Genomic DNA, 57,671 nt, shown 5'->3' with positions numbered 1-57,671 from the left:
GAGAATAATTTTTATGATGTGATCATCGTAGGTGGCGGCATCACCGGCGTAAGCACCGCCCTGCAACTGCAGGAAGCGGGGAAACGCTGCCTGCTGCTGGAAGCCAATCACCTCGGCTTTGGTACAACCGGCGGCACCACGGCCCACATCAACACCCTGCTGGATACGCCGTACACTATTATCGAAAAGAACTTCGGCCACAACAACATGATGCGGGTGGCGCAAGCCGTAAAAGACGGGCTGCTGCACATCAAACGCAACATAGATCATTATGCTGTTGATTGTGGCTTTTCGGAGGCAGCTGCGTATTTATTTGCACAAGATGAGGATCAGGACAAGAAATTGCAGCAAATAGCCGCTGCTACGGCTGATGCAGGCGTACATGTGTACAGGGCGGAGAAGATACCGGTGCCGGTTCCGTTCACCAGCGCCATTCGCGCGGAAGGGCAGGCAAAATTTCACCCGCTGGAATATGTATTTGCCCTGGCCAGGGCCTTTGAGCATATTGGCGGTACCATTATACAACGGTGCAGGGTAACAGGTGTAGAAAATAACGACCGGGTGGAAGTGGAAACCAGTGGTGGCCATTTTATGGCAAAAGACCTGGTGTATGCCACGCATATTCCGCCCGGCGTTAACCTCCTGCATCTCCGCTGCATCCCTTACCGCAGCTATGCAATGGCCGTGTTGCTGGAAAATGACGGGTACCCTTCAGACCTTGCGTACGATATGGCGGACCCCTATAATTATTACCGCACCCAGGAAGTAGACGGCCAGCCCTATTTTATTGCCGGCGGCAAAGACCACAAAACCGGCGAGTCAGCCAATACGGAAGCCTGTTTTGCGCAGCTGGAGAGCCACCTGCGGCAATACTTTCCCGTTCGGGAAGTGGCATACAAATGGTCTTCCCAGTATTTTGAACCGGCAGACGGGCTGCCTTATATCGGTCATCTGCCCGGGCAACCGGAACATATCTATGTAGCCTGCGGTTATGGCGGTAACGGTATGATATACAGCAGCGTGGCAGCCACGCTTATTACCAAACAAATACTGGAAGAGGCCAGTTCTTACGCCGCGCTCTTCGATCCCAACCGCATTAAGCCGGTAGCGGGCTTTAAGAATTTTATCACCCACAATGCGGATGTAGTACGGCAGTTTGCCGGTAAGCTGCTCTCCGGCCCAAAGCTGGAACAGCTGGCAGACCTGGCGCCGGATGAGGGGCGGCTTGTTGCGTACGAAGGCAAAAAACTGGCGGTATATAAAGATGAGGCCGGGCAGCTGCACGCCGTAAGCCCCCATTGTACGCACCTGCAGTGCGATGTAAAATGGAACAGCGCAGAGCAGTCATGGGATTGCCCCTGCCACGGCAGCCGCTTTGACGCGGACGGATACGTGCTCACCGGGCCGGCAGACCGGGACCTCGAAAGAGTGGGCCTGGGCGTGATGACGGCAAAGTCATTGCAGCACTAAAGCGGCAGTTGGTTTATCCTGTTTTTAGCAAAAAAGAAAACGATGGGGTGAAAGTAGTGCTCAAGTAGTGGCATCAGTAAGCCACACTGTCTAAAAAGATACGTATGCAGGGTACATCAAAGGAAGGAAGATAAAACCAGTCTTTTCTTACAAGCCGGTTGCTGACTTTCTCGAACAAGCTGAACCCGTACGTACGGGCGCCGTGCCGGTGGGTGGCTATTTTACGTAATTGCCGGAAGATAGATTCGCCCTGCTGGACGGTGTCATAGTCGATGTAACACATCGGGCCATCTGGAGTGTTGAAAATGAGCCTCGATTCCATAATGTCAGGTTTTTCATTAAAAATCCGGAAGGAGAAGAAAGGTAGCACATTTGCAGCACTCCGCCCAAACATTAACAATTGTGCCTAGAACGCTTGCAGGTCTTTCAACTGCTGTTTTTCCGGGATGCCGATAATAAAAGTAGTGCCCCGGTCTACTTCACTGGTGGCGCTGATGGAGCCGTTGTGATGTTCCATGATCTTTTTGCAGATGGAAAGACCTATGCCCGTGCCTTCTATTTCCTGGTAGCTATGCAACCGTTTGAACACGGCAAAAATATCTTCCAGGTAACGGTTGTCTATACCAATGCCATTATCTGTTACAAAGATCTGGTACGTGGCAATGCCCGCGTCTTCCAGCGCCTGCCGGCGGGCATAGATATGCACCACCGGCGGCTCCTGCTTTTTCCGGAATTTGATGGCATTGCTTAACAGGTTATTGAATACCTGCCGCATCATGGTGGGTATTACGGGTATGCAGGGCAGCGGGTCTACCTGTATGCTGGCCTGGGTTTGCTGTATGTTGATTTCCAGCTCGGACACCGCTTCTTTCACGATCTCGTTCAGGTCTGCTTCCACAAAATCCCAGCCCTGCGCGGAATGGCGGGAGAAGCGCAGCAGGTCGTCTACCAGTTGCTGCATACGGTGGGCCGCCTCGGCTATTTTGGCGGTGTATTTTTCGAGGTCTGCGTTGTTGTCTGTTTTTGACCGGATCATGTCTGTGAACACCCTTATTTTCCGGAGCGGTTCCTGCAGGTCATGAGAGGCTACATATGCAAAGCGGTCCAGCTCTTCGTTCACTTTTTTAAGGTGGGTATTGCTGCGGTGAAGCTGGCGGTTCAGTTCCCTGATCTTCAGGGCAGACGCCTCTTTTTCCGCTATTTCCCGCTGCAGTTGCGCGTTCGCTTCCAGCAGGCTTTTCTCCTGTTCCTGCAGGGAATGGGTTTTCCTGTACAGCTCCACGAAGAGGCCAACCTTGATGCGCAGCAGCTGGGGGTTAACAGGCTTGTGAATAAAATCTACCGCGCCCACATGGTAACCTTTGTAAACGGCTTCTTCTTCATGCGTGTGGGCGGTAATGAAAATGATGGGAATGTTTTTCAGCTTCTCCCGCTGGTATATAAAGGAGGCCGTTTCAAAGCCGTTCATGTCCGGCATCTGTACGTCCATCAGTATCAGGGAAAAATCTGTTTCCTGCAAAAGCACTTTCAGGGCGGCACGCCCCGAATTGGCCTGTACAATCATATACTGCTCTTTCTCCAGGATAGTTTCAATGGAAAGAAGATTGTCTTGCCGGTCATCTACGACCAATATTTTCACAGGGTGTTTATTCACAGCGTTGCATTTATTATCTGTATAGCCAGACGCGCATCAACGATAACAACTGGTCTATTTTCAGAGGTTTTGTAATATAGTCTGAAGCGCCGGCCTCCAGGCATTTTTCCCTGTCTCCCTTCATGGCCTTGGCTGTTACCGCAATTATCGGCAAGGCATTGTTCTTATGCTCCCGCCGTATTTTCTGCATGGTCTCGTAGCCATCCATTTCAGGCATCATAATGTCCATGAGCACAATATCTACGTGATTGGTGTCTTCCAGTATGTGCATGGCCTCTTTGCCGCTTTCCGCTGTAATGGTATTGATATGGAACCTTTCGAAAGCGGTGGTGAGAGCAAACAGGTTACGCACGTCATCGTCTACCACCAATACGGTTTTATGGCTCAGGATATCTTTTTTGGAGCGCAGGTCTTCTATCAGCTTTCTTTTCTCCTCGGGCAGGGCATAGTGGTTGATATGCAGTTGCATCACGGTCTCTTCCAGCAGCAGGTCAAGGGAATTAACGTCTTTCAGCAATATTTTATTGGCATATTTTTTCAGTTTGGCTTTTTCCGTTTTGCTGAAATCTTTGGCGGAATAAACGATCAGCGGGGTAGATGGCTGGCGGTGGGCGGACTGTATGCCGGCCAGGAGGTCTGACCCTTCCATGTCTGGCAGCATGTAGTCTGCAATAATGCAATCATAAACGGTGTTTTCCAGCTGTTCCAGCGCCAGTTGCCCGTTCTGGGCAAAATCCAGCACTATCAGGCCATTGCTGTCCAGCAGGCGGGCTATCCGGGATGCGTCTGGCTGGTTGTCTTCCACCAGCAGCACCCGCTTCTGTTTTTGCCCGGCCTGTTGCACAATGGTCTGGAACAGCACGGTGAGGGCTTCGGCTTTCAGCGGTTTCAGGCTGAAGCTGCGGGCGCCCCGCTGTATGGCCAGCAACCTGTTCTCTTCGCCAGATATGAGGTGAATGGGAATGTGGCGCAGGTTCACGTCGTTCTTGAAAAGGTCCAGTATCCGCCAGCCGCTGGCATCGGGCAGTTTTACGTCTAGCGTAACGGCTATGGGGTTGTATTTGTTGGTGAGGTTGAACACTTCTCCGAAACTGATGGCCACCACTACCTTCAGGCCCAGTTCATGCGCCTTGTCCTGCATAATGCGGGCAAAACGCACATCGTCTTCAATGATCAATACCACCTGGTCTGTTTCATTGATGATGTTGCGGTCATCGCCTATGTCATTGATGATCTCGTTGAGATTGTCCAGGTCTTTTGTTTCCGGGGCTTTGGCAGGCTCAAAAGCATGCGGCAGGGCGCGGGGTTTTTCAGGTTGCGTTACATCCGGGCTGAACTGCAGCGGCAGGTACAAGGTGAAAATACTGCCAAGGCCGGCTTCGCTTTCCAGCTCTATGGAGCCGCCCAGGAGATCTGCCAGGCCGCGGCTGATGGAGAGGCCCAGCCCGGTGCCGCCGTATTTGCGGCTGGTAGAGCCTTCTGCCTGCTGGAACGCTTCAAAGATAATGTTCTGTTTGTCTTTCGAGATACCGATGCCGGTATCCCGTATCTCGAAGGCCACCACCTGGTCTGCGAGGTCAAGGTTGGCGTTTTGTGTTTTCCATTGATGGTCTGCCAGGTATACCCGCATCCTCACTTCGCCTTTTTCCGTGAACTTGAAGGCGTTGCTCAGCAGGTTTTTCAGGATCTGGTGGAGGCGCTGTACGTCTGTTTCCAGCGTTTGCGGCAGCTTTTCGTCTATTTCCACGCTGAAGCGGAGGTTCTTGCTTTCGGAAATATGTTTGAAGGTGGTTTCCACAAAGGAGGTCACTTCCTGCAGATGTACCTTGATGAAATCTGTTGAGATGTAGCCGGACTCTATCTTCGAAAGGTCCAGTATGTCATTGATCAGCTGAATGAGGTCATCTCCGCAGCTGTGAATGGTTTTGGCGTACCGCACCTGTTTTTCGTTGAGGTTGCCGTAATGGTTCTCATACAGCTGTTGCGCCAGTATCAGCAGGGAGTTGAGCGGCGTGCGCAACTCATGAGACATGTTGGCCAGAAATTCCGATTTGTATTTGGACGTAAGCTGCAGCTGTTCCGCTTTTTCTTCCAGTGACCGGCGGGCCTCCTCCACTTCGCGGTTCTTTTCTTCTACTTCGTTTTTCTGTTTTACGAGCAAATGGGCTTTGTCCTGCAGCTCTTCGTTGGCCTTGCGCAGCTCGTCTGCCAGGGACTGGGACTGGGCCAGCAGGTCTTCTGTTCTGGTGTTGGCCTCAATGGTGTTGAGCACAATGCCGATGCTTTCCGTAAGCTGGCTGAGAAAGTCGAGGTGCGTTTGGCTGAAGGTATCAAAAGCGGCCAGTTCTATCACGGCCTTTATTTCCGTTTCAAACAGCACGGGCAGCACAATAAGGTTGAGCGGCGGGGCGGCGCCCAGGCCGGAAGATATGCTGATATAGTCTCGCGGCACGTTGGTAAGCAGAATACGCTCTTTATCTACTGCGCACTGGCCTACCAGGCCCTGACCCAGCGCAAACTCCCGGGCAATGTGAGACTCTTCGCCGTAGGCGTAGGAAGCCAGCAGTTTCAGCTTGGGGTTGGTGGCATCTTCGTTCTGCTTCAGCACGTAAAACATGCCTTTTTGCGCATTTACCACGCGGGCCAGCTCCGAGAGAATGCGGTTGGTCACCGTATGCAGGTCTTTCTGGCCCTGCAGCATCTGGGTAAAGGTGGCCAGGTTAGACTTGAGCCAGTCCTGCTCCTGGTTGCGCAGCGTGGTCTGTTTCAGGTTGGTGATCATCTGGTTGATGGTGTCTTTCAACTGCTCCACCTCACCTTTTGCCTCCACGCGTATCATTTGCGTCAGGTCCCCTTTTGTAACGGCGGAAGCCACTGCGGAAATAGCGCGCACTTGGGTAGTGAGGTTTTCTGCCAGCTGGTTCACGTTTTCCGTCAGGTTTTTCCAGATGCCGGAGGCGCCCGGTACGCTAGACTGGCCGCCCAGCCTGCCTTCTACGCCTACTTCCCTGGCTACGGTAGTTACCTGGTCCGCAAACACGGCCAGGGTGTCTATCATTTCGTTGATGGTCTCAGTGAGCTGGGCTACCTCCCCGCGAGACACCACGGAGAGTTTCTGTTTCAGGTTGCCGGTGGCTACGGCGGTTACCACCTTGGCAATGCCGCGCACCTGGTTGGTGAGGTTGGAGGCCATCATGTTCACGGAGTCTGTCAGGTCTTTCCAGGTGCCGCCTACGCCAGGCACTTCCGCCTGGCCGCCCAGCTTTCCCTCTGTGCCCACTTCGCGGGCCACGCGGGTCACTTCGAACGCAAAGGAGTTGAGCTGGTCTACCATGGTATTGATGGTATTCTTCAGGTCCAGTATTTCGCCCTTTACATCTATGGTCACTTTTTTGGAAAGGTCTCCGGAGGCCACGGCTTTGGTTACTTCCGCAATGTTGCGCACCTGTGCGGTAAGGTTGCCGGTCATGTTATTCACGGAGTCTGTCAGGTCTTTCCAGGTACCGGCCACGCCGGGTACAAAGGCCTGCCCGCCCAGTTTGCCGTCTGTACCCACCTCGCGGGCCACACGTGTTACCTCGGAGGCAAACGCGCGGAGCTGGTCTACCATGGTATTGAGGGTTTCCTTGAGCTGGAGAATTTCCCCCCGCACGTCTACCGTAATTTTCCGGCTCATATCACCGTTGGCCACGGCAATGGCCACATCCGCAATGTTGCGCACCTGCGCGGTGAGGTTGCCGGCCATCTGGTTCACGGAATCTGTCAGGTCTTTCCAGGTGCCGCCTACGCCGGGTACGTTAGCCTGCCCGCCCAGCTTGCCATCTGTGCCTACTTCGCGGGCCACGCGGGTCACTTCGGAGGCAAAGGAGCGGAGTTGCTCCACCATGGTGTTGATGGTATTTTTCAGCTCCGCTATTTCGCCTTTCACGTCTACTTCAATTTTGCGGGACAGGTCTCCGTTGGCCACGGCGGTAGTTACCTCCGCAATATTGCGCACCTGCGAGGTGAGGTTGGAGGCCATGATGTTCACGGAGTCTGTAAGATCTTTCCAGAGACCTTCCACGCCTGGTACGCGGGCCTGCCCGCCCAGCTTTCCTTCCGAGCCTACTTCCAGCGCCACACGGGTTACTTCGGAGCCGAAGGCGTTGAGCTGGTCTACCATGGTGTTGATGGTATTCTTCAATTCGGCAATTTCGCCGGCCACGTCTACGGTGATCTTTTTGGAGAGGTCACCGTTGGCCACGGCGGTGGTCACTTCCGCAATGTTGCGCACCTGGCCGGTGAGGTTGGAAGCCATCTGGTTCACGGATTCCGTGAGGTCTTTCCAGGTGCCGCCCACGCCCTGCACCTTGGCCTGTCCGCCCAGCTTTCCTTCCGTACCTACTTCCAGCGCCACGCGGGTTACTTCGGAAGCGAAGGAGTTGAGCTGGTCTACCATGGTGTTGATGGTTTTCTTCAGCTCTGCGATTTCGCCGGCCACATCTACGGTAATTTTTTTGGAGAGGTCTCCCTTGGCCACGGCGGTAGTTACCTCCGCAATGTTACGCACCTGGTTGGTGAGGTTGGAAGCCATCTGGTTCACGGATTCAGTGAGGTCTTTCCAGGTACCGTCCACGCCCTGCACCTTGGCCTGTCCGCCCAGCTTTCCTTCCGTACCTACTTCCAGCGCCACGCGGGTCACTTCGGAGGCAAAGGAGTTGAGCTGGTCTACCATGGTGTTGATAGTGTCTTTCAGCTCCAGTATTTCGCCTTTCACATCTACCGTGATCTTTTTGGAGAGGTCCCCTTTAGCTACCGCCGTTGTTACATCTGCAATGTTGCGTACCTGTGCGGTGAGGTTGCCGGCCATCTGGTTCACAGATTCCGTGAGGTCTTTCCACACGCCGCCTACGCCTTTTACGGTAGCCTGTCCGCCCAGCTTGCCTTCCGAGCCTACTTCGCGGGCCACGCGGGTTACTTCGGCGGAGAAGGAGTTAAGCTGGTCCACCATGGTATTGATGGTATTTTTCAGCTCCTGTATTTCGCCCTTTACATCTACGGTAATTTTCCGGGAAAGGTCGCCGCGGGCCACTGCGGTAGTTACTTCAGCAATATTGCGCACCTGGCCGGTAAGGTTGGAGGCCATCTGGTTCACAGAGTCTGTCAGGTCTTTCCAGGTGCCGGCCACGCCCATTACTTCCGCCTGTCCGCCCAGCTTGCCATCTGTACCTACTTCGCGGGCTACGCGGGTTACTTCAGAAGAGAAAGAGTTGAGCTGGTCTACCATGGTATTGATGGTATCTTTCAGCTCCAGTATTTCGCCCTTCACGTCTACCGTGATCTTTTTGGAGAGGTCTCCTTTGGCCACAGCCGTTGTTACTTCCGCAATGTTGCGCACCTGGGCGGTAAGGTTGCCGGCCATGAGGTTTACGGAGTCTGTGAGGTCTTTCCATACCCCGGCAACGTCTTTCACGGTGGCTTGCCCGCCCAGCTTCCCTTCAGAGCCTACTTCGCGGGCCACGCGGGTTACCTCCATGGAGAAGGAATTGAGCTGCTTTACCATGCCGTTCACTTCCGTGGCAATGCGGGCAAATTCTCCCTGTAGTTCGTGGCCTTCCAGTTGTAGCGGCATTTCAGTAGAGAGGTTGCCCTTGGCCACAGAGCTGATCACGTGGGCAATTTCCCGGGTAGGGTGTACCAGATCAGAAATAAGGGTATTGATGGAGCCTACGGCCGTGTTCCAGGAGCCGCGGGCGGTACGCGGCAGCGCCACACGGTGGTTCAGTTTGCCCTGGCGGCCAATGGTGTTGCGGGCAATGGCCAACTCTTCCACCAGCGTTTCGTTCAGTGAAATAATATCGTTCAGCGTATCGCAGATCTTGCCTGCCAGGCCGGTTTTATCTACCGGCATACGTACGGCAAAGTTCCCGCTCTTCACTTCAGTTATAATTTTCAGTAACTGGCGAACGTCCAGCTCCTCCTGCCCGTTTGTAGAAGAGTGAGGATTTTTTTCTACACTTCGGGCGGTGGCAAGGGTAGATTCCACGGTTTTTTTCCGGGTATTCATATTGACGGATTTCAGTACAGGTGACGCATTAACAAGAAACTATATGCATATTCTTGGTTACACTGATATCAAAACCGGATACTGATTTTGTATCGCTTGTCATATTAACCTGGATCATATGCAATTTTTAGGCCATGGCTCTAAAATGATATTGCCGGCTTCGGCTATCCGGTAAACTGGGAAAACCCGGCAACAGGGCTACGGCGAGGCATATGTTAACTTTCATTGGGGAACCCATGCTCCAGCACATTGTTAAAGGCAGCCAGCAGGTAGTCCGTGTAGTATTTCTGCACATTAATAGCCGGCGCTTCATTGGCTTCCAGTTTCCCTTCCAGCAATATTTCTTCGCGGAAAGCAATGGCATAGCAGGCAAACAGCTGCTGCCCGCTTTCGGGAACGGGCGTGGCGTAGCCGGTGATGGCAATGCCCCAGTCGCTGCGGAAGAGATGCGTTACCGCCCGCGCCATTTCCGCGGCCACCGGGGTATCCACGCAGTTGCACTGCTCCGCATGAACAGGCTCTACGCCCAGGTGCTTATATTTCTGGCCAAGGTTGTAAGCGGTGATGCCGCCCTGGAAAAAGCGGATCGCTTCATCAGCACTAGCCAGCGCCAGTTGCAGGAAACCCGCGGTAACACTTTCCGCAACGGCTATTGTCTGGTTTTTCCGGATCAGTTGTTCCTTGATATGGCTGAGCAATGTTTCGTCAAACATGTGATATAAAAAATAAAATTTGTGCCAGAAAGCATTGGCATTATTTTTTTGCGAAGGTGGGTATGCCTTCTTCTGTAGTACAAAGCATGCGGTACAACCCGGATACCCATACGCTGCGAATCAGGTATGTATCCGGCATTGTGTACGAGTATAAAAACGTGCCGGAGGAGGTATTTGCGGCCATGAAAGCGGCCGGGTCAAAAGGCCGTTTCCTGAATCAGCATATTAAAGGGCATTATGATTTTGTGAAAGTTCCCACAGCACATCCGTAAACCAGCGCTTGTTGTCAAAGAAATGTTGCACCGGCCTGAAGCCAGCCGCGGCAGCCAGTTGCCGCGTTTCATCCACACTGTATTTCTGGGATATTTCCATGAATATGGGCTCATCTTTCCTGAACCGGATGACGTGCTCTCCCAGCAGCACCTCCTGCGCTGTATTGCTGACAAGGTAGCTTTTGCAGGCCCCCGTCAGCGGGTCGTAGGTGGGGAAGTGATGGAACTGGTTGATGTCGAAATCCGCGCCCAGCTCCCGGTTGATGCGGGTAAGCAGGTTGAGGTTAAAATCCCGGGTAACGCCCTGACCGTCGTTATACGCATCCAGTATCATCTGCGGTTGTTTGCGAAGGTCGAAACCGATGAGCAGGAGGTCTCCGGGATTCATCTGTTCCCGGAGGCGGCGGCAGAACTTCACGGCTTCTTCCGGCGTAAAATTACCAATGCTGGCGCCCATGAACATCACTACCTTGCGCCGTGGGGAGAAGTAGGCTGTTGTTTTAAGCATGTCTATATATTCGCCGCAGAGGCCTTGTACCTGCAGGCCCTGCAACCGCGCCGGCAACGCATGCTGCAGCTGGGTGATGATGTTCTCCGAAATGTCAATGGGGAAATACGCTTGCTCCGGGTGGCGGCGGTGCAGCTCTTTCAGCAGGTAGAAAGATTTGGAGGCATCTCCCGGGCCCAGCTCTACCAGGTTGAACGGCGTGGCGCCCAACGCGTCAGCTATGGCCACAGCCTGGGCAGAGAGTATCTCCAGCTCACAGCGGGTAAGGTAATACTCAGGCGTATGCATGATCTGCTGGAACAGGGCATCGCCCGCGGCGTCATAAAAGTATTTGGATTGCAGGTATTTGGGTGTGCCCGTCAATCCCTTCACTACATCTTCATAAAAATGTTGCGTGGCTGTTTGCTGTAATGCTGTGGCTGTTTTCATCATTGCTCCGTTTTGTTTTATGTTTATACCGCAAGCCTTATACCTGTTAACTGCCAGCGAAGGTGAGGGTGAAAAAAATTCCGGTATGTAGGGCGGCTGTGGCCCGGTGAAGTGAATGCGGAGGCGCCCCGCAGCACCTTTTGGTTCACCATGAACTTGCCATTGTATTCGCCCACGGCCCCGGCTACGCGTTGAAAGCCGGGGTAGGGCAGGTAGGCGCTTTCCGTCCATTCCCAGCGGCGGCCCCATTGCAGTTGCGGTGCGGCCGCTTCCCATTCAAATTCCGTAGGCAGCCGGCTTCCTTTCCAGGCGGCGTAAGCTGCTGCTTCGTAAAAACTGATATGTGTTACCGGTTCCTGCAACGCCAGTGGCTGCAAGCCCTGCAAGGTGTAGGTATACCAGCTGCCTTCAATGTGGTACCAGTACAGCGGTGCTGCAATGGCATTGTTCTTTACCCAGTCCCAGCCTTCGGCGTACCAGTGCTCAAATTGCCGGTAACCGCCCTGTTGCACAAAGGCGAGGTATTCTTCATTGCTGACCAGCGATGCGGCGATCTTAAAAGGCTGCAGGTATACCTGGTGGCGGCCCAGCTCATTGTCATAACAAAAGCCATTGCCTGCATAACCTATTTCGCATAGGCCTCCTTCCACGTTGATCCACCCGGGGCGCCCGGCCGGCTCTCTGGCGGGCAGTGCCGTATCATACGCCGGGAAGAGCGGGTTGTGGCCCAGGATGTACTTGATGTCCGTCCATAGCAGCTCCTGGTGCTGCTCTTCGTGGTTGCAGCCCAATACCACCAATGTGCGCACCGCTTCGCTCAGCGGGGCGGCCAGCAATTGCTCCATGGCCTGGTCTACGTGTGCCCGGTACCGGTAGACATCGTTTACCGTAGGGCGGCTGAGGTTGCCGCGTTGTGTGCGTATCACCCTTGCCCCCAGGCTTTCGTAGTAACTGTTGAATACATAGTTGAAATTGCTGTCAAACTCCGTATAGCCGGTGAGGTGAGGTTTCAGTATGAGGGTCTCAAAAAACCAGGTGGTATGGCCCAGGTGCCATTTGGGCGGACTTACGTCCCCAACCGGCTGTACTACGTAGTCTTCCGTGTGCAATGGGCTGCAAATGCGTTCTGTCAGTTTCCTTACGTTCCTGTATTGTTCGGTCAGGCTCATGGTGTGGTGATTTTTGCCAGGTCAGAAATAGTATGCACATGCAGTTCATCCGCTTTTTTACGCTGCATCATCAGCGCGTAGGCATTATTGAAACCGATGGGCCGCAGCCACCGGAGGTTATATTGCTGCATAAATTGTGCCTGTACGTATTGGTATACGCTGTCTTTATGCTGCACAAGACGGGTAATGGCGTCCGCAGGCGGCTGCAGCAGCACCAGCAGGCCGGTGCCGGTGTATTCCGGGTAAAAATCTATCTGGTTATTGGTCAGTGCGTCAAAACATATCTTGGTACCGCCCAGCCCTGTTTTTGAAGAAACGGCCAGGTCTGTATGGCCTTCTATAAGCATCCGGTACATTTCTACCAGAATGTATTGCTCGGTAAAGATCTTGGAGCCTATGCGCACCACGCCTTTATTGCCACGGCGCGGCGGCCGGTAAAGACCTTGTTGCCGGAGGAAGTTTCTGGCCACGTTTTCAGGGCTTTTTTTGAGGAAATCCGCCTGGTAGTTCAGCAGCGTCATTACGGAATCGGAAATGCGGCCTGCCAGCAGGTTGAGCGTGCTTTCCAGCCCGGGGTATTGTTCCAGTATGCCGCTGCGTATGAGCGGGGCGGCGTAGTAGGGCGGGAAAATGGTTTTGTCATCTTCCAGCGTTACCAGGTCAAATGCCTTGATGCGCCCATCTGTACTATAGCCGCTGATCACGTCTAGCTTGCTCTCATGCATGGCCTGGTACATGACCGCATCGTTGATCACTACGTTGCGCATGTTGAGTCCATATACTTTTTTGAGGCCCAGGTAGCCGTCCATCCGCCCCATGAACTCGGGCGTAAAGCCCGCCAGCAGCTTGCCGGCAGAGGAAGTGGCGAGCAGCATGGCCAGGAAAAGCACGGCAATGCCGGCCACTGCGGCCAGCCCCAGGCGCCATTTTAGTCTCTTTTGCAGCCTGCCCAGCAAAAAATCGAACAGGAGCGCCAGCAAGGCGGCGGGAATGGCGCCGGCCAGTATCATATGGGTATTGTTAAGGGCAATGCCGCCGAAAATAAATTCTCCCAGCCCACCCGCCGCAATGTATGCCGCCAGCGTAGCCACGCCCACGTTGATGACCGTGGCCGTTCTGATGCCGGCAATCAGCACGGGCATGGACAGCGGCAGCTCTACCCTGAACAGCACCTGGTTACCGGTCATGCCCATGCCGCGCGCCGCCTCTTTCACGGTAGGGTCTACGCCGTTGATACCGGTATAGGTGTTGCGCACAATAGGCAGCAGGGCATAGAGGAAAAGGGCTACAATGGCCGGTTGGGGGCCAATGCCCAGCAGTGGTATCATAAAACCCAGCAGGGCAATGCTGGGAATGGTTTGCATTACGCCGGCAAAGCCCAGCACAACGCCGGCCAGGCGCGGCCTGCGGGCAATGAGAATGCCCAGCGGCACGCCAAGCGCTATGGCAATGGCCACGGATATCAGTGTGAGGTTGATATGCGTGAGCGTTTGCTGCGCCAGTTTGCCGGATTGCGATTGCAGAAATTCAAAAAATTCGTTCATGGTTGCGGGCCTGCCAGGCAGGGATTGAAAAAGTGTTCATCATAAATCGGTTCATAATTTCAGGAATGCGCGCACAAATTCATTGGCCGGCCGTTGCTGCAGTTCTTCCGGTGTTCCCATCTGAACAATGCGCCCTTTGTCCATCAGGCACACCCGCGTGGCCAGGGCAAATGCTTCCTGCACATCGTGGGTAACCATGATGATGGTCTTTTTCCTGAATTCTTCCAGCTCGCTGAACTCCTGGCGTATCCTGTTGCGGGTAATAGGGTCAAGGGCGCCGAAGGGCTCGTCCATCAGCAGCACCGGCGGGTCTGCCGCCAGCGCCCGGGCCAGGCCTACTCGTTGCTGCTGCCCGCCGCTCAGCTGGTGCGGGTACATGTGCGCATGCTCCTGCCAGGTGAGGCCCAATTTCTGCATGAGGGCGGCGGCGCGGGCCCGTACATCTTCCTTTTTCCAGTGTTGCAGGCGCGGTACCACCGCTATGTTTTCCGCCACGGTGTAGTGGGGGAACAGGCCGGTATGCTGCAGTACATAACCCATGCCGCGCCGCAGCCGGGCAGGCGGTATGGTAGCCGTGTCTGTACCGTTGAGCAATACGGTGCCCTCGTCCGGATCCAGCAGGCGGTTGATCATTTTCAGCGTGGTGGTTTTGCCGCAGCCGCTGGTACCCAGCAGAATGAGGTTTTCGCCTTCCGCTACTGTAAAAGATATTTGTTGTACGGCGTGTACATTGCCGAATGTTTTACCAAGGTTGCGTACTTCAATCATCGTCCAGTGTCATAAATAAATTATTCAGCGATTCTGAAAATAACGGGTGCGCAAATATGGCGTTGCGCAGTTGTTTGTAGCCGATATTCCCCATCATGGCCATTTGCAGCACGGTCATGATTTCCCCGCCACTGACGGAGAGTACGGCTGCACCCAATACCTGGCCGTTTTGGGCGTCTACTACGGCTTTGATGAGGCCGCGGGTTTCGCCCGTTTCTATAGCGCGGGCTACTTTAGACAGTGGCAGCCTGGCAATTTTTATGGCCAGGCCCTTTTCACGTGCTTCCTGTTCTGTAATGCCAATACGGCCCAGCTCGGGGTCTGTGAACATACAATAGGGCACGGGCCTGTCTTTAATGGAAATATTTTTTTTGTTCAGGATGTTTTCTGCTACTACAATATAGTCATTATAGGAGATATGCGTGAACGCCGGTCCCTTTTTAACATCGCCCAGCGCATAGATGCCGGGCACGCTGGTCTCAAGGTATTCGTTCACCGGTATAAACCCCTGTTCATCCGGCGTGATGCCGGTTTTTTCCAGCTGTAGCGCTTCGGTGGCGGGCGCCCTGCCGGTGGCTATCAGCCAGTGGGAGGCTTCCAGCCGTTGGCCGTTCTGCAGGGTGAGCCGTACGTGGCCGTTGCCTGCTGCGGCTGCCCGTTCCACGCTGGCATGGGTGATGATCCGGATGCCGTCTTCTTCCAGCACCTGGTGAACGGCGGCGGCCACGTCTTCGTCTTCCCGGCCAAGAATGCGGCTCCCGCGCTCTATGATGGTAACCTGGCTGCCGAAGCGGCGGTACATCTGTCCCAGCTCCATGGCAATGTAGCCGCTGCCGAGCACCACAAGGTGCTCCGGTACTTTCTGCAGGTCCAGCATACCGGCGGAGGTGCAATAAGGCACTTCATGAATACCCGGAATGGGCGGAATAACCGGCCTGGCGCCGGTGTTGATGAAAATATGTTCCGCGGTATACCGGCCGTTGACGGTTTTGGTACCGGTAAAAACGCCCTGCTCCCGTACTACTTCCAGGTTGGCCGTTTTCTCAAGGCTTTTTTCAAGGCTGCCGCGAAAGGAGGCTACGATCTCATTTTTTCGTTTAACCACGGCGGTCAGGTCAATGGCCCCGGTCTCTACAGGTATGCCGAACCGGGATGCCCTGGAGGCTATGTATTGCATGCGGGCAGCGGCAATCATGGTTTTGGTGGGCGTGCAGCCGGTGTTGATGCAGGTGCCGCCGATGTGTGTTGCTTCCAGCAGCAGCGTGTGACGGCCGGCGGCGGCCAGTTTTTTGGCCAGCGGGTTGGCGGCCTGGCCGGAACCGATAATGATGGTGTCATATTGTTTCATGGGCGGCAGGTTTATAAAGTTTTCATCAGCGCAGTCTGTTGCCATGTTTTATTCATGAAAACAGATGCTTAATTTTAGACATGCAAAAGTTCTGTTACGTTGCCATGATTTTGCTGGCATGCGCCTGCATGCCAGCAAAAAAGACCACCAAAATCGCCTCGCATCCTAAAGCTACCGCAGAGTTCAGGGCGGCATGGGTGGCCACGGTGGCCAACATCAACTGGCCTTCCAGGCCGGGCCTCACCACTGCGCAGCAGCAGGAAGAGGCTATCAGGCTGCTGAACTTCCTGGCTGACCACAATTTCAATGCCGTTATTTTCCAGGTGCGGCCGCAGGCGGATGCACTGTACCAGAGCAGCCTTGAACCCTGGTCTTATTACCTCACCGGCCGTCAGGGACAGGCGCCGGCGCCTTTTTATGACCCGCTGGCCTTCTGGGTGGAAGAGGCGCACAAGCGAGGGCTTGAATTGCACGTTTGGCTCAACCCTTACCGCGCGCATCACGTGGCGGGCGGAGAAGTAACAGACAGCTCTGTAGTGAAAAAAATGCCCTCACTTGTAGTGCATCTCAAAGAAGGGTACTGGTGGTTTGACCCGGCCAAAAAAGGCACACAAGACCATGCGGCCGCGGTGGTGCATGACATTGTAAGCCGGTACGATATAGACGGCGTACACTTTGATGATTATTTCTATCCTTATCCCTCCTACAATGGCGGGGAAGACTTCCCTGACAAAGACAGCTGGGCCGCCTATCAGCAATCCGGCGGCAAACTTTCCCGGGCAGACTGGCGCCGCCATGCCGTCAATATTTTTATTAAAAGACTGTATAAAGAGATCAAGGCTACCAAAAAACATGTGAAGTTCGGCCTGAGCCCCTTCGGCGTATGGCGCCCCGGTTACCCATCCTCCACCGTAGGCGGGTTTGACCAGTATGCAGATCTGTATGCGGACGCGCGCCTCTGGTTAAACAAAGGCTGGATAGATTATTTCTCTCCGCAGCTCTACTGGCCTATTAACCGCATTCCGGTGAGCTTTCCGGTTTTGCTGGGCTGGTGGCAGCGGGAGAATACGCAGCAGCGGCATCTCTGGCCTGGCATCAGTGTGGGGCGCGATACAGGCCGCCTGAGCCAGCAGGAGACCATGAGCCAGATCATGATCACGCGGGGTATAATGCCTGATGACATGGGCGTGATCCACTGGCATGTTTCTTCCGTGGCCAATAATCCGAACATGGCGCAGGCCTTGCTGAACGGGCCTTACCAGCAAGGAGCACTGGTGCCGCCCAGCCCATGGCTGAACAATACATTGCCCGCGGCGCCCGCTGTAAGTATGGAGGAGCAGGCAGACTCCGTTCGCATCAGTTGGGAGCATCCGGACGCTGAACCTGTGTTCAGGTGGGTGGTGTATTATAAATATGGCTCCCGGTGGGCCTACACTATTTATCCAAAAGATACCCGCGCTATTGCGATACCTGCAAAGTCAGGGCCGTACAAGCTGGCTGCCGCGGCGGTTACGGCCGTAGGCCGCACCGGTAACGAAAGCCCTTTTGCGGCAAAGCTTCTGGAAGTGGCTATTGTGCCACGTTCAGGCTGGAACGCCAACACACCCGGGCCATACCGCTCACAGCAACCGGTGAGGATCACCATTCACCACGAAGGCACCCGGTTTGACAGCACGCAAGATGCGCCGAAACATATCAGGAACGTGCAGGTTTGGGGCATGGGCAAAGACAGGAACTGGGCAGACATTCCCTATCACTTCCTGATTGCGCCTGACGGTACCATCTACGAAGGCCGCAACGTATTCACCGCCGGCGAAACCGCTACTGAATATGATCCCCAGGGCCACCTGCTCATTACCTGCATGGGCAATTTTGAAGAGCAGGCCGTAGACCCGCGGCAGCTGGATGCGCTGGTACGGCTCACGGCATATGCCTGCCGCAAGTATAATATACCTTACAGCACCATTGCTTCTCACAAAGACCATTCAACGCAAACCGTTTGCCCCGGGAAGAATCTATACCAGTACATCCGGAGCGGGTATATTACAGAACAGGTGAAGAGTTTGGTGGAATAGTTCGGCCCCGGTTTCGCTTTATCCACTTCCATCCTTCCATCCATACCACGGAAAGTATACCGGCGCCAATGGCCAGCATCAACGGGCGGAACATAGGTGGGTGGAATTTGAAGAACGCTGCAAACGGCGGAACGTACACGATGGCCACTGTCAGCAATACAGACAGCAGCAACACAAACCGCAGCAGGCGGTTGTTGTAGCGCACGGTGTACAGCATGGAGTAATAGAAAGAGCGGTTTACCAGGGTTAGTATTACATTGGCGCTCATGAGCGTGATGAAAACCAAGGTACGGGTAAGATCTTCCGGGTAACCATTGTACACGGCGTACTGGTAAATACCAAGAGTGCCCAGCGTGATCATCAGCCCCTGCAGTATGCTGGTATTAAGCTCCCGCCAGTTGAGGAATGTGAGGGTGGCGGGCCGTGGCGGCTGCAGCATGGTATTTTTCTCTATCGGCTCATTTTCATATACAATAGAACAGGTAGGGCCCATGATCAGCTCCAGGAAGATGACATGCACGGGCGTAAAAATATTCGGGTATACCCAGCCCAGCAACAGGGGCAGGGTAACGGTGAGAATAATGGGGATGTGAATGGAGAGGATGTACTGGATGGCCTTTTTGAGATTGCTGTATATTTTACGGCCCATGGCTACGGCGTCTACCATTTTGGAAAGGTCATCGTCTGTCAGCACCAGAGACGCTGCTCTTTTAGCTATTTCCGTTCCCTTGTGGCCCATAGCAATGCCGATGTGCGCTGCTTTCAGCGCAGGCCCGTCGTTCACCCCGTCTCCCGTCATGGCCACTATCTGCCGGTCTGCTTTCAGGGCGTTGATGATGCGGAGCTTGGCGGTAGGGAACATGCGGGTGAAAATATTGACTTCCTTGACAGCACTGCCCAGCGCCGCCTCTTTCATGCCGGCAATCTCATCTCCCGTAAGGGCCTGGCTGCCGCCTTTGAAACCGGCCTGCTGTGCAATAGATACCGTGGTGGGCGTATTGTCTCCCGTAATGATCTTGACCGCTATGCCGGCTTTGTAAAAACTGTTGAATACCTCATGAATGTTGTGTTTGGGAGGATCGTAGAATGCCACGAGGCCTGTAAATGAAAAAGGCAGTGCCTGTTGCTCCGCCGGGTAGGCCGTGCCTTCAAGCGTGCTGCGTGCCACGCCCAGCACGCGGTATCCTTTGCCCGCCAGGGCGTTTACCTGTGCTCGTACAGCCGCTGCTTCCTGCTCCGGCAAATGGCAGCAGGCCAATATGGCCTCGGGAGCGCCTTTGGCGGCAATGATGCGCTGTCCGGCCGCGTTGGCAAATACATGCGTCATCATGGGCGGTTTGCCGCCAAGCGGGTATTCATGCACCATATGGAAAGCAGGCCGCTCATCTGCCGGCGCTGTAGCCGTGTAAGCCGCATGCAGCGCAATTTCCATAGGGTCGAAAGGTTGTGTTTCACTGGCCCACATGGCTGTGGAAAGCACTGATTGTGCCGCAGCGGGGCCCCAATTGCCGTCATTGTACACCTGCCCGCTGCCATGTGCGTACAGCGCCGCCAGTTCCATCCGGTTCTCGGTAATGGTGCCCGTTTTATCTGTACAGATCACGCTGGCGCTGCCCAGCGTTTCTACTGTTTGCGTCTGTTTTACGATGATGCCCATTTGCATCAGCCGCCAGGCGCCCAGCGCCATGAAGGTGGTGAAGGCTACGGGTATTTCTTCCGGAAGAATGGACATAGCCAGGGTGAGGCCTTTCAGCAGGCTCTCCAGCACATTGCCGGAATGATAAAAATTGATGCCCCATACCAGCAGGAACACACCCGCTCCTACAATGGCCATTTTGGTGACAAAGCTGCTGATCTGCTTTTGCAGGGGAGATTTTTCCACCCTGATCTCTTCCAGGGAGCGGCCTATCTTGCCCAGCTCCGTTTGGCTGCCCACGGCCGTTACCTCGCACCAGGCCATGCCGCTGATCACGGCGGTGCCCTGGAAGAGCAGGTCCCCTTCGCTTTTTCTCACGGCAAATGCTTCGCCGGTAAGAATGGATTCGTTGACAGACAGATCGTTGGCCCGCAGTACGCGCCCGTCTGCCGGTACCTGTCCTCCTTCTTCCACTATCATTACATCTCCTTTTACAATGTCCGCGCCGGGTACTTCTTTTTCAACACCGTTGCGCACCACCCGCGCCGTGGGTTTGTTCAGCGCCTTTAGCGCTTCCAGCGCGTTGCGGCTGCGGGAGTCCTGGTAGATGGAGATGGCAGACACCAGCACAATGGCGGCAATCATAAAAATACCTTCGCTGGTCTCGCCTAATATGAAATAGATAATGCCCGCGGCCACCAGCAATAGGAACATAGGCTCCGTAACGGTTTCCCGGATGGCAGATACCAGGCTGTTCTCTTCCTTTGACCGCAGTTCGTTAGTGCCGCTCATCAGGCGGGATTCAATTACCTGTTCGTCTGTAAGCCCCGGCGGAATTTGCATGATGTATGGTTTGGATGTTCTTAAAGATAATCAATCAGCATCTCTTGCGGGGCAATGCCCGGCATAAATTTATCCTGTCGCAAAAAGCCCGCATATTGTCAGGTATGGCCATGTTGCGGCCCGCCGTTTAGCTGTAAGTTGCAAATGAAAATCTGCGTAAATTCGAATACAATGCCTGGCTATATGCGTGCTTTTTATTTTGTACTGGTCAACTCACTTGTTGCGTCTGTTACCAACACTTTTGTATGGTTTGCCATCACCTTCTGGGTGTACCTGCAAACAAAATCTGTGCTGGCCACTTCTTTCATGGCGGGCATTTACATTGGTACCGTTGCCTTGTCTGGCTTTATGCTGGGCTCGGTGGTAGACCGCTACCGGAAAAAGAAGGCCATGATGATCTCCAGTATTTGTTCCCTGGTGCTTTATTCACTGGCCGGGCTGGTGTACGTGTTATCTCCTGCCGAGGAATTTACCCACGCCGGCAGCCCGGTGTTATGGATGTTTATCGTATTCACCCTTTTTGGTGCGCTGGCGGGTAACATCCGCAACATTGCGCTGCCTACCATGGTCACCATCCTGCTGCCGGAGCCGGAGCGGGACAAGGCCAACGGCCTCATTGGCAGCGCCAACGGCACGGCCTTCCTGGTGGCGTCCATCCTGAGCGGCATGGCGGTAGGCTTCCTGGGCATGTACTGGACGTTGGCCGCCTCCGTCGGGCTTACGTTGCTCACCATCGGCCACCTGTGGGCACTGGCTATTCCTGAAGAGGACATTGTACATACAGAAGAAAGCGGCAGCGGCAAGGTAGATGTAAAAGGCACCATCAAAGCCATCCGGCTGATACCGGGCCTGTTTGCGCTGATCTTTTTCAACACCTTCAACAACTTCCTGGGAGGGGTGTTCATGGCATTGATGGATGCCTACGGCCTGTCTCTGGTATCTGTTCAGGTGTGGGGCATACTGTGGGGCGTGCTGAGCCTGGGCTTCATAGTGGGTGGGCTGGTGGTGGCCCGCAAAGGACTGGGAAAACACCCCATCCGCACCCTGTTCATTGCCAACATGGTTATGTGGACCATCTGTATCTTTTTCACTATCCAGTCTTCCATTGTGCTGCTTGGCATGGGGCTGTTCATTTACCTGTGCCTCATTCCGGTGGTAGAAGCTGCGGAGCAATCCATTATACAGCGTGTAATACCCCCTGAGCGCCAGGGCCGGGTGTTCGGCTTTGCGCAAAGCATTGAGCAGGCCGCATCGCCGTTAACGGCTTTTATGATCGGGCCGGTGGCGCAGTTCATCTTCATCCCCTTCATGACCACGGGCGCGGGAGTAGACCTGCTGGGCCACTGGTTCGGAACGGGCAGTGACAGGGGTATTGCGCTGTTATTTACCGTAACGGGCATGATAGGGCTGGTGGTGACCATGGTGGCCATGCGGTCCCATTCGTACAAGCTGCTGGCGAAAATATAGTTCAGGCCTTCAGGTTCCTCTTTTTGATCTCTTCCCTGATCTTTTCCGGCATCTGGCGGCAGCCGCAATGACGTGCATGTTCAATATGCCAGGCCACCCGTTGCTCCAGCGTGGCGCGGGCAGGCATCCGGTGGGCCTGGTGCCATTCCTTGTTTGTTTTCATGATAGCCATGTTTTCATAAAATTAGCAAGAATGTCGCATAACCCCCCTCTATTGTCGTGTTCTGCCATGTAAAAAACAGGCGGGGCGTAGTAAGTTTGCAGTGCTTAATGCTGATGTTTATGGTAGAAGTATTCAAAACAAATGTGAACAGTGCCTGCTATGCCCACATCCTCATTTACCGGATACGGCAAAGGTTTACAGAGTACATCGTGAATTTTGACCTGGAAGACTGCGACCGTATTTTACGGGTGAAAAGCACTACCGGCACAATACACCCGCTGCCGCTGATCGCTTTCCTGCAACAACATGGCTGTACGGCGGAAGTGCTGCCGGACGAGTGCCCTGTTCCGCATGTTATGCAGGCGGCCGGTTTTGTAGGGGCACTTCATGGATGAGGTTATATCTTTCTCCCGCCCATTTCAGGATGGTTATACGGTCACACACAAAGGCGTACCGGTATGCAAAGGCGGCAGGGTCTATCTGCCGGAACTTGCCGGCGGGAAGCGCCCTGGCAATGGTCAGGTGCGGGGTGATGTTGGCGTTGCGGGAGGCCCTGAATACCCGGTTGAGCAGGACAAACAGGATCTGCACGGGCTCAGGGCGTTCTATTCTCAGGTACAGGGTACCCGTTTTCCCATGCGTAAAGCTGTCAGCCCCGTTGATCTCGATATCAAAGCAGCACATATTGGCCACCGCGCGGGTGGCCGTTGTAATTACAAAAGCATCATCATCTGCCGCATTAACACGGCATAGGGAAATGTGGGCCAGGGATTTCAGGTTCATATCGTCCAGTCCCACGGCTTCGTGCAGTTGTTGCTTGAACCCCGCCACCGCTTTTTTGACAGCGGCGGGCGGTGAGATCAGGATAGCATACCTCACCACCGCGCGGTCTTCTTCAAACATACTGAGCTGCATAGGTTATGCGCCTTCTTTCAGATCGTGATTCAACATCCAGGCTACGCCGTACCGGTCTATCAGCATACCCCAAAGCGGACCCCAGGCCTGTTTTCCAAGCGGCTCTACTACTTGCCCGCCCTGGGAAAGGTTGGCAAAATAAGTATTGATCTCTTCCGCCGTATCGCACTGGAGGGCAAGAGACATGGTGGTTCCTTGTATAAAGCCGGCCGGCCCCAGCATATCCGTACCCATCAGCACCATATTTCCCTTCATGAGCTGGGAATGCATGATCTGTTGCTCTTCTCCCGCCGGACAACGGGCCTCAACGGGCATACCGCCCACAGATTGCAGGGTCAGTTCTCCGCCCAGGGCGTCCTGGTAAAACTTCATGGCTTCATGACAATTGCCATTGAACGTGATATAAGCATTGATCGTAGACATATCTTTTTTCTTTTTCAAACAAAACTAAGGAATGCGGTACGGGTATACGGTTGGTAGATACGACAATTTCCGGGGCAATTTGCGCCAAAAAAATAAATAGAAACTTGTATATTGTTTACCTGAAAAAAAAATTCCTCGTCATGATCAAGAAACTATGCGGCAGCGCACTGGTGTGCCTGCTCACCTGTCTACTGGCCCACGCACAGCACGATTCTGTGGGCCCTTCCGTAAAAATGCCCGGCCATCCCCGTATCCTGTGGCTGCAGGGCGAAGAAAAGAACGTCAAACAAACCCTGCATGGAGACGCTATCTGGCAAAAGGTGCACAATAGCATACTGGCCGAATGCGATGCCCTGCAAAGCGTGCCCGCCCTGGAAAGGAAAGTAATAGGCCGCCGGTTGCTGGGCGTATCCCGCGAGTGCCTGCGGCGGGTCTTTTTCCTGTCTTACGCCTGGCGCATGACCGGCAACAAGCAGTACATGCAGCGGGCGGAGAAGGAACTGCTGGCGGTGAGCCGGTTCAGTGACTGGAACCCGTCTCACTTCCTGGACGTAGCGGAAATGACCATGGCGGTGGCCATTGGGTATGACTGGCTCCACAACGCGTTGCCGGCCGCGTCGAAAAACATTATCCGTGAGGCCATTCTCAAAAAGGGGATCGCCCCTTCCCTGGAGCCCCGCAACAGCGGCTGGCTGCGCGTATCCAACAACTGGAACCAGGTGTGCAACGCCGGCATGCTGTATGGCGCGCTGGCCATTTATGAGAGCGAGCCGGAACTGGCCCTGCAGATCATTAACCGCGGCATCCGCAGTATTGACCTGCCCATGGAAGATTATCACCCTGACGGTGCTTATCCGGAAGGTTATGGCTACTGGGGGTACGGCACCAGCTTCAACGTACTTTTTATCAGCGCGGTAGAGAAACTGTTCGGCAAAGACTTCGGGCTTGTCAGCAAACCCGGTTTTCTGCAAACGGCTGATTACCTGGAGCATGTTACCGGCGCCTGGGGTGATTCCTTTAACTATTCTGACGCTGGCGGTGGCGGCGGCGTACAACCCGCCATGTTCTGGTTTGCTGCCCGGCGCAAGCAGCCCTCCCTGCTATGGGTAGAACGCAGCCGCCTTGAATCGGAAAAGTCTACCAGGCACGTCAGAAACAGGCTGCTGCCTGCCCTGATGCTTTGGGGCAACGGCATTTCCATGAAGAGTGTAGCGCCTCCCGCCGCTACCTTCTGGACAGGTAACGGCAAATCTCCCGTGGCGCTGATGCGCACATCCTGGACAGACAGCTTGGCCATTTACGTGGGCCTGAAAGCAGGCTCTCCTGCTGTAAACCACGCGCACATGGACGTGGGCTCTTTTATTATGGAAGCGGACGGCGTGCGCTGGGGAATGGACTTTGGTATGCAGGACTATAACTCACTTGAACAAAAAGGCGTTAAAATATGGGACAAAGGCCAGTATGCCCAACGTTGGCAGGTGTTCCGCTACAATAATTTTGCGCATAGCACCCTCACCATCAACGATTCGCTGCAGCGTGTGAAAGGCAATGCGCCCATCACCCGCTATTCTGACAAACCGGCGTTCATGCATGCTATTTGCGATCTGAGCGGCGTGTATGACGGGCAATTGCAGAAGGCTACCCGCGGTATTGCCGTAGTGAATAAGGAGTATGTAGTGGTGCGGGATGAAGTGGAAGCGCCCGCCAAAGCCACCAAACTGCGGTGGACGTTGCTCACCCCTGCCAACGTGAAAATAACCGGCAGCAAAACGGCAGAGCTGACCAAAAACGGGAAGAAGCTGCTTTTAAAGGTAGACGCGCCGCTCAATGTGCAAATGAAAACATGGACTACCACTCCTCCCCATGACTACGATGCGCCCAACCCCGGTACGGTACTCACCGGCTTTGAGGTGGACCTGCCGCCGGGCTACAAGGGAAGTTTTACCGTGGTGCTGGCACCCGGAGGGGATCAGAACAAAACGTACGATCTGCCGGGAGCACTGGCCAACTGGCCGTAACATAGTGCGGACATCCGGAAAGTTTTTAAAGACCGGGGCAGGCGGTTCATAACGTCTGCCCCGGTCGTTTTATTTCCCGAATGCTTTTTCCAGTTCCGCAATATCCAGCTTTTTCATCTGGAACACCGCGGCGCTGACCTGCTGTACTTTGGCGGCATCGGGGTCGTCCATCATATCCGCCAATACAGTGGGCACCACCTGCCAGCTCACGCCGAACTTGTCTTTCAGCCAGCCGCACATCTGCGCTTTAGGATCGCCGCCTTCGGTCAGTTTGTTCCAGTAATAGTCTACTTCTTCCTGTGTATCGCAATTGATCACAAATGAAATAGCTTCATTGAACTTGAAATGAGGCCCGCCGTTCAGCGCAATAAATTCCTGCCCGTCCAGTATAAATTCGATTGTCAGCACGGCGCCTTCCGGCATGCCATGGAACTCGAAACCTTCCTTGCCATAGTAGGTGACCCGCCCTTTCCTTGCATTCCTGAAAACGCCCAGGTAAAAGTCTACGGCTGCTTCCGCATTCTTGTCAAACCAAAGATTGGCGCTGATTTTCTGATTGGATAGTCGCTTTGTCATGATACGCTTTTTTGGGTGTTGAACGATGTGTTTGTTTTGCTGGTACAAAAATAGGACAGGCCTTTTACAGGGGAGCGGTGCAAATCTGACTTTTTAGCGGGCTGATTGCGACAAGGGTAGCCCAGGTCCGGCAAATACCAAACAATATCCGCGTCCTGCTGTTTGTAAAATAAAACTTCCATATGGCACGTACAGTAGCTTCCATGCTTGTAAACATGCTGGCAGAAGCCGGGGTCAGGCGCATACATGGCGTAGTGGGCGATTCGCTCAATGGTATTGTGGACGAGATACGCCGTGGCGGCAAAATAGAATGGGTGCAATACCGGCATGAAGAGGCCGCCGCTTTTGCCGCCGGCGCAGAAGCGCAGCTGACGGGCCGGCTGGCCGTTTGCGCAGGCAGTTGCGGGCCTGGCAACCTGCACCTCATTAACGGCCTGTACGATTGCCACCGCAGCATGGCCCCGGTGCTCGCCATTGCCGCTCACATCCCGAGCAACGAGATCGGCACCGGGTATTTCCAGGAAACGCACCCGGAATTGCTTTTCAGGGAGTGCAGCCACTATTGCGAGATCATTTCCTCTGCCCGGCAAATGCCGCGTCTGGTGCAGGTGGCGGTGCAAAATGCCGTAGGCCTCAAAGGTGTGGCAGTGCTGGGCATTTCCGGGGATGTGGCCATGCAGGATGTGGAAGCGGAAGGCTGGCCGTTGCTGTTGCCGCATGAACCGGTGATACGCCCGTCAGACGCAGCCCTTGCCACCCTGGCGCAATGGATCAACGGCTGCAGCAAAATAACCCTGCTCTGCGGCAGCGGCTGTGCCGGTGCGCATCACGAACTAATGGCCCTGGCTGGCACCGTTCAGGCGCCTGTTGTACATAGCCTCCGCGGTAAAGAACATGTGGAATACGACAACCCTTTTGATGTAGGTATGACGGGCCTGATAGGTTTTGCCTCCGGTTACCACGCCATGGAAGAAAGCGAGCTGCTGCTGATGCTGGGCACGGATTTCCCTTATAACGACTGGTACCCCGCAAACGCCAAAATAGTTCAGCTGGACGTGCGGGCAGACCGCCTGGGCCGCCGTTGCCGGGTAGACCTCGGCCTGGTGGGGCAAGTAAAACACACCCTCGCCGCCCTGCTGCCACTACTGCAACAGAAAACAGATGCCGCCCACCTGGAGCAATGCCTCAGCCGGTACCGCAAAAGCCGGAAAAGCCTTGACGCGCATGCGCTCGGCACTGCCGGCCAGCAACCCATCCACCCGGAATACCTCACCCGCATCATTAGCGAAACCTCCGCCCCGGATGCCATCTTCACCGTAGACGTAGGCGCCCCCACCGTATGGGCCGCCCGCTACCTGACCATGACGGCGGAAAGGAGGCTGCTGGGCTCTTTCAACCACGGCTCCATGGCCTGCGCCATGCCCCTGGCCATTGGTGCGCAAATAGCGTATCCGCAGCGGCAGGTGATCTCCCTTTCCGGAGATGGCGGTTTTGCCATGCTGATGGGAGACCTGCTCACCATTTTACAGTACAAACTGCCGGTAAAAATAGTAGTGTACAACAATGGCTCCCTGGGCTTTGTGGCCATGGAAATGAAAGTAGCCGGCCTGCCGCCGTTTGGCACGGATCTTCAGAATCCTGACTTTGCACGTATGGCGGAAGCCATGGGTATGTTAGGCATTCGCGTGGAGCTGCCGGAAGAAATACAACCGGCTATGGAAAAGGCGCTGGCGCATAACGGCCCCGTGCTGGTGGATGTGTTGGTCAACCCGTCGGAACTTTCCATGCCGCCGAAAATTGAATTGTCTCAGGCAAAGGGCTTTGGCGTGTATATGCTCAAGCAGATACTGAACGGGGATGGCGCGGAGGTGTGGCAGACTATCAGCAGTAATTTTTTGAAGAAATGACATCTTCATACCGCACGAAGTTTATCTGAACTTCGGTTTGGGTGCGCCGGGTTTATCGGGCCCTTTCTTATTGGTGCTGTCACCCAGCATATCTTTCTTATTAATGTTGAACGCCTCCTTAACGTCTTGCTTGGTGGGGTTGCCGGGTTTGTTCTCTTTGAATTTATCCAATCGCGTTTCTTTTTTTGGGAGATTGGCAGGTTTCATGTCAAGCAATCTCTTTTTGTTGAGGTCATTAGAGCTGGTTGTGGTCCCCTTTTCCAGTTTTTTGATAATAGTATCCTTTTTTTTGTTGTCGGATTTTGCATCACTCAGTTTTTTCTGTATGGCGTCTGCTTTTTTAGTAATGTCGTTCGCGTTTTGCCTGATCAGGGCGGCTTTATCTTTTGCAGTACTCATGGTTTTATTGTTTTGATTGTCTATGCTCTTTTTTTTGCGCGGTATTTCCTTCCCCTGCATGTATGCTTCGCTCATGCCTTCCAGGAGATCTTTAGGCATGGTATGGGCCGGCTTGGCTGCCGGTTCGCCACTCTTTTTCACCCACTTGGGCATTTCGGGTGCCTTTCGCTCTTGCAAGAGCAACTGATTCGTTTTTGCCAGTTCTTCCAGTTGCGCCATATAGGCTTGCCGTTGGCCGTGAAGATCTGTCAATCCAAGAGCAAGGTGCATGAATGTTCCTCCTATGGCTCCTGCTTTATCCTTCAGTGTTTTATCTTTTTTAGTCATATGAACCTGTTCATTTTAACAAAAACCGGTTTGTCCAATTGCTCTTCAAAAATGACAGCTTCCCCGGTTTTTAGATTGTTAACATAATTTTTCTGCTGTTCGTTCATGTTCATTGCCTCACCCAGATAATGCCGGTCATCTTTGGAGGTAATGCGATGCATGATCTTTAGATTAGTATTTTTGATCACATCTGAAACCAGTTTGGTAGGTATCTGCTCAACGATAAAAATCCCCTCTCCCTTTGCCCTGATTTCCGCAAGCATGTCAATGAACAGGCTGATGGATTTGGATTTGCTGTCCATGGCAGACACGCCATCTTCACCGCCGCTGACAGTAGACATATTGCCACTGCTCAGCAGGCGATGCGCCTCCTCAATAATGGTGATGTGTATATGTTTGCAAGGATCAAAGCCGTCTTTCTCCGCCATTTCAATGCTTTTCATAGATGGCATTGTCTGCCGGTATTCAAACAGATAGGTAAGCAAAAATGCCATTATCAGGGCCTTCTCATCATTATCCGGCAGGGCTTCCAGTTCTATGATCACAGATTGAGTAAGCAGGGTGTTGATAGCATTATCTATTGTACAGGGCTGACCTTCTGCATCCAGCCACAGCTCAGGCAGAAAGGCATTGCCCAACACGCCCTTTGATAGCTTTTCCGCCCGGCGTTTCAGGTAGCTGCCCATGTTGGCCCTGTCTTCGTCCGTGAACATCTCGGCATCTTCCAGGTGGAGATCAACAGCGGCTTTCAGCCAACCCAGGCTCATCAGCCGGTGCTGGTTCTTTTCTTCTTCGGAAAGCGTTTCAGACGCCCGGTCATGAAGGTAAACCGGTGAACGTTCCGCATCAAAAAGTGGCCTTTCATTAAAGTCAAACAATTCCAGGTAAAGCCGGGTCAGGCATTCTTCCAATATCATCGGCATAACACCGTGCATTGGAAATGCGGCCGTGAAGCAACCTTTAATATAGGAGATATGTTGCATGCTGGATATGCCTGGTATGGGTATAAGCGGGTTGAACCGCAGGTACTCCGGGTTGCAGGAACCATCTTCCAGAAAAGGTCTTTTAAAATTGAAGCGCCGTAATTCTCCGGGCTTGAAATAGGGGCTTAGTTCATCGTAGTATTCTGATTTTACAGGCTCAATCAATAAAAAAGGGATGCCCTTTTTGGTCAGTTCTTTTACAAAGTTAAGAGTGGTGTTGGTTTTTCCTGAGCCTGTTGAACCTACTATGAGCCCATGTTTAGTGAGGTCCGTCACAGGCAGAGTATATTGCGGCGCTTTCTCATTATTGATTTCGGAGGGAGGGGCGGTAATAACCCGGCCTATTTCTATCTCTTCCGTTTTTCTGCTCCGGGGGTTCGGCTGAAAAAAAGGCCTTGGGGGCTTGGCTATCATGCCCGGAAGCCCGCCAATGTTGGCAACAGGGAGGCGAAATACGGCAGCGGCTTCTGCGGCGTCACACAAGTAGGGCAAACGGCGGATAAAGGAATGTAGCGTGTCGTCCAGGCCATCATAATGCTCATGGCCGCTGGCTGGGTAAAAATAATGATTGCATTCCTCCCAGTCTGCCTTTATTGTTGCATGGGCATATTCTTTGTTCAGGGCCAGGCATGTCAGTTGACCTGGAGAGCTGGTGTTGCCCGCTTCCATTTGTGCTGAAAGTGAATTGCCCACGGCCATGGCGGTTATTTCCGAACGGGCGGCTACCTGCAGTTTGAGTGAAAATAATTCAGGCGCCGTCACATATTTTGAAAAAGCTTTGAAACTGGCATCCAGCTCGGCAGATGTAATGTCTTTATAGGTAGACCTGAGCATCTTGAAATATTGCAGCGCCAGGTTCTTTTCATATTCAAACAAACTGCACAAGCCGAGCGAGATACGGACTTGCACCGTTTCATCAATGTTCTGCAGCATCCTGTACAGGCCGGCCAGGTTATACTGTTGTGATGGCAGGTAAGACGAAGAAGGCAAATAGAAACGCGATTTTTCATCCCAGTTCAAAAGCCCCGACGGCGCTACAATCATTTCATCCGCATTGTACCCGAGGCCGACCGGTATGAATTGTTGTTTTTTTCGTATTTCAACTACGCGTTGGTTACTCAGGAGCAGCAGCTCTTGTATTTCTTCCTGGCTTAATTCATATAGCGGGTAGTCTTCCGGCACCAGTTGCCGGAACTCTTCACGCAACCGTTTGCTATCATAGAACACGGAAGCATTGCGCAGTACTACCCGCAGCAATACATAACATTGCACCGTACGGGTAGCGGGATTATTCCGGATGCGTAAATCGAGAAAAGCGGTTGTTTCTTTTTTAGGCCGGAGGAACACGCTGGCTACCGTGTCAATAAAAGTCTTTTGTTTCAGGAGATGTTCCCGGTACTGGTCCTGCTGTTTTACGTCTGGTGTTGTCTGGAGTTCGGGCACCTGCTTCAATTCATAGGCAATCAACAGGTGTGTGGCACTTTCCGTGGCACAGGTAATGGGCTCCTCAAATCCGTCCTGCCGCCAGTTGAACAACGTGCAGGGAGTATAGGCAGATGTAAAGGCCATCACATTATTTGCAAATGAAGACAGATCTTTCATGCTTTGTGTGTAAATTCCAGCAGGGTGTCTTCTGCCAGTTTAATATAGGCTTCATGTGTACGTTCAGTTTTCTCGTTACTCATCTTGGCAAAGAAACGCTTGATAAAAGCGTCAGGGGGAATGGCGTTCTGGCTCAGATATGGAGTTGAAAGCGCTACTGCTTCGGAAAGTTGCTCAGGTGTAGGATTAGATTCAATAATTCCAAAAATGGCGTTGATAACGTCATGCGATGCTGCCGTTACTTTTTTCAGGGCATTTTCTGGCATTGTTTCGTTGGTATGATCCGCTACCCAGAACTGTTTAGGTTGTTGGGAGAACGTTTGCCCCAGCCCTCCAAGCAGGTCTATCATGTTTTTAAGACGGCCCGGTGATGCACCTGGCGTGGTGGCTATTCTTATAGCCGTATCTACAATGCTCTTTTGTGTATCTATGTTGCCCTGTGTGATCTGGTGCGCGGTACGTTTGCGGCTGTCTACAATTTCCTTTAGCATTTCATCCATATTGAATGCAGTTCTGGTAATCTCGAAACTGATCTTGAACATATTAGCCTTCCCTAAGAGTTTTTCAATATAGAGCGCTATTTCTTTTGCGATGCCCCCGCTTATGTCAGTAAAATTGCCGTAACCCGCCAATATGCGCTCAAAGTCGCGGTTCCGTTGATGGCCCTGGTTATGCAGGATGTTGGGATCTGTATCAAAGTACTTGTTCAGGCTTTCAAAAATAGCATTCCGGCTACCCTTTAGCAAGGCGCCTTTGTCAATTGCGAGGAAGAGAAGCTTTTTCAGTCCTTCCTGGCTATTGAAGTTCCGGTACAGTGCCTGGAGCTTTTCTGTAGAAGTTGTTTGCGGAAAATTGTCCATGAGCGCCTCTGCCCTGAACGAGTAAAATAGCTTGCCGATGATATCCTCGCTGATAATGTCTTCCCTGATCTGGTTGCTAAAGGTACGTTCATAGAACAGGTAGGTTTCTGTGTAGGATACGTTTATTTCACGCTTATTTTTAACAAGATACCATGTTTCCCGATCTTCCCTGTCCTGCACATATGCGCCCTGGTTATCACTGAGGCGAAGCCACATGGTTTTGTTGAGATTATCCAGGTTCCCGTCAAAACCGGGCAGTTTCTGTGGTTCGGGGTAGGTCACAAACCAGCCCAGCCCGCCGATAGTTACCAGCAGTATGAGCATGCTGAAGTCTATTCTGGGAACTAAGCCCTGCATGGTTCTCAACAGAATGTTATACAGCAGAAATACGCAGGCGCATCCAATAAAGACCTTGAATATGATAATGGCGGTTTTGGCTTGGGCACTCTGGGTATAAAAGAAGCCGGCTACCTTGTGTTGCCTGGCTATCCAGTTTCCGACATACTGCAGCACGCCGCTTTTAATGTATAAAATAAGCCCTGTTCCGGTTACAGCAAGATGTAGAAGAAAGGCGGCCCAGTCTGAATTGTTTGCAATAAACGGATTGTCTGCAATACGACCCATCAGGATATTGACAACAGAGCCCTGGCTATGCTGGGCCACGAACCAATAAGAAAATGTACAGAGATATATGAGCGCGCTGAGGGAAAGGAGAATGGAACTCACTTTCTTTGTTGCTGATGCCTGATGTGATTTGCTCATCTTAAATTGTTTATTTTAACAGTTTATATTCCTGCCCGGAAGGGTATCTGACGTGCATACAGGGGAAGCTGATCTCCCTAGCCATCATGCTCATTCACTGACTGGCTTTCAAGTGTGGTGGCCAGGCTGGAAATAGCGGGAAGTTCGTACCTGGCAGGCAACTCAGCGTGAACAGGCGAACTGGCGCTGTTCAGCAACTGCGCTGTACATTTTATTTTAAAGGTATTCGCTATATCAATCCTGACAGACACTTCTGATCTTATGTTTCTGTGGCTTTCTGGCAGAGCTAATACCACCGTACCCAATAGCTGGCAATCTGCCCCGCTGCAATCTCTGCTTTCCAGTATATGCACTTCTACAAATGCATCTGAAGTATCAAGAAGGAATTTTTCTTCCTTATACGTAGGTATTGTTGTCTTTTCCGCTATTATAGCACAGAAATGATCATTGGTTGTGATGATGCCGTAAGCATGGGACGTTGCAGCAAGGAGTACCGGATCGCGTACTTTCCCTCCTAATACCCCGGTATATCTGGCTCCTCCACTAACGGCCCCACCGGGTAGCATAGTAATTCTCCAGCCGGAGAATTTTTTTGAGAGAAAGTATTGTATAAAATTGCGGAACGCCGGTAGGCAATCCACGATCAATGCACGTTCAGGATTATATAGGTAAGGCGAAGGTTCTTTGATCGAATTAACCAGTCCCTGAAGAGGCTTGTCCAGGATGTTCAACATGTCGTTGAGGGTCAGTGCGACAGTCAAAATGGTATTTCCCCAAATATCCTGCACATGGATATGGTACGTACCGGTAAGATTAATCTTTTTTATTGCCTGGCTGCAGTTTATCCGTAATCTGGCCATATCTATATTATTATGACTACCTGTGAAGCGGCACCTGTTCAGGCAGTTGTTAATAAGATCATCTACCAGATGTGAGATGCTGAAGTGTTCAATGCCATATAAAAACTGACTTTCTATGACACCATCTCCAATTTCAAAAACACCCATTTCACTCCTGCCTTCGTCAACAAAAAGAGCGACGGTGTTGATAACATCTATGCAGCCATTTGTGTATTCATGGCCGATAGCCAGGGCTTCTGTTTGGGTGAAAATAGAATGCAGGTGAAGACCAGCTTCTTCTACCGCATGCAAAAGGTATTGTTTCTGAAAAGATGTAGCATTGCAGCCTGCACCTATCGCTACGCGATGTACGGGATATCCCAGAAACAGTTCTACTGATTCCTTGGCCCTTTGAAACAAAATCGTCAATGCTGTTGAGGTACTTATTTTTTCATCGTTGAACAACAATGTACGTTCACCGGCTGTCAGCATACGAAGAGAAGATAGGGTGCCGGCCCGGAGAGTAGTATGATCAGCACCATTTTGCCATACATCTTTGCCATAATAGGTTAACGAAAGAGGCAAGCCATAGCCCCCGTCCAGATCAGGGACCAAAACAGGTCCCTCATTACCATATATCGATATTGTAACTTCCCGCTCACTCAGCAATATGAAAAACATATCCACCTTCATGCAATCAAATAGAATGATTAAAAATAAGTACGGTGGCTTTTCAGAAGACGGGGTTAATGATGGCAAGCCCTTTGGTAAGGGTGTGCTACAATAATAAAAAAAAGATTTGATTTTCGTGTCGGAATTTTTGCAAATTTGATGCTACAGGAATATCCCACCTGATGCCTCGATCCGCTGGGCATTCACCCATTTGGCCGCATCACTGCAAAGGAAGGCTACCACGCAGCCAATGTCATCCGCCATGCCAACACGGCCTAGTGCGGTCTGAGAGGAAAGAAAGCTGTTCATTTCCCGGTTGTCCCGCACGGCGCCGCCGCCAAAATCAGTTTCAATAGGGCCGGGCGCCACAACGTTCACGCGGATACGCCTGCCGCCCAGTTCTTTGGCCTGGTAGCGGGAAAGGGTTTCTATGGCCCCTTTCATGGCTGCATACGCCGCAAAGCCGGGAATGCTGAACCGTGCCAGCCCGGAAGAAAGGTTGACGATGCCGCCGCCGTCTGCCAGCAATGGCAGCATTTTCTGTGTAAGAAAAAAGGTACCCTTAAGGTGAATGTTCATCAACGTGTCAAATTGTTCTTCCGTAGTGCTTGCAAAGGGCACATGAATGCCGATGCCAGCGTTGTTGACCAGGTAATCTATCTTTTCCGCCTGCAATTGTTCTTTCAGCACGGTGTTTACCTGTTCAACGAACGTGTTGAACGTTCCGGTGGCCGCTACATTCAGTTGCAGCGCGGCTGCCTTGCGGCCTGTTTTTTCAATGGCGGCCAGAACGGTTTGCGCTTCCTCTGCCTGGCTGTTATATGTGAATATCACGTTTGTTCCCTGCTGTGCCAACGCCAGGGCCATATCTTTACCGAGGCCGCGGCTGCCGCCGGTTACCAGCGCTACTTTAACGGTGTTGTTGTTCATGAAGAATGTATTTAAATGTATGATGCAAAGGTCGTTTGCGATGAGTTCCCGCAGTGGCCGGTATCACACTATTATTGGTATAAATCGAAGAATGGCGATTATATTTACTGGCGTGGCCGCTTATGGAAGCCAGGTAATGACCTCCCCTGAAGTATATACGAAAGATGCAGTACGCCCGGCCAACTGACAGAACAGTTGCTTATCTTAGTTATATGAAAGGCTTTTGGAAATATTTCTGGATCATCTACGCCCTCTTCTTTGCCATTCCTTTCCCTATGATCATCTATTACAATACCGGTTACCGGCTGGATGATACGGGGAGTAACCCCTGGCTGGCCCTGTTTTACCTGCTGCTATCCGTAGTGGCCTGGGCGCTGGTGCTCTGGAGCTTTTTCCGCGGTTTTATCCTGGGCCCGGTAAAGGCCAAACAGGATGTTGCCTACCTGCTGCGCGAAGGGGCCCGTAAAGAAGCCGTGATTGTACGGTCGGAACAAAAAGGCCCGCTGGTACGAGGCTTTCATACCTATACCCTTACCCTGGCATTCCGCAATTTTGCGGGAGAGGAAATAAAAGAGCAACTGGCCGTGGTAGACAGCCGCCCGGAAGAGCGGCGGTTCGAAGAAGGGGAAAGGGTAACGCTGCGCATAGATGAACGCCTGAAAACCAATCCCTTGCTGGTGCTGGACGATGCCAGGGCCGAGTTGCGCCCGGGCGTGCTGTTCCTGCTGATGCTGGCATGGCTGGCCATTGCGGCTGCCGTGGTATGGTATTACATGTACGCTTACGGGGTGCAGCATAACGGCAAAGGCTGGCGGTTCCTGGTGTTTTACCACCCGCTGGTGCTGTGCCCCCTTATCCTGCTGTTCACCCGTTTTGGCATTGGCAGGCTGCTGGGCATGTTGACCGGCATCCCTCAAAATGCGCAGCAACTGAAATATTACGGCCGGCGTACATCCGCAACCGTGCTTTCCGCCTCACAAACAGGCACTTACATCAATAACCAGCCGCAGGTACGCTTTGAGCTGCAGTATACGGACCGCCTGGGGCAATCTCATACGGCCACACTAAAAAAGGTGGTACCTTTAATTAATATGGGAATTACACAAATGCCCCGGCTTCCCGTTTTTTACCTGGAAGAAAAGCCCGGGCAGGTAGCCCTGGCCAGCGATCCGGACAGTTAAAAGAGAGTTTATGAAGAAACCAGCATTGTTGATACTGGCCGCTACCGGCAGCCTTTTCATGACCGCTTCCTGTACTCAGTTCACCAATACTATCAGGGACACCTTTAACCCGCAAGAAGGCCCGGCCGCAGATGCTGAAGGGACATTTATTCCCAAGCGCCCCCGCCGTACCAAAGATTTTCTGAAAGACGCTGGCCGCCTCGGTGCCGCGCAGCAGGCGTTGCGTGCATTACCGGCCTTTGCCGGCAAAACCATCTACCTCTGCCAGCATGCCCATTTTTATGACGATGGCCGCATTATGGCCAGGCTGCAGCACCCTGAAAACCCGGAATACGTGGATGAGTACGATTATGAAGGCGGTAAATGGGCCGGTCCCAAGCCGGTGCAGCTCTCCGTAAGGGATAATATTACCCTGCACCGCGTGCCCCTGGATTCCGTGCAGTTTGCCGCTATAGCTACCATTTACCGCAATTATACCCAAAAAGCAGACAGCGTGCAAGGTACCATGCCGTTTACCCACGCGTACATCATTATCCGCAACGGCAATTTTGAATGGTACCCTCAAACCATCAGTGGCAGCCGGGAAATCTACCATATCAGTTTCCGTCACAACGGTAGTATAGACCTGTTTTACCGTAAATAGGGCCGGGTATGTGCCAAAAACGCTTAACTTTGCGCAAAAATTATCGTTTCCGATGCCGTTGAAGAAAGGAAAACTGGTTGGCTGGGGTAATTATCCCGTTGCAGAATCATACATATTAACCCCTCGCAGCGAAAACGACTCCCGGAATATTTTACAGGACACCCCGCTGATTGCCCGCGGGCTGGGTAGAAGTTACGGAGACCAGGCGGTGAACAACAACCGCTATGTAGCCCTGTGTACCCATCTCAACCATTTTATTTCCTGGAACGAGGCGGAAGGCATATTGACCTGCCAGGCCGGTGTAAGCCTTGACGAGATCATTACCGTATTTGCCCCCAAAGGCTGGTTCCCGATGATCTGCCCTGGTACCAAGTTTGTGACCATGGGCGGCGCCATTGCCAACGATATTCATGGCAAGGCCCATCATATAGACGGCTCTTTCGTGAACTGCGTCATTTCTTTTACCATCCTGCTGGCAGATGGCAGCATTGTGACCGCCTCCCGCACGGAAAACGCAGACCTCTTCTGGGCCAACTTCGGCGGCCTGGGCCTGCTGGGCATCATCCTGACCGTTACCATGAAAATGCGGAAAATAGAGACCACCTATTTCCGCCAGAAATCCATAGCCATCCGCAACCTTGACCATATGCTGGAGGCCTTGGAAACCTATGACAAGGAGTATAACTATTCCGTAGCCTGGATTGACGCCCTGGCCAGGGGCAAAAAACTGGGCCGCGGCGTACTGTCACTCGGCAACGGAGCTGGTTTCAACGAGCTGCCCGAAAGGCTGAAGCACCGCCCTCTCCGGCTGCATTCCGCCACCAAGCTCAGGGTGCCCTTCTTTTTACCGGGCTTTGCGCTCAACGGCCTCACGGTAAGGGTGCTGAATAAAGTGATCGCTGTGGTGCAGAACTCGCCGAAAGAATTTGTACACTACGATAAATTTTTCTTCCCGCTGGATATTATTAACGACTGGAACAAGGGTTATGGAAAAAGAGGTTTTATTCAATACCAGTTTGTGATACCGGAAGAGAACGGCAAAAAGAACCTTACGGAAATATTGGAAATGATCGCAGACAGCGGTTGCACGCCCTTCCTGAACGTATTCAAAAAAATGGGCGATGGCCAGGGTATTCTTTCTTTTCCTTTCAGGGGCTACACGCTGGCTATAGATTTTCCTGTAACGCCCCGCCTGCTGGCTTTTACGCCCAGGCTCGACGAAAAAGTGCTCTCCTGCGGCGGCCGCCTCTACCTGGGCAAAGACGCCCTGCTGGAAGAAAAAATGTTCAAGGAAATGTACCCCCAATACCCCGAATGGTTGTCTGTAAAGCAGAAATACGATCCCCAGAACAAGTTCAGCTCTGATATTTCGCGCCGGCTGGGTCTGGAAGCGGTTTAACGTTCCTTATACGCCAGCAGCCGCAACGCGTTAAACACCACTACCAGCGTAGAGCCTTCATGCGCTAGTACGGCAGGACCTATGGACGCTATGCCAAAGATGGTCAGCGGCACCAGTAGGGCTACCACGCCCAAACTGATCACAAGATTTTGTTTAATGATGCGGCTGGCCTGGCGGCTGAGGCCTATGGCAAAGGGGAGTAGCGTTAGCTGGTCTCCCATCAGCGCAATGTCTGCCGTTTCCAGCGCCACATCACTGCCTGCCGCTCCCATAGCTATGCCAACGGTGCTTTTAGCCATTGCGGGCGCATCGTTCACCCCATCACCCACCATGGCCACTTTATTTTCCTGTGCCGCCAGTTGTTGAATGGCTTCCACCTTCTGCTCCGGCAGCAGGTTGCCCTGCGCTTCCATAATGCCGGTTTGCGCGGCAATGGCGTTGGCTACTTCCTGGTTGTCTCCCGTGAGCATCACCATTTTTTGGATACCCGTCTGTTTCAGTTGCTGCACGGCCTCTTTCGCTTCTTTTCTGGGCGTGTCCATCACGGCAATAATACCAATGTATTGACCGTCTTTTTGTACCAGCATGGTGGTATTGCCGCCTGCTTCCAGTTGCCGGACCGTGGATTTTACCTGTTCATCTCCTTCAGGCTCAAAAAGCGCCATATTGCCAATCACTATGGAGCTATTGTTGAGCGTGGCCCTGATACCCTTTCCCATTACCGCTTCCATGTTTTGCGCCTGCGGTATGGGCACGTTGCCCAGCTTTTCCCTGCCGTCCCTTACAATGGCCTTGGCCAGCGGATGGTCACTCAGGGCTTCTACCGCCACTACTGTTTTCAACAGTGCTGTTTCATCCATGCCTGCCAGGGGAACAACATGTGTCATTTTGGGCTTGCCCTCTGTGAGCGTACCTGTTTTATCGAAGGCCAGCGCCGTGAGCGAGCCAAGGTCTTCCAGCGGCCGGCCGCCTTTTATCAGCACGCCCGCCCTGGCTGCCCGGGCCACGCCGCTAAGCACCGCACTGGGTGTGGAAATTGCCAGTGCGCAAGGGCTTGCGGCCACCAGTACAGACATGGCCCTGTAAAAACTGGTACTAAAAGGTTCGTCAATTACCACAAACGCGAAGCACAGCAAAACTACCAATATCAGTACCGCGGGCACAAAATAGCGCTCAAAGCGGTCGGTGAACTGCTGCGTGGGCGATTTCTGTGTTTGCGCTTCGTTCACCATTTTTACCAACCGCGCCAGGGTAGAATCCGCCGCTTCTTTGGTGACTTTGATCTCCAGCAGTTCGTTGCCGTTGATGGTGCCTGCAAATACCCGGTGCTTCGCCTCCAGTTGCGTGGCGTCCGTGTTAGGGTCATCTACCGCTATTTTATCTACCGGCATGCTCTCCCCTGTAATAGGCGCCTGGTTTACGCTGCCGCTGCCATTCACTACAATGCCGTCTGCTGCAATTTTTGTGTGCGGGCGTATAATGATCACGTCATCTTTGCGGAGCTTTTCTACCGGTATTTCCTGCGTTTGGCTGCCTGTTTTCAGCAGGGCCGTTTTGGGAGCCAGGTCCGTGAGCGCGGCAATGGACTTGCGGGCCTTTTCCATGGCGAAATGCTCCAGCGCATGGCCCAGGCTGAACAGGAACAGCAGCAGCGCGCCCTCCGCCCAGTTACCGAGAATGGCCGCGCCAATTGCCGCTACCAGCATCAGGAAGTCAATTTCAAAACCGCCATTGCGGATGGTTTCAATGGCTTCTTTGGCGGTGAAGAAACCACCGAAGAAATAAGCCGCAATATAACACAACAGGGCGGGCAGGTGAGCAACGTAAGACAATCCATAACCGGCGCCCAGCAAACCGCCGCAAAGCAGGCTGAATACAAGTTCCGTGTTTTTGCCGAAGATGCCGCCATGGGCGTGATCATGATCATGCCCATGTTTGTGTGCATGCGCCGCTATTTGCAGGCCTTCCTTTTTGATGAGCGCTTCAATTTTTTCTTCACTGGTTATTTCGTTGTCAAACTCTATCATGATAGAGCCCGCGCCTGACACCGCAACGGAAAGCACGCCCTTGTTACGCAGCAGGGCCGTTTCGATCAGCCGCGTTTGCCGCTGGTGGCGGATGCCTTCCACTTCCAGCAGGAGGTGCCCGTATCTGCGCGTGATGCCAGCCCCGGCCTGTTCCGCCATTTTCTGCACATGTGCCAGGGTGATCACATCGGGGTTGTAGTGGAAACAAAGCTGCGGTTTGGTATTGGCCGTACCGGGTATCACATGCACTTTGTCAATGCCCGGCCTGCCTTGCAGCGTAGTGATAATGCGCTGTACGCAGGCATCTTTTTCGTCAGGAATATCAGGAAGCACCAGGTCTATATTGATCTTGAGTTTTTCCATGTATGATTTATTGAGAGGTTGGGATAACGATATGAAATTAGGGAATTGGCGGGAACGGGATGGAAATATTAAATATACGTGGTTGCAGAAATCGGTTTCTCCGCTGAAACTGATACGGTCAAATTTGTTAAAACTGCATCTGTACTGAAACAAATATTTTCCGCAATTTTATTATCGTTATGAAAACATACATCATCGGTTCTGGCGCCATCGGCAAAGCATTGGCCGTAGCATTGCAGCTGCAGGGGAAAGATGTGGCGCTCATTCGCGGAAGCATTGATAACGTGGCTGCTCATACGGAGACCATACAGGTCATACAGGAAGATGGCCAAATACAGGAAGCCACTGTACTGGTCAGTACCATTGGCAACTTTGGGGAGCTGGACGGGCTGATCGTACTGGCCAACAAATCTTACGGCAACGAAGCTCTTGCCCGCAAGCTGAAAGGGAAAACCCGCGCTTCGCCGCTCGTCATATTGCAAAACGGGCTTGGCGTGGAACAGCCGTTCATTAAAGAAAACTACCCGGAAATATACCGCTGCGTGCTGTTCGTTACCGGTCAAACGCTGGCTGAGGGCGGCGTGCGGTTCAAGCCGGTGGCCGCATGCCCAGTTGGCATTGTGAAAGGCAATGTCGCTACATTGCAAAGGATAATAGAGCAGCTGAGCGGCAGCTACCTCCTGTTCAGTGAGGAAGCTCAAATTGAAACGGTGGTTTGGAAGAAGACGATCATCAACAGTGTGTTCAATTCTGTATGCCCGCTGCTGGAAACGGATAACGGCATATTTCACCGCAATCCCGCTGCGCTCGGAATAGCGGAAAGGATTGTGCTGGAGTGCCTGGTAATAGCGCGGGAAAAAGGCATCCTTCTTGAAGCGGAAGATGTTTTGCGCCAGCTTTTACAGATCAGCAAATCATCAGACGGGCAGCTCATCTCTACCTTGCAAGACATTCGTAATAAAAGGCAGACCGAAATAGGAACGCTCAACCTGGAAATAGCCCGCATTGCGCGTTCACTGAACATGGAAGCAGCCGTGAAAGAAACCAGTTTGCTGGGAGAATTGACGAAACTAAAATCGGAGTTAAGCATATGAAAATAATATTGATCACCGGCGCCAGCCGCGGAATTGGTGCGGCTACGGCGCTGCTTGCGGCAGAAGCCGGTTATGCTGTTGCCGTGAACTATTGCAGCAATGCGGCCGCGGCCGCGCAGGTAGTGGAGAAGATCAGGGCTGCCGGCGGCACGGCTGCAGCCATTCAGGCAGACATTTCACGAGAAGAGGAAGTGATGAAACTGTTTTCGGAAACAGACAGGTTACTAGGCAGGTTGACCGTGCTGGTTAACAACGCTGGTATACTGGAGCACCAGATGCGCCTTGAGAACATGACCGCCGCCCGCCTCAACCGCATATTTGCCGCCAACATTACCGGGCAGTTCATCTGTGCCAGGGAGGCGGTAAAAAGAATGTCAACGAAACACGGCGGCAGCGGTGGTGCCATCATCAACATATCCTCCGTGGCTGCCAAAACCGGCTCGCCCAACGAGTACCTTGACTATGCCGCCTCAAAAGGTGCAATCGATACATTTACCATCGGGCTGTCCAAAGAAGTGGCGGAAGAAGGGATACGGGTAAACGGCGTACGCCCGGGATTTATTGCCACAGATATTCACGCGGCCGGCGGTGAACCGGGGCGGGTAGAGCGGCTGAAAAGCAGCATTCCACTGAAACGGGGAGGCTCGGCGGCGGAGGTGGCAGAGGCCGTTTTGTGGCTGGCTTCTGACAAGGCGGGGTATTCTACCGGTACTTTTATTGATGTGAGCGGGGGGCGGTGAGCTTGTATGATCTGCCGGGCAAGCTATTTAAACCTTTTCTCTATCCATCTATTTGTTTCATCTACCAATAAAGACATCACATCTTTCTTTCCCGCTTTAAAAGAATGATCTGCCCCTTCAAATTTCACGAGAGTGGCTTTCCGCAACGATTTACAGACGGCTTCAATCAGTTCCCACGTAGCCAGGGTATCCCTGGCGCCTTGCAAAAAGAGCATCGGCACTTTCACCGCTTTGAGATGATCTGCCCGGTCTGTACCCGGCTTGCCTGAAGGGTGAAGCGGGAAACCGTAAAAGATGATGCCGGCAACAGCACTGTCAGGGTGTTCCGCCAGGTATTGCGAGCTCATTCTTCCTCCGAAAGATTTACCTGCAACAAAGAGCGGCAGGCCGGGATGCAGCTCCTGCGCTTTTGCGATAGCCGCTTTTATTGTTTGATGCGCAACTCCGGGAGAATCAGGCCGGCCTTTTTTGTTTTCGGCAAATGGAAAGTTAAACCGGAGCACGGCTATACCAGCATTTGCCAGCGCATTTGCCAGTGTTTCCATGAATACATGGTCCATACCGGCGCCGGCGCCATGGGCCAGTGTGAGGATGCACTTCGGGTTATCAGGAGCAGTGTATTTGGCGGTTACGCTGCCTGCTGACGGAGACACTTTTACCTTGAAGGATTTTGTATACATGATAAAACCGAAGGTAAACCATCTGTTGTAAACTTCCATGCTGCTCACTCCTTTTATCTTCCGGTACTTTTAACCGGGCCAATAGTTCTGCCCCGCTTTTGGCCGGCTGGCCGGAACCCGTTGGCCAATTCACAGGCTTGTAGATATCAATCTTTTTTTCTTACTTTACTTCAATATACCATGAGCGCGTATAGCTTTTTCACCGATAATGAATTGTATCTTCTGTTGGTTCAGGACAACGAAGAGGCGTTTACTATTTTGTACCATCGGTATTGGAAGCGTATGCTATACAAGGCAGTCATAAAGCTGCAATCCCATGCTGATGCAGAAGAGGTTGTTCAGGATGCATTTACAGATATCTGGAAAAGCCGGCATAGAATAAAAATACAGAACAGTTTTCATACCTATATCGCCGCAATCATACGGTACAAGGTGATGGCAAAGATGGCTTCCAATAAACGGGAAGCCGCTGGCTATGCAGAAGATGTACATACGTTGCATGCCGAAGACAACGCTACTGAGCAATGGCTCAGTTTTAATGAGCTGCGGAATGAAATTGAAAGATCAGTGAAAGCCCTGCCTGAGAAGTGCCAGTTGATATTTCGGATGAGCAGGGAACGAGGCATGAGCGATAAAGAGATAGCACGGTACCTGAATATTTCCCCTAAAACAGTAGAAGCCCATATCTCCAGGGCACTTAAGTTCCTGCGTATTTATATCAATAGATTCGTTTACATGCTGGCATTTGCCGCTACGCTTTTAACGAGGGCGTAGAAATATCCATTTATTTTTTTTGTTCAATATAGGGTAGTTCCCGTTTCTTATACACTATATAAGAAACGAGTTATCTTATGACACGACCAACACGAGCGCAGCTAAATGAACTGGCGGATAAGTGGATGAAGGGCACTATTACACCATCGGAAAAGGAGCTGCTGGATAAATGGTATGACCTGGACACGGAAGAGCCCGTTACCTGGGCCGCAGGTGACGCGTCTGAAGAGCAGCTGGCTGCGCGTTTATTGAGTAATATCAATACTCAGAAGAAACCCTCTTATTTTTCCAAAAGGTGGCAAATCCCAGCCGCCGCCGTTTTGCTGATCCTGTTAGGAGTAGGCACCTACTTATATGTTTTAAGGTCGGATCCCCGTGAGCAGGTTGCGGTAGCCGGTAAAGAGATCAGGCCTGGGAAGGATCAGGCAATTTTGACGTTAGGCAACGGGGAAAAAATTATTCTTGCTGATGCAGCCAACGGTGAGGTTGCCAACCGGTCTGGAGTGAAAATTACAAAAACTACCAATGGACAACTGGTATATGATGCAACTGGTAGCACAAATGAAAGTTTGCCACTGGAATACAATTCTATTGAGGCCCCTGCTGGTGGACAGTGGCAGGTAAGACTGCCGGACGGTTCGGTGATATTCCTCAATGCTTCATCTAGTATTACCTATCCAACACGGTTTGTTGGTAACGAAAGAAAGATACAGATGACCGGGGAAGCCTATTTTGAAATAGCACATAACAAGGAGATGCCATTCCGGGTGGAAAGTCGCGGGCAAACAGTTGAAGTATTGGGAACACATTTTAATGTAATGGCCTATGCCGATGAAAGGATAGTCCAAACTACGCTCCTGGAAGGGTCTGTGAGGATTGTTACTGCTTTGGGATCAAAAATGCTGGAACCGGGAGAGCAGGCGCAGCTATCAGGGAATAAGCTGAAAGTTTCCAGTGATGTGGATCTGGAGGGTGTGGTGGCTTGGAAAAACGGCTACTTCAAATTTAATGAAGGCCTCGAAAGTATCATGGCAAAGATAGCAAGATGGTACGATGTAGATGTTGAATACCGGGATAAGCCCGCTATAGGCCTTACCTTCTCGGGTAAGATATCAAGATCAAGAGATATCTCCGGTATTTTAAAGATGTTGGAATATACAGGTGATGTTCACTTTAAACTAGAGGGAAGAAAGGTGATTGTGACCAAATAAGTACGCAGCACAAAAAAACCAAATCCCGACTGGCATCGGGACTTGGCGAATGTTGAGCTTGCCTTTCCTATAAGGATTAAAACTATTGACTGGAATCAAACATTAAAGGTCTAAAACCCAACAAACCAAATTTATGCATTTAAAATTACATTTCAGGAGTCGTGGCGGCCGCCATGCTCTAAATCAATTCGTACTGGTTATGAAACTGATTGTAATTCTGCTAACTACTGCATTTATGCAGGTAAGTGCAAGTTCCTTCGCACAGCAAATTACCCTGAAAAAGGTCAATGCCCCTTTGGGTGAAATAATTGATGAGATCAGGACCCAAAGCGGTTATGACTTTTTGTATAATAACGCGGTATTAAAGATTGCCCATCCTGTTACCATTAATGTCCGGAACGCAAGCATTGAAAAAGTGCTGGCAATTTGCTTTGGCAACCAACCCTTGACGTACACTATTTCAGATAATTTTATTGTCATTAAACAAAGCGGTACTGAGAAAGCAATAGTTCCTGCAGATATAAAGGGGAAAGTGACCGATGAAAAAGGAGCGCCTTTGCCTGGCGCTTCAATCCGGGTGAAGGGGACTAACAATGCAGCTAACACCGATGCTAATGGTGAATTTATGCTGAAGAATATTGATTCAGGGGCAGTGCTTGTAGTGTCATTTGTAGGCTTCCATACACAGGAGCTTTCCGTTGGCAACCGAAACCAGGTGCATATTACATTGATCGAAAATACCGAGGCATTGAATGAAGTAGTTGTGGTGGGATATGGAACACAGCAGAAAATTAATCTGACAGGGGCGGTATCAACAGTTGATTCAAAAAGTATCGAAAACAGACCAGTCAGCAATCTTGCCACTGCCCTGCAGGGAACATCTCCCGGACTTGTAGTTACCCGTACCTCGGGACAACCAGGCAATGAAAACATCTCGATACAATTGAGGGGGGCAACATCTGCAAACGGAAATGTGAACCCTCTTTTAATTGTAGATGGTGTTTCTGCGCCTATTGGCACCCTGCAATCATTAAATCCCAATGATGTTGATAACGTGACCTTTTTGAAGGATGCGGCTGCGGCGGCCATCTATGGCGCCCAGGCCGCGGGTGGCGTGATCCTGGTCACTACAAAAAAAGGAGTGGCGGGAAAAACAAGAATTGAATATTCCAACCTGTTTGGCGCAGACAAGATGTTGAATGTTCCCAGGCGGATGACCTTGCTGGAGGAAGCTTATTTCAGCAATTTGTCAGCTGAAAATGCAGGCCTGGCGCCGCCCTACCCGGCAGCAGATATTCAGCGGATAATTGACGGGGTGGAATATTACGTGGACCCGGTTGATACTAACAAATATGTTTATCTGAATCAAAAGGACTTTGTTAGCCAAACCATACGTGATGTTACCACGATGCAAACGCATAACATAGCGGTCAGCGGTGGAACGGAAAAGCTGAACTTCCTGGTTTCCTTGGGGAGTTACTCCAAAGATGGCGCCTTTAAAGTTGGCCCGGACAAGCATAACCGCTATAATGGACGGGTGAATTTGGGTGCAAAGCTTACCAAGCATGTATCTGTTGAGTCGAGGATCTCTTATACGCGTAAAAAGACTGAAATGCCGTCGTTGGATGTTTCTGCATTGCTTTACCAGGCACTTCGTCTCCGGCAAAAATGGCCTATATTTACTCCGGAAGGCAGGCTTAGCGGCGAGGGCTCGTTTTCTGCAAACCAATCTTATGCTTACCTTAAAGAGGGAGGTTACAATAACCGTAACGATAATAACTTTGATGGTGTTTTTACACTTAAAATAGCGGATGTTGTAAAAGGCTTGCAGCTGCGTGGCATCTACGGCGCAACCTATAACCGGTCAGACCGGGACCATTTCTCCCGTACCGTTGAGTTGTGGCAGCGCTATTTCCCGGTGGCTTACATCAATCAGACAAATAAGTTCGAAGTAACCCGTGGCGTGTACAGCACCAACAACCTGCAATTGCTGGCCGACTATTCTTTAAGCCTGGGAGCGAAACACAACTTCCATTTACTGGTTGGTTACCAATTTGAAGATAGCAGAAATTCATCTGTGTACACTTCGGCACAGAACCTGGCCAGCAATGACCTGCCAACGCTTAATCTTGGAGAGGATGCTACCAAAACGAATAGCCAGACAATTAATACATACGCATATAAATCGTATTTCGGCCGGCTGAATTATAACTATCAAAACAGGTATCTCTTTGAAGCAACCCTTCGCTCTGATGAAAGCTCCAGGTTGGCACCGGGTTTACGGGTAAAGACATTTCCTTCAGTATCTGCCGGGTGGAATATTCATAAGGAAAACTGGTTTCCTAAAAACTCCTTTGTCTCTTCACTAAGGCTCCGGGCGTCATGGGGGCAATTAGGAAGCGCGCTTGGAAATATTATCGGCAACTATGATTTTATGAATATGCTTTCACGAAGCAATAACCTGGTATTGGGCGCTTCAGAAGACCGTACCATGTACTTCTATCAAAGCGTAGTCCCTTCCTCAAACCTCACATGGGAGACTGTAGAAACAACCAACGGTGGTTTTGATTTCGGAATGTTTGACGGCAAGTTATCTGTTAACGCGGATTACTATGTGAAATTTAACAAGAACATGCTCACGCCGTTGCAATTGCCGGCAACCTTTGGTGTTGCTACCCCGCGTACTAACAACGGAGAACTTAAATCCTGGGGCTGGGAGATAGAGGCCAATTTCCGGGACAAGATCGGAAAGAATTTTAACTATTCAATCGGGTTTAACCTGTCAGACAACCGGAATAAAGTAATGAGCTATGCCGGAAGGAAGGTGGTTAATGCCGGAATAGTGGATATACTGGAGGGTTATCCATTGGGTTCCATCTGGGGGTTTCAGACAAATGGATACTATCAATCGCAGGATGAGGTGGATAAAGCGCCATTCTACAATGCCAGAACAGGCGTAGGAGATGTCAGGTATGTAGATCAGAATGGAGACAACCGCATTAATATTGGCGGCGGACTGTTTGAAGACCATGGTGATCTTGTTTATCTTGGAACCGATCAGCCACGTTATAATTTCGGGATCAACGGCGGTTTTGACTGGAAAGGATTCGATTTTTACGTCTTTTTTCAGGGAGTAGGATTACGGACCTTTTATGCAACAGTAAATACTGTTAACCCACAGGTAACAGCACCACGTCAGCCATTAGCAATCCATAAGGACTATTGGACGGAAGAAAACCGGGATGCAGCTTTTCCCCGTCCTTATACCGGAGGTCAGCATAATTATGTCTTCTCTGATAAATGGATGCTGGATGGAAAATACATCCGCTTAAAGAATATTCAATTAGGATATTCTTTGCCAGATGGTCTGTTAAAAAAGGTCCATATAGCGCGGGCCAGGATCTATTTTAGTGGCCAGGACCTTTTAACATTTACAAACCTTGGCATTTTTGATCGGGTTTTCAATCCGGAATATACCAATAATGTTGAGTTTGAATATCCATTTGCGGCTACTGCCTCTATTGGGCTAAATATTTCATTTTGATACAGTTCTACTGTCACTTTAAAATAAATCGAACATGAAGAATCTATTATATTTTGTCATCTCGCTATGCTTGTTAAGCGCTTGCGATGTTGACAGGGTCTCGGAAACCAATCTTAGTGACGGGTCTTTCTGGAAGAACGAGCGTGATCTGAAGGCCGCTACCAATTATCTGTATACTTATCTGCCCAGCCTGTTGGTAACTGCTGACAACTGGTCGGATGACGGGTTTGCTACAGCGCCACAATCAATAAGCGATGGTTCCAGGCTTGCGCCGGCAACATCCGGTGATTATAGTACGCCGTACAGGATGATAAGGGCGGCATCTAATATTGTAGAGAAGGCGCCGTTAGGAGAGAATGCAGGTGTACCTTCGCAGATTGTAAATATGTATGTAGCGGAAGCTCGTTTCTTTCGTGCATGGGCCTATTTTCAGCTTGTTCAGAAATTTGGCGACGTTCCTCTTATTTTAGGCTTGCTAAAAGAAGATTCACCTGAGCTAACAGCTCCCCGAACACCCAAAGAGCAGGTATACGAAGCAATTTATGCAGACCTGGACTATGCCGTTGAAAAGCTTCCTACACCTGCTGTAAGGGGAGCTGCAGGATATGGACGTATCACCAATACGGCAGCACTGGCGTTTAAAGCGAGGGTTGCTTTATTTGAGGGCACCCGTTCAAAGTTCCATCAGTACGGAGATCCCAACAACCACCTTTCATTGGCGGTAGCGGCTGCAAAAGGAGTTATGGAGAGCGGCGAACATCAGTTGTTTAATAGCTATTTCGGACTTTTTCAGTATGAGGGCGAGGGCCGGCAAAATAGAGAAAACATACTGGTACGGCAATACGGCAGAGATATTGCCGATAATATTTCCGGCTATAATTGCGGAACGCTGATAAACGGTGCAACAAATGCAACCAAGGCGTTGGTAGATGCTTACCTGATGAAAGACGGATTGCCAATTGAGATTTCGCCCCAGTATATAGCGCCTGCCACTTTTTCTGAAACATTCGTTAACCGGGATGAGCGGTTGAATGCAACTATAATGAAAGCAGGAGATCCATATTTCTACAGTGTACCTTTTCAGGCGCCTGCCCTGGTTTACCACACCACTGCCTATTGTCCGCGGAAATTTGTAGATGCCCATACAGTGGGTACCGGGGTTACGTTTATAGACTATCCGATTATCCGGTATGCAGAAGTACTGTTGGTATATGCCGAAGCGCTTTATGAACTTAACGGATCTATTTCCGATGCGGACCTTAATGCAAGTATCAATCTTTTACGCGCGCGGGCGGATTTGCCCGATCTCAGTAATGCCTTTGTTCAGGATAATGGCCTGGACATGCGCAACGAACTTCGCCGTGAACGAAGGGTGGAACTGGCTATGGAGGGTTTCCGGTATTGGGACCTGATTCGATGGAAGACCGCAGAAACAGAACTTCCCAAAGCTGTTTTGGGTAGCTATTTCTTTGCAAACGAACCAGGTTTTTCAACTGCAAGCCCGAAGCTTACGCCTGATAATTACATCTTATTGCAATCTTCTGCCAACAGGCGGTTCGATCCGGCTAAAGATTATTTATGGCCTTTGCCAGTGAATGAACTGGCGCTAAACCCGCAATTGACACAAAATCCGGCCTGGGAATAACATAAACAATTTGTGAGGAAAAAGAAAAGCGGAATACCAGGTTCGGGACTGGAATATTCCGCTTTTCTTTCTTTGGTAGCCCCGCCAAGAATCGAACTTGGATCTAAAGTTTAGGAAACTTCTATTCTATCCATTGAACTACAGGGCCATACCGCCATCGGCGGGAGGGCAAAAATAAGCGTTTTTGGCAATTTTCCTCAAAAATTATGCATAAATCCGCTCAATGGCGTCCCGGTACTTCTCCTGTATCACTTTCCGCTTGAGTTTGAGGGTAGGGGTCATTTCCCCGCCGTTTACCGTCCACTCATGCGGCATCAGCTCAAATTTCTTGACCTGCTCAATATGGGAAAAGTACTGGTTGTATTTTTCAACGGACTGGCGGTATAATTGCCGCACCTTCGTGTCTTGCAGGGCTTTTTCCGGGCCGGGGTACGAAACGCCCTGGTGGGCAAACCAGTCTTCCAGGTTGCGGAAGTTAGGCACTATCAGCGCGCCGGTGAACTTGCGGTCAGCGCCTACCACCATGATCTGTTCTATAAACGGCGATTCCCGGAATTTGTTCTCGATGGGTTGCGGGGCTACAAATTTACCGCCGGAGGTTTTGAACAGTTCTTTTTTGCGGTCCGTGATTTTCAGAAATTTTCCGTTCACCAGCACGCCTATATCGCCGGTACGGAACCAGCCGTCTGTAAAGGCATCTGCGGTGAGGTCCGGCCATTTGTAATAGCCGCTGGTCACGTTGGGGCCTTTGCAGAGAATTTCCCCGTCGTCTGCCAGCTTCACCTCCACATTACTGATCACGGGCCCCACGGTGCCAAACATCCGGTCTTTTTCCGGCATGCGGTTCACGGCAATTACGGGAGACGTTTCTGTGAGGCCGTACCCTTCCAGGATGGGAATGCCGGCGGCGGTAAATATCTTCAGCAGGCGTACCTGGCAGGCAGCGGCGCCGGTTACAATGCATTGCAGCTCGCCGCCCAGGGCTTCCCGCCACTTTTTATACACGAGCTTGTCTGCCACGGCCAGTTGCAGGCGGTACCAGGGCGGCAGGGGTTTGTTGATCTCAAACTGCCTGGCCAGGTTGAGCGCCCAGAAGAACAATTGTTTTTTCAAGCCGCGCAGGGCCGTGCCGCGGGCCATGATCTTTTCATAGATCTTTTCCAGCAGGCGGGGTACGGTGGTAAAAATAGAAGGGTTTACTTCCCGGAGGTTGTCTGAGATGGCTTCCATGCTTTCCGCGTAGTATACAGATACGCCTGCGGTGAGGTACACATAGGTGACCATCCGCTCAAATATATGGTTCAGCGGCAAAAAGCTGAGGGCGCGGCCGCTGTTCGTTACCGGCAGTACGGGCAGGCAGGCTTCCACGTTGCTCATGATGTTGCGGTGGGTGAGCATAACGCCTTTGGGTGTACCGGTGGTGCCGGAGGTATAGATGATGGTGGCCAGGTGATCGGGGGTAATGCTGTTTTTGAGCGCTTCCACCCGCTCATTGTCGCTCTCCTTTGCCAGCGCGGTAATGGCAGACCAGTGCTGTACGCCGGGAATGATGTCGAAAGAATAGATGTGCTGCAACCGGGGGAGTTTACCGCGGAGGGCGTTCACTTTCTCGTACAGGTCCTGATTGCTGACAAACAAAACGCCCGCTTCCGCGTCATTCAGCACAAATTCCAGCTCTGTATCGCTAATGGTGGGGTAAATGGGAACCAGTATGGCGCCTATCTGCTGGCAGGCCAGGTCTGTGAAGATCCATTCCGGGCGGTTGGTGCTGATAATGGCCACTTTGCTGTCTGGCCCGAAGCCTGATCGCAGCAGGCCGGAGCTGTACCGTTGCACTATCCCGGCCACTTCGCTGGTGCTGTAGGTTTTCCAGACGCCCTGATCTTTGGCGGCCAGCATATCGGTTTTTGAATAGTAGGCCAGCTGATGCGGAATAACATCAAATAGGCGGGTGGGGTGGTGCATGATGATGCGGTTAACTTAAAGGCCTCGCTGTTGCTTTTCCTGCTGCAGCTTTTCGTATTCACGGGTGGCGTCTCCAAACGGGTCGCGGTGGTAAGCGTTGAAATAGGCGAAAGCCAGCACGAGCCCCCAGCCGCACATGGGCCATACCGGCCAGGGCACGCCGTGGTGATGCTCGTTGGTAAGGAACCAAATGGCCCACAGAAAAGCATTGATGATGAGGTAGGTCATCAGGTGGGTCCGGAATCCGGCCCGGGCTTTGGCAATGCGCCAGAGGCGTTCATCTTTTTGCTGATTCGTTTCCATGTGTGTGTATTTAGGATCGGTGATCTTACTAAATATACTGAAAAAAACGGTCCGGGGCAGCCTGGATGCTGCCCCGGCGCCTATCTGGTAACTATTTCGAAGCGAATGTTCACAATAGAATTGATCAGCTTGTCTTGTAGCGATTTGTCTGCCCGGTAGGTCATGCCCCATTGCGTACGGTCAATGTTAAAATCGGCGGTAGCCATTACTTTACCTTCTTTCAGCGCAATTTTAGCGGGGAAACTGATGTTTTTGCTCACGTTTTTGATGGTCAGGTTGCCCCTGATCATGTGTGTGGCATCTTTCAGCAGCACGCTTTTGTCTGTGGCGGCAGGGTGGTACTCTTCCACCCCGGTTATTTCGAAGCGGGCGGTGGGGTACTGGTGCGCATCAAAGAAATTGGCGCCCCGCAGCTCGTCTTCCAGCTTTATCCGCATATCCGGCTGGGAGGCCAGGTCCAGGTTACGGAGGCTGTTGATGTCTATCACGAACTGGCCGCTGGTCAGCACACTGTCTTTTATATGCAATTCACCCTGGCTGAAACGAAAAGAGCCTTTGTGTTCACCGGTAGGTTTGGTGCCTATCCAGTACAGGACGCTGGCGGCCGTGTCTAGCTGATGGCTGCGTCCGGTCGCGTCCGGCTGTTTTACGGCCTGGGCGTCTGTTACCTCGGCCTTGTCAGCCTTGGGCGCCTGCTGGCAGGCAACGGCCATTGCCATGAAAAAAAGTAGTCTGACTGTACGCATAGTATGTTTTTTATTCCAGGAATGTTCTGTTGCCCACCCATACAAAACGCTTCACAATAAACTCCTGGTTGGTAAAACTGGCATTGCCGGCCGGGTTGCCTCCCGTTACATGGAAGTCTGAAAAGGCAGCGTGCTGGTTTACCCAGATGAAGCCGGTAAAATTGAAGGAAACGGGCGTGAACACGCTGTTCATGGCATCCTCGATCTTGTCTTTCACCGCCTCGTCTGTAGTATATGCCGCGCAGGTAATGGCGCCGTGTTTGGCTGCCATTTGCCGCGCCAGTTGTATGGAATGGTCTGTATCTTTTGTTTTGATGAGCAGTATCACCGGCCCGAACAATTCCTTTTCATAAATTCCGCTATCTGCGGAGCTGACCTCTACAATGGCGGGCGAAAAGGTGCGGGCATTCCTGTATTCTTCGTTCACTACCGGCATGCCGTTGAGCAGTACTTTGCCGCCAAGCTGGTGAATGTCTTTTGCGCGCTGCAGCGTTGCCTCGTTCTGTACGGCGCCCAGGGTGCCGGTGCCCATTTTCGGGTTGTTGACGAGGGCGGTAACCGCGTCTTTCAGCTTTACGGCCACTTCATTGAAGCTCAATATGCCACCTGAGGTGTTCACACCGCTTTCGGGGATAAAGAAGTTCTGCGGGGCGGTACACATCTGCCCGGAGTAAAGGCTTACAGAAAAGGCGAGGTTTTGCACCACGGCGTCTATGTCTTTGGCGGAATCCAGTATAACAGAGTTGACGCCGGCTTTTTCTGTAAAAACGGTCTTGCCTTTAGCGGCAAGAGACTCTACGTAATTGCCGAAGCTGCTGCTGCCTGTATAGTCTATGAGCGCCACATCAGGGTGCTCACAAAGCTCTTTGGTAATAAGGTGCTCACTGCTGTCTGCGGCCAGCTGGCAGGTGTAAGGGTCTTGCCCGTTCTCTTCCAGTACCTGCTGAATAACGGCTACCACAATGGCAATGGGCAGTACGGCTTTGGGGTGCGGTTTTACCAGCACCGCGTTGCCGGTGATCAGGTCTGCATAAATACCGGGCAGGGAGTTCCAGACGGGAAAGGTGGAACAGCCTATCACCAGGCCCAGCCCCCGGGGAACAGCGCGGAAAGACTTTTCCAGGCGTATGCTGATCTTTCCCATGGGTTTTTCCCAGGTCTGCCTTTCCGGGTAGGCCTGCAATTGCTGGTAGCCCATGGCAATGGCTTCCAGCGCGCGGTCATTGGCATGGGGGCCGCTGGCCTGGAAGCTCATCATAAAGCTCTGGCCGGTGGTGTGCATGGTGGCGTGGGCTATCTCGAAGAAGTGGTGCTGTATTTTCTCCAGTGATTCCGTGAGGATGCCCGCGCGGTCTGCCACGCCCAGCTGCGCCCAGCGCTGGCCGGCCCTTTTGCCGGCCTTCACCAGCTCTTCCGTGTCTGTAAGGGGGTAGGTAATGCCCAGGGGCTCGCCGGTGTAGGGAGACACTTCTTCGCCCGCCCAGCCGGCCACAACTTTTTGTTTCAGACGTGAAAAGGGCTGCTGCAACAGGCTTTTAAAGGAGGCCTCGCCTTGCGGGGGAGCTTCTTCTCCGTACGCTTTGGGGTGCTCGGGGTACTGCGCGTAAAAAGTTCTGTTCTGGTTGGCTTTTACCGCGTTGTCAATAATGTTTTGGTGTTTTGCGATCAGCATAAGCTCTATGTTTAAGATATTGTTGTAATTAAACGCGGCCTTCTATGCTGTTCTGCTGCTCCTGTGCTACTTGATAACGGCCAGTTTGCCGGTATTGTAAAACTCGTCTTCCCGGAGCTTCAGCGGGTGGTTTCGCTGCCATGCAGAAAAGGCGTCGTATTCGGTTTTATGCAGGCTGGTCCAGGCTTTGTATTCCGCCTGGTTGGCCACGGGGCCAAACAGCCATTGGTTGTATGACTCAAACATTCCTTCTTTCAGCAGTTTACGCTGAAAATCAAAAAGGGCGTATGGGTAACGTACGCCATAAAAACTGTACCAGTCCAGCAGGAAGCGGGTGCGCAGCATAATAAGAGATTGCGGCTCAATGCCTGTGGCTATTACGCTCACCTGCTTGGCAATGGTGCTTTTGAACGCGTCCATAAACCCGCTGTCGTTACTGCCTTTGCGGCTTTTTTTGTTATCTGTGGTTTCTGTAGGTACGCTGTTGAAAATGGCCGGGTCGTCAAACAGCTTTTTATAGCATTCCACTATTACCTCCCTGATCTCGGCCGTGCGGGTGGTATAACTTTCCAGGTTCACAAAGGTTTCGCCATAGAGGATGGCCCAGATGGGCTCTTTGGTCCACAGGTAGCTGCGGGCGGCGTGGTAGTAGTTGCCCGGGAAATTAGGGTCTGTTTCAATGCCTTTTACCCACTGGCGCAGCGCTCCGTCAAAGTTTTTCATATTCTGCAGCAGGTCGCCGTAGTCATTATACAGCTCACCGCTTTTCGGGAACTTTTTCAGGCCGCGTACGTAGAGCTTTTCCGCTCCTTTCCAGTCCTGCTTGCTCTGGTAGATATTCCCGGCAATCTGGTACAAATGAATATCTGCCTCCTTGCTGTCTACCAGGGGGGACACTACGGTGTAGGCACGGTTATAGTCCCCTTTCAGGTAATAGGCAAAAGCCAGGTCTTTTTTCAACTGAATATCGTCCGGCGCATTCTGGATAGCCTGGTTCAATACCAATATGGCATTGGCATAGTCCCCGGTGCGGAGAAAAGAGTTGGCCGTTTGCTGCAGTTCAGCATTATCCTGCGCAATACTCCATTGTACAGTCAATATCCCTGCCAGCACAAGGGCACATTTTTTAGCAACCTTTTGCCATTCCATCATTCAGTTCGTTTTATGTAAATGTAAGAAAAAAGCGTTGACCCCGGAGCAAGGCGGGGCCAACGTTTCAGATGATGATCAGATCAAATGTGTTAACAGGCCGTCTCGCAGCTTGGGTTCAAACCAGGTAGATTTGGGGGGCATTACATTGCCGCTGTCCGCAATATCAAAAAGCTGCTGAATGGTAACGGGGTAAAGGGCGAAGGCCACTTTCATCTCCCCGCTGTTCACTCTTTTAACCAGTTCTCCGAGCCCGCGGATGCCGCCCACAAAGTCTACGCGCTTGTCTGTGCGGGGATCTTTGATGCCCAGCAATTTGCCCAGCACGTTGTTTTGCAGAATGGTAACATCCAGTATGCCGATGGGGTCTGCGGTGTAGGTGCCTTCCCGGGCTACCAGGCGGTACCAGGTGCCGTCCAGGTACATGCTGAACTCGTGCAGCATGCTGGGTTTCTGCTCATGGTGGCCTACGGGCTCCACAATAAAGTCGTATTCCAGTTGGGAGAGGAAATCTTCCTTGCTATGGCCGTTCAGGTCTTTCACCAGGCGGTTGTAGTCCAGGATAGCGAGCTGGCTGGCGGGGAATATGGTGGTGAGAAAATAGTTAAGATTGGCGCTGCTGTGAATGTTTTCGTTGGTGGCCTTTTGCACCAGGGCGGCGGAGGCGGCGCGGTGGTGGCCGTCTGCGATGTAGGTGGCGGGCACTTTTTCGGCAAACAAAGCGGTGATCTGGTCGCCGGTGGCGGCTTCATTGATGACCCAGATGGTGTGGGAAATGCCGTCGTCCGCTGTAAAGTCGTACACGGGTGCGTGATGCTGCTGCCATTGGTCTATGATGGCGTTCAGCTCGGGCACGTCGTTATAGGCCAGGAACACATTGCCGGTTTGCGCGCGGGTGTGGGTGATGTGGTTGATGCGGTCCAGCTCCTTGTCAGGCCGGGTAAATTCGTGTTTTTTGATGATGCCGTTGTTGTAGTCATCTATGGAAGAAACGCATACCAGGCCGGTTTGGGAGCGGCCGTCCATCACCAGTTTGTAAATATAATAGCATGGCTGTTCTTCATGAATGAGGGTACCGGCGGCCTGCAGGCCCTGCAGGTTTTCCGCTGCTTTCAGGTACACTTCCTCGCTGTGGATGTCTGTTCCTTCGGGCAGGTCTATTTCAGATTTGGACACATGATAGAACGAATTCGGGTTGCCGGCGGCTTCTGCGGCGG

The 57,671-nt window shown here is 52.0% G+C and carries 43 protein-coding genes and 1 tRNA gene (2 of these 44 only partly in view); 16 read left to right on the top strand and 28 right to left on the bottom strand.

Features of this window, described 5'->3' with window-relative positions; all coding sequences use genetic code 11:
- Window positions 1–1,470 carry the 3' portion of an FAD-dependent oxidoreductase gene (locus tag D3A97_RS05180; RefSeq protein ID WP_119077340.1) on the top strand. 78 nt of this gene lie to the left of the window's left edge, so the window shows 1,470 of its 1,548 coding nt (coding positions 79–1,548); the start codon falls outside the window, past its left edge; it ends in the stop codon at window positions 1,468–1,470.
- A 73-nt stretch (window positions 1,471–1,543) separates the two neighbouring features.
- Here the strand turns inward: D3A97_RS05180 and D3A97_RS05175 are convergent, their stop codons facing one another.
- The 4 genes from D3A97_RS05175 to D3A97_RS05160 all read right to left on the bottom strand — a co-directional run bounded on the left by D3A97_RS05175 (window position 1,544) and on the right by D3A97_RS05160 (window position 9,883).
- Window positions 1,544–1,792: a hypothetical protein gene (locus tag D3A97_RS05175; RefSeq protein WP_157986362.1), complete on the bottom strand. Its 249-nt coding sequence runs from the start codon at window positions 1,790–1,792 to the stop codon at window positions 1,544–1,546.
- A gap of 84 nt (window positions 1,793–1,876) precedes the next feature.
- Window positions 1,877–3,124, bottom strand: coding sequence for a sensor histidine kinase (locus D3A97_RS05170; RefSeq protein ID WP_232825852.1), 1,248 nt, complete (start codon window positions 3,122–3,124; stop codon window positions 1,877–1,879).
- A gap of 13 nt (window positions 3,125–3,137) precedes the next feature.
- Window positions 3,138–9,170: a HAMP domain-containing protein gene (locus D3A97_RS05165; protein WP_119077338.1), complete on the bottom strand. Its 6,033-nt coding sequence runs from the start codon at window positions 9,168–9,170 to the stop codon at window positions 3,138–3,140.
- 215 nt (window positions 9,171–9,385) lie between these two features.
- Window positions 9,386–9,883 carry a CinA family protein gene (locus tag D3A97_RS05160; RefSeq protein ID WP_119077337.1) on the bottom strand — a complete coding sequence of 166 codons (498 nt, stop codon included), beginning with the start codon at window positions 9,881–9,883 and terminating at the stop codon, window positions 9,386–9,388.
- Between D3A97_RS05160 and D3A97_RS25280 the strand changes: the two genes are divergently transcribed.
- Window positions 9,868–10,155, top strand: a complete 288-nt coding sequence (locus tag D3A97_RS25280; RefSeq protein ID WP_317126357.1) for a KTSC domain-containing protein — start codon at window positions 9,868–9,870, stop codon at window positions 10,153–10,155. The two genes, D3A97_RS05160 and D3A97_RS25280, sit on opposite strands and share 16 nt — an antisense overlap.
- Here the strand turns inward: D3A97_RS25280 and egtD are convergent.
- The 5 genes from egtD to D3A97_RS05130 are packed head-to-tail and all read right to left on the bottom strand — an operon-like array spanning window position 10,109 to window position 15,921.
- Entirely contained in the window at window positions 10,109–11,092 is a 984-nt protein-coding gene (gene egtD / locus D3A97_RS05150; protein WP_232825851.1) for an L-histidine N(alpha)-methyltransferase, read from the bottom strand. The genes D3A97_RS25280 and egtD overlap by 47 nt on opposite strands.
- Window positions 11,093–11,115: 23 nt before the next feature.
- Entirely contained in the window at window positions 11,116–12,261 is a 1,146-nt protein-coding gene (gene egtB, locus D3A97_RS05145) for an ergothioneine biosynthesis protein EgtB (RefSeq protein WP_119077334.1), read from the bottom strand.
- A complete protein-coding gene (locus D3A97_RS05140; RefSeq protein WP_119077333.1) occupies window positions 12,258–13,805 on the bottom strand; it encodes an ABC transporter permease/substrate-binding protein in 1,548 nt (515 codons plus the stop codon). Before D3A97_RS05140 ends, egtB begins: the two co-directional genes overlap by 4 nt.
- Before the next feature lie 51 nt (window positions 13,806–13,856).
- Window positions 13,857–14,573, bottom strand: coding sequence for an ABC transporter ATP-binding protein (locus tag D3A97_RS05135; protein WP_119077332.1), 717 nt, complete (start codon window positions 14,571–14,573; stop codon window positions 13,857–13,859).
- On the bottom strand, window positions 14,566–15,921 hold the full coding sequence (locus tag D3A97_RS05130; protein WP_119078436.1) for a mercuric reductase: 1,356 nt from the start codon (window positions 15,919–15,921) through the stop codon (window positions 14,566–14,568). Before D3A97_RS05130 ends, D3A97_RS05135 begins: the two co-directional genes overlap by 8 nt.
- Window positions 15,922–16,001: 80 nt before the next feature.
- On the opposite strand from D3A97_RS05130, the gene D3A97_RS05125 reads away from it, so the two are divergent.
- Window positions 16,002–17,996: a family 10 glycosylhydrolase gene (locus D3A97_RS05125; RefSeq protein WP_119077331.1), complete on the top strand. Its 1,995-nt coding sequence runs from the start codon at window positions 16,002–16,004 to the stop codon at window positions 17,994–17,996.
- Here the strand turns inward: D3A97_RS05125 and D3A97_RS05120 are convergent.
- Entirely contained in the window at window positions 17,965–20,475 is a 2,511-nt protein-coding gene (locus tag D3A97_RS05120; protein WP_119077330.1) for a cation-translocating P-type ATPase, read from the bottom strand. The two genes, D3A97_RS05125 and D3A97_RS05120, sit on opposite strands and share 32 nt — an antisense overlap.
- Window positions 20,476–20,646: 171 nt before the next feature.
- Here D3A97_RS05120 and D3A97_RS05115 point away from each other — a divergent pair, with 171 nt between their 5' ends.
- Window positions 20,647–21,942 carry an MFS transporter gene (locus D3A97_RS05115; protein ID WP_198673869.1) on the top strand — a complete coding sequence of 432 codons (1,296 nt, stop codon included), beginning with the start codon at window positions 20,647–20,649 and terminating at the stop codon, window positions 21,940–21,942.
- A gap of 1 nt (window position 21,943) precedes the next feature.
- Here the strand turns inward: D3A97_RS05115 and D3A97_RS25015 are convergent, their stop codons facing one another.
- Window positions 21,944–22,105 (bottom strand): hypothetical protein, encoded by a 162-nt coding sequence (locus tag D3A97_RS25015; protein WP_198673868.1) that lies wholly within the window; start codon window positions 22,103–22,105, stop codon window positions 21,944–21,946.
- A 119-nt stretch (window positions 22,106–22,224) separates the two neighbouring features.
- On the opposite strand from D3A97_RS25015, the gene D3A97_RS05110 reads away from it, so the two are divergent.
- A complete protein-coding gene (locus D3A97_RS05110) occupies window positions 22,225–22,500 on the top strand; it encodes a hypothetical protein (protein ID WP_119078434.1) in 276 nt (91 codons plus the stop codon).
- On the opposite strand, the gene D3A97_RS05105 is transcribed toward D3A97_RS05110, so the two are convergent.
- Both D3A97_RS05105 and D3A97_RS05100 read right to left on the bottom strand, forming a co-directional pair.
- Window positions 22,460–23,020, bottom strand: a complete 561-nt coding sequence (locus D3A97_RS05105) for a 2'-5' RNA ligase family protein (RefSeq protein WP_119077327.1) — start codon at window positions 23,018–23,020, stop codon at window positions 22,460–22,462. The genes D3A97_RS05110 and D3A97_RS05105 overlap by 41 nt on opposite strands.
- 3 nt (window positions 23,021–23,023) lie before the next feature.
- Window positions 23,024–23,443, bottom strand: coding sequence for a VOC family protein (locus D3A97_RS05100; RefSeq protein WP_119078433.1), 420 nt, complete (start codon window positions 23,441–23,443; stop codon window positions 23,024–23,026).
- Window positions 23,444–23,583: 140 nt separating this feature from the next.
- Here D3A97_RS05100 and D3A97_RS05095 point away from each other — a divergent pair, with 140 nt between their 5' ends.
- Window positions 23,584–25,461: a heparinase II/III domain-containing protein gene (locus D3A97_RS05095; protein WP_119078432.1), complete on the top strand. Its 1,878-nt coding sequence runs from the start codon at window positions 23,584–23,586 to the stop codon at window positions 25,459–25,461.
- 69 nt (window positions 25,462–25,530) lie between these two features.
- Here the strand turns inward: D3A97_RS05095 and D3A97_RS05090 are convergent, their stop codons facing one another.
- On the bottom strand, window positions 25,531–26,037 hold the full coding sequence (locus D3A97_RS05090) for a VOC family protein (protein ID WP_119077325.1): 507 nt from the start codon (window positions 26,035–26,037) through the stop codon (window positions 25,531–25,533).
- A gap of 182 nt (window positions 26,038–26,219) precedes the next feature.
- Between D3A97_RS05090 and poxB the strand changes: the two genes are divergently transcribed.
- Window positions 26,220–27,944, top strand: coding sequence for a ubiquinone-dependent pyruvate dehydrogenase (poxB, locus tag D3A97_RS05080; protein WP_119077320.1), 1,725 nt, complete (start codon window positions 26,220–26,222; stop codon window positions 27,942–27,944).
- Window positions 27,945–27,965: 21 nt separating this feature from the next.
- Here the strand turns inward: poxB and D3A97_RS05075 are convergent, their stop codons facing one another.
- The 5 genes from D3A97_RS05075 to D3A97_RS05055 all read right to left on the bottom strand — a co-directional run bounded on the left by D3A97_RS05075 (window position 27,966) and on the right by D3A97_RS05055 (window position 35,318).
- The gene (locus tag D3A97_RS05075) at window positions 27,966–28,670 is read right to left on the bottom strand and encodes a hypothetical protein (protein ID WP_119077318.1); all 705 of its coding nucleotides are present in this window, start codon (window positions 28,668–28,670) and stop codon (window positions 27,966–27,968) included.
- Window positions 28,667–31,255: an ATP-binding protein gene (locus D3A97_RS05070; RefSeq protein ID WP_119077315.1), complete on the bottom strand. Its 2,589-nt coding sequence runs from the start codon at window positions 31,253–31,255 to the stop codon at window positions 28,667–28,669. The genes D3A97_RS05075 and D3A97_RS05070 overlap by 4 nt, the downstream gene beginning before the upstream one ends.
- Window positions 31,252–32,877 (bottom strand): hypothetical protein, encoded by a 1,626-nt coding sequence (locus D3A97_RS05065; RefSeq protein ID WP_157986361.1) that lies wholly within the window; start codon window positions 32,875–32,877, stop codon window positions 31,252–31,254. The genes D3A97_RS05070 and D3A97_RS05065 overlap by 4 nt, the downstream gene beginning before the upstream one ends.
- A 77-nt stretch (window positions 32,878–32,954) precedes the next feature.
- Window positions 32,955–34,409, bottom strand: a complete 1,455-nt coding sequence (locus tag D3A97_RS05060) for an Hsp70 family protein (RefSeq protein ID WP_119077311.1) — start codon at window positions 34,407–34,409, stop codon at window positions 32,955–32,957.
- Window positions 34,410–34,550: 141 nt separating this feature from the next.
- Entirely contained in the window at window positions 34,551–35,318 is a 768-nt protein-coding gene (locus D3A97_RS05055) for an SDR family NAD(P)-dependent oxidoreductase (protein ID WP_119077308.1), read from the bottom strand.
- Between the two features lie 212 nt (window positions 35,319–35,530).
- Between D3A97_RS05055 and D3A97_RS05050 the strand changes: the two genes are divergently transcribed.
- The 3 genes from D3A97_RS05050 to D3A97_RS05040 are packed head-to-tail and all read left to right on the top strand — an operon-like array spanning window position 35,531 to window position 38,541.
- On the top strand, window positions 35,531–36,499 hold the full coding sequence (locus D3A97_RS05050) for a hypothetical protein (RefSeq protein ID WP_119077306.1): 969 nt from the start codon (window positions 35,531–35,533) through the stop codon (window positions 36,497–36,499).
- A gap of 10 nt (window positions 36,500–36,509) precedes the next feature.
- Window positions 36,510–37,142: a hypothetical protein gene (locus D3A97_RS05045; protein WP_157986360.1), complete on the top strand. Its 633-nt coding sequence runs from the start codon at window positions 36,510–36,512 to the stop codon at window positions 37,140–37,142.
- Between the two features lie 52 nt (window positions 37,143–37,194).
- On the top strand, window positions 37,195–38,541 hold the full coding sequence (locus tag D3A97_RS05040; protein WP_119077301.1) for an FAD-binding oxidoreductase: 1,347 nt from the start codon (window positions 37,195–37,197) through the stop codon (window positions 38,539–38,541).
- Here the strand turns inward: D3A97_RS05040 and D3A97_RS05035 are convergent.
- Complete coding sequence (locus tag D3A97_RS05035) at window positions 38,538–40,931, bottom strand: heavy metal translocating P-type ATPase (RefSeq protein WP_119077298.1); 2,394 nt, start codon at window positions 40,929–40,931, stop codon at window positions 38,538–38,540. The genes D3A97_RS05040 and D3A97_RS05035 overlap by 4 nt on opposite strands.
- Before the next feature lie 179 nt (window positions 40,932–41,110).
- Between D3A97_RS05035 and D3A97_RS05030 the strand changes: the two genes are divergently transcribed.
- Together D3A97_RS05030 and D3A97_RS05025 are read left to right on the top strand one after the other, a co-directional pair.
- Window positions 41,111–42,025 carry a ketopantoate reductase family protein gene (locus tag D3A97_RS05030; protein WP_119077296.1) on the top strand — a complete coding sequence of 305 codons (915 nt, stop codon included), beginning with the start codon at window positions 41,111–41,113 and terminating at the stop codon, window positions 42,023–42,025.
- Entirely contained in the window at window positions 42,022–42,765 is a 744-nt protein-coding gene (locus D3A97_RS05025) for an SDR family oxidoreductase (protein WP_119077294.1), read from the top strand. Before D3A97_RS05030 ends, D3A97_RS05025 begins: the two co-directional genes overlap by 4 nt.
- 23 nt (window positions 42,766–42,788) lie before the next feature.
- On the opposite strand, the gene D3A97_RS05020 is transcribed toward D3A97_RS05025, so the two are convergent.
- Window positions 42,789–43,484 carry an alpha/beta hydrolase family protein gene (locus D3A97_RS05020; protein ID WP_232825850.1) on the bottom strand — a complete coding sequence of 232 codons (696 nt, stop codon included), beginning with the start codon at window positions 43,482–43,484 and terminating at the stop codon, window positions 42,789–42,791.
- Between the two features lie 141 nt (window positions 43,485–43,625).
- Here D3A97_RS05020 and D3A97_RS05015 point away from each other — a divergent pair, with 141 nt between their 5' ends.
- The 4 genes from D3A97_RS05015 (at window position 43,626) to D3A97_RS05000 (ending at window position 50,619) form a co-directional block, all read left to right on the top strand.
- Complete coding sequence (locus tag D3A97_RS05015) at window positions 43,626–44,219, top strand: RNA polymerase sigma-70 factor (RefSeq protein ID WP_119077292.1); 594 nt, start codon at window positions 43,626–43,628, stop codon at window positions 44,217–44,219.
- Between the two features lie 77 nt (window positions 44,220–44,296).
- Window positions 44,297–45,430, top strand: coding sequence for a FecR family protein (locus tag D3A97_RS05010; protein ID WP_119077290.1), 1,134 nt, complete (start codon window positions 44,297–44,299; stop codon window positions 45,428–45,430).
- Window positions 45,431–45,629: 199 nt separating this feature from the next.
- A complete protein-coding gene (locus tag D3A97_RS05005; RefSeq protein ID WP_198673867.1) occupies window positions 45,630–48,974 on the top strand; it encodes a TonB-dependent receptor in 3,345 nt (1,114 codons plus the stop codon).
- A 34-nt stretch (window positions 48,975–49,008) separates the two neighbouring features.
- Window positions 49,009–50,619, top strand: coding sequence for a RagB/SusD family nutrient uptake outer membrane protein (locus D3A97_RS05000; protein ID WP_119077288.1), 1,611 nt, complete (start codon window positions 49,009–49,011; stop codon window positions 50,617–50,619).
- A 73-nt stretch (window positions 50,620–50,692) separates the two neighbouring features.
- On the opposite strand, the gene D3A97_RS04995 is transcribed toward D3A97_RS05000, so the two are convergent.
- From D3A97_RS04995 to D3A97_RS04965, 7 genes are all read right to left on the bottom strand, one after another.
- A tRNA-Arg gene (locus D3A97_RS04995) sits at window positions 50,693–50,767 on the bottom strand.
- Between the two features lie 56 nt (window positions 50,768–50,823).
- A complete protein-coding gene (locus D3A97_RS04990; RefSeq protein ID WP_119077287.1) occupies window positions 50,824–52,584 on the bottom strand; it encodes an AMP-dependent synthetase/ligase in 1,761 nt (586 codons plus the stop codon).
- A 15-nt stretch (window positions 52,585–52,599) separates the two neighbouring features.
- Complete coding sequence (locus tag D3A97_RS04985) at window positions 52,600–52,887, bottom strand: 2TM domain-containing protein (protein ID WP_119077285.1); 288 nt, start codon at window positions 52,885–52,887, stop codon at window positions 52,600–52,602.
- 80 nt (window positions 52,888–52,967) lie between these two features.
- Window positions 52,968–53,633: a YceI family protein gene (locus D3A97_RS04980; RefSeq protein ID WP_119077283.1), complete on the bottom strand. Its 666-nt coding sequence runs from the start codon at window positions 53,631–53,633 to the stop codon at window positions 52,968–52,970.
- Window positions 53,634–53,643: 10 nt separating this feature from the next.
- On the bottom strand, window positions 53,644–55,305 hold the full coding sequence (paaN, locus tag D3A97_RS04975; protein ID WP_119077281.1) for a phenylacetic acid degradation protein PaaN: 1,662 nt from the start codon (window positions 55,303–55,305) through the stop codon (window positions 53,644–53,646).
- 66 nt (window positions 55,306–55,371) lie between these two features.
- On the bottom strand, window positions 55,372–56,457 hold the full coding sequence (locus D3A97_RS04970; RefSeq protein ID WP_119077279.1) for a tetratricopeptide repeat protein: 1,086 nt from the start codon (window positions 56,455–56,457) through the stop codon (window positions 55,372–55,374).
- Window positions 56,458–56,532: 75 nt separating this feature from the next.
- Window positions 56,533–57,671, bottom strand: the 3' portion of a protein-coding gene (locus D3A97_RS04965) for a DUF1015 domain-containing protein (RefSeq protein ID WP_119077277.1). It continues 97 nt past the right edge of the window; only the last 1,139 of its 1,236 coding nucleotides appear in the window; its start codon lies off the right edge, out of view; its stop codon occupies window positions 56,533–56,535.

This window comes from Chitinophaga alhagiae, from assembly GCF_003568665.1.
Taxonomy (GTDB): domain Bacteria; phylum Bacteroidota; class Bacteroidia; order Chitinophagales; family Chitinophagaceae; genus Chitinophaga; species Chitinophaga alhagiae.
Note: the sequence above shows the minus strand (reverse complement) of the source record. Positions and strands in the feature narration are given on the sequence as shown.

Bases quoted from the DNA above. Each gene is read 5' to 3' on its own strand.
- D3A97_RS05175 (WP_157986362.1), bottom strand. From the start codon at position 1,792: ATGGAATCGAGGCTCATTTTCAACACTCCAGATGGCCCGATGTGTTAC.
- D3A97_RS05165 (WP_119077338.1), bottom strand. From the start codon at position 9,170: ATGAATACCCGGAAAAAAACCGTGGAATCTACCCTTGCCACCGCCCGA.
- D3A97_RS25280 (WP_317126357.1), top strand. From the start codon at position 9,868: ATGTTTCGTCAAACATGTGATATAAAAAATAAAATTTGTGCCAGAAAG.
- D3A97_RS05160 (WP_119077337.1), bottom strand. From the start codon at position 9,883: ATGTTTGACGAAACATTGCTCAGCCATATCAAGGAACAACTGATCCGG.
- egtD (WP_232825851.1), bottom strand. From the start codon at position 11,092: ATGAAAACAGCCACAGCATTACAGCAAACAGCCACGCAACATTTTTAT.
- egtB (WP_119077334.1), bottom strand. From the start codon at position 12,261: ATGAGCCTGACCGAACAATACAGGAACGTAAGGAAACTGACAGAACGC.
- D3A97_RS05140 (WP_119077333.1), bottom strand. From the start codon at position 13,805: ATGAACGAATTTTTTGAATTTCTGCAATCGCAATCCGGCAAACTGGCG.
- D3A97_RS05135 (WP_119077332.1), bottom strand. From the start codon at position 14,573: ATGATTGAAGTACGCAACCTTGGTAAAACATTCGGCAATGTACACGCC.
- D3A97_RS05130 (WP_119078436.1), bottom strand. From the start codon at position 15,921: ATGAAACAATATGACACCATCATTATCGGTTCCGGCCAGGCCGCCAAC.
- D3A97_RS05125 (WP_119077331.1), top strand. From the start codon at position 16,002: ATGCAAAAGTTCTGTTACGTTGCCATGATTTTGCTGGCATGCGCCTGC.
- D3A97_RS05120 (WP_119077330.1), bottom strand. From the start codon at position 20,475: ATGCAAATTCCGCCGGGGCTTACAGACGAACAGGTAATTGAATCCCGC.
- D3A97_RS05115 (WP_198673869.1), top strand. From the start codon at position 20,647: ATGCCTGGCTATATGCGTGCTTTTTATTTTGTACTGGTCAACTCACTT.
- D3A97_RS25015 (WP_198673868.1), bottom strand. From the start codon at position 22,105: ATGAAAACAAACAAGGAATGGCACCAGGCCCACCGGATGCCTGCCCGC.
- D3A97_RS05110 (WP_119078434.1), top strand. From the start codon at position 22,225: ATGGTAGAAGTATTCAAAACAAATGTGAACAGTGCCTGCTATGCCCAC.
- D3A97_RS05105 (WP_119077327.1), bottom strand. From the start codon at position 23,020: ATGCAGCTCAGTATGTTTGAAGAAGACCGCGCGGTGGTGAGGTATGCT.
- D3A97_RS05100 (WP_119078433.1), bottom strand. From the start codon at position 23,443: ATGTCTACGATCAATGCTTATATCACGTTCAATGGCAATTGTCATGAA.
- D3A97_RS05095 (WP_119078432.1), top strand. From the start codon at position 23,584: ATGATCAAGAAACTATGCGGCAGCGCACTGGTGTGCCTGCTCACCTGT.
- D3A97_RS05090 (WP_119077325.1), bottom strand. From the start codon at position 26,037: ATGACAAAGCGACTATCCAATCAGAAAATCAGCGCCAATCTTTGGTTT.
- poxB (WP_119077320.1), top strand. From the start codon at position 26,220: ATGGCACGTACAGTAGCTTCCATGCTTGTAAACATGCTGGCAGAAGCC.
- D3A97_RS05075 (WP_119077318.1), bottom strand. From the start codon at position 28,670: ATGACTAAAAAAGATAAAACACTGAAGGATAAAGCAGGAGCCATAGGA.
- D3A97_RS05070 (WP_119077315.1), bottom strand. From the start codon at position 31,255: ATGAAAGATCTGTCTTCATTTGCAAATAATGTGATGGCCTTTACATCT.
- D3A97_RS05065 (WP_157986361.1), bottom strand. From the start codon at position 32,877: ATGAGCAAATCACATCAGGCATCAGCAACAAAGAAAGTGAGTTCCATT.
- D3A97_RS05060 (WP_119077311.1), bottom strand. From the start codon at position 34,409: ATGAAGGTGGATATGTTTTTCATATTGCTGAGTGAGCGGGAAGTTACA.
- D3A97_RS05055 (WP_119077308.1), bottom strand. From the start codon at position 35,318: ATGAACAACAACACCGTTAAAGTAGCGCTGGTAACCGGCGGCAGCCGC.
- D3A97_RS05050 (WP_119077306.1), top strand. From the start codon at position 35,531: ATGAAAGGCTTTTGGAAATATTTCTGGATCATCTACGCCCTCTTCTTT.
- D3A97_RS05045 (WP_157986360.1), top strand. From the start codon at position 36,510: ATGAAGAAACCAGCATTGTTGATACTGGCCGCTACCGGCAGCCTTTTC.
- D3A97_RS05040 (WP_119077301.1), top strand. From the start codon at position 37,195: ATGCCGTTGAAGAAAGGAAAACTGGTTGGCTGGGGTAATTATCCCGTT.
- D3A97_RS05035 (WP_119077298.1), bottom strand. From the start codon at position 40,931: ATGGAAAAACTCAAGATCAATATAGACCTGGTGCTTCCTGATATTCCT.
- D3A97_RS05030 (WP_119077296.1), top strand. From the start codon at position 41,111: ATGAAAACATACATCATCGGTTCTGGCGCCATCGGCAAAGCATTGGCC.
- D3A97_RS05025 (WP_119077294.1), top strand. From the start codon at position 42,022: ATGAAAATAATATTGATCACCGGCGCCAGCCGCGGAATTGGTGCGGCT.
- D3A97_RS05020 (WP_232825850.1), bottom strand. From the start codon at position 43,484: ATGGAAGTTTACAACAGATGGTTTACCTTCGGTTTTATCATGTATACA.
- D3A97_RS05015 (WP_119077292.1), top strand. From the start codon at position 43,626: ATGAGCGCGTATAGCTTTTTCACCGATAATGAATTGTATCTTCTGTTG.
- D3A97_RS05010 (WP_119077290.1), top strand. From the start codon at position 44,297: ATGACACGACCAACACGAGCGCAGCTAAATGAACTGGCGGATAAGTGG.
- D3A97_RS05005 (WP_198673867.1), top strand. From the start codon at position 45,630: ATGAAACTGATTGTAATTCTGCTAACTACTGCATTTATGCAGGTAAGT.
- D3A97_RS05000 (WP_119077288.1), top strand. From the start codon at position 49,009: ATGAAGAATCTATTATATTTTGTCATCTCGCTATGCTTGTTAAGCGCT.
- D3A97_RS04990 (WP_119077287.1), bottom strand. From the start codon at position 52,584: ATGCACCACCCCACCCGCCTATTTGATGTTATTCCGCATCAGCTGGCC.
- D3A97_RS04985 (WP_119077285.1), bottom strand. From the start codon at position 52,887: ATGGAAACGAATCAGCAAAAAGATGAACGCCTCTGGCGCATTGCCAAA.
- D3A97_RS04980 (WP_119077283.1), bottom strand. From the start codon at position 53,633: ATGCGTACAGTCAGACTACTTTTTTTCATGGCAATGGCCGTTGCCTGC.
- paaN (WP_119077281.1), bottom strand. From the start codon at position 55,305: ATGCTGATCGCAAAACACCAAAACATTATTGACAACGCGGTAAAAGCC.
- D3A97_RS04970 (WP_119077279.1), bottom strand. From the start codon at position 56,457: ATGATGGAATGGCAAAAGGTTGCTAAAAAATGTGCCCTTGTGCTGGCA.